Origin of the sequence: Agarivorans sp. TSD2052, assembly GCF_023238625.1 — a bacterium.
Taxonomy (GTDB): domain Bacteria; phylum Pseudomonadota; class Gammaproteobacteria; order Enterobacterales; family Celerinatantimonadaceae; genus Agarivorans.
The window spans coordinates 376826-434496 of record NZ_CP096670.1 but is presented as its reverse complement, the minus strand read 5'-3'; the positions used below and the strand labels follow the sequence as shown (position 1 = coordinate 434496).

50 protein-coding genes and 2 pseudogenes (1 of these 52 cut by a window edge) are annotated in these 57671 nt (G+C 45.5%); 26 read left to right on the top strand and 26 right to left on the bottom strand.

Annotated features, from left to right (window positions below):
- Positions 1–2: 2 nt before the first annotated feature.
- Both M0C34_RS02020 and M0C34_RS02015 read left to right on the top strand, forming a co-directional pair.
- Entirely contained in the window at positions 3–425 is a 423-nt protein-coding gene (locus tag M0C34_RS02020; protein ID WP_248714005.1) for a hypothetical protein, read from the top strand.
- 25 nt (positions 426–450) lie between these two features.
- Entirely contained in the window at positions 451–825 is a 375-nt protein-coding gene (locus M0C34_RS02015; protein WP_248714004.1) for an acetyl-CoA sensor PanZ family protein, read from the top strand.
- Between the two features lie 52 nt (positions 826–877).
- On the opposite strand, the gene glpX is transcribed toward M0C34_RS02015, so the two are convergent.
- Entirely contained in the window at positions 878–1885 is a 1008-nt protein-coding gene (gene glpX, locus M0C34_RS02010) for a class II fructose-bisphosphatase (protein ID WP_248714003.1), read from the bottom strand.
- Positions 1886–1956: 71 nt separating this feature from the next.
- Entirely contained in the window at positions 1957–2544 is a 588-nt protein-coding gene (locus M0C34_RS02005; protein ID WP_248714002.1) for a DUF4202 domain-containing protein, read from the bottom strand.
- A gap of 187 nt (positions 2545–2731) precedes the next feature.
- Between M0C34_RS02005 and ald the strand changes: the two genes are divergently transcribed.
- Entirely contained in the window at positions 2732–3847 is a 1116-nt protein-coding gene (gene ald / locus M0C34_RS02000; protein WP_248714001.1) for an alanine dehydrogenase, read from the top strand.
- Between the two features lie 63 nt (positions 3848–3910).
- Here the strand turns inward: ald and M0C34_RS01995 are convergent, their stop codons facing one another.
- Both M0C34_RS01995 and rpoH read right to left on the bottom strand, forming a co-directional pair.
- Positions 3911–4393: a DUF4357 domain-containing protein gene (locus M0C34_RS01995; RefSeq protein ID WP_248714000.1), complete on the bottom strand. Its 483-nt coding sequence runs from the start codon at positions 4391–4393 to the stop codon at positions 3911–3913.
- A gap of 99 nt (positions 4394–4492) precedes the next feature.
- Positions 4493–5341, bottom strand: coding sequence for an RNA polymerase sigma factor RpoH (gene rpoH / locus M0C34_RS01990; RefSeq protein ID WP_248713999.1), 849 nt, complete (start codon positions 5339–5341; stop codon positions 4493–4495).
- A 350-nt stretch (positions 5342–5691) separates the two neighbouring features.
- Between rpoH and cobA the strand changes: the two genes are divergently transcribed.
- The 6 genes from cobA to M0C34_RS01960 all read left to right on the top strand — a co-directional run bounded on the left by cobA (position 5692) and on the right by M0C34_RS01960 (position 14313).
- Positions 5692–6537: a uroporphyrinogen-III C-methyltransferase gene (gene cobA, locus M0C34_RS01985; protein ID WP_248713998.1), complete on the top strand. Its 846-nt coding sequence runs from the start codon at positions 5692–5694 to the stop codon at positions 6535–6537.
- A gap of 10 nt (positions 6538–6547) precedes the next feature.
- The gene (nirB, locus tag M0C34_RS01980) at positions 6548–9097 is read left to right on the top strand and encodes a nitrite reductase large subunit NirB (RefSeq protein WP_248713997.1); all 2550 of its coding nucleotides are present in this window, start codon (positions 6548–6550) and stop codon (positions 9095–9097) included.
- Between the two features lie 11 nt (positions 9098–9108).
- Entirely contained in the window at positions 9109–9453 is a 345-nt protein-coding gene (gene nirD, locus M0C34_RS01975; RefSeq protein WP_248713996.1) for a nitrite reductase small subunit NirD, read from the top strand.
- Positions 9454–9540: 87 nt separating this feature from the next.
- A complete protein-coding gene (locus M0C34_RS01970; protein WP_248713995.1) occupies positions 9541–11007 on the top strand; it encodes a NarK family nitrate/nitrite MFS transporter in 1467 nt (488 codons plus the stop codon).
- Between the two features lie 63 nt (positions 11008–11070).
- On the top strand, positions 11071–12876 hold the full coding sequence (locus tag M0C34_RS01965; protein WP_248713994.1) for a bifunctional protein-serine/threonine kinase/phosphatase: 1806 nt from the start codon (positions 11071–11073) through the stop codon (positions 12874–12876).
- 135 nt (positions 12877–13011) lie between these two features.
- Positions 13012–14313 carry an MATE family efflux transporter gene (locus M0C34_RS01960; RefSeq protein WP_248713993.1) on the top strand — a complete coding sequence of 434 codons (1302 nt, stop codon included), beginning with the start codon at positions 13012–13014 and terminating at the stop codon, positions 14311–14313.
- An 11-nt stretch (positions 14314–14324) separates the two neighbouring features.
- Here M0C34_RS01960 and ftsX read toward each other — a convergent pair whose 3' ends face one another.
- The 3 genes and pseudogenes from ftsX to ftsY form a co-directional block, all read right to left on the bottom strand.
- Complete coding sequence (gene ftsX / locus M0C34_RS01955) at positions 14325–15284, bottom strand: permease-like cell division protein FtsX (protein WP_248713992.1); 960 nt, start codon at positions 15282–15284, stop codon at positions 14325–14327.
- Positions 15281–15964, bottom strand: coding sequence for a cell division ATP-binding protein FtsE (gene ftsE, locus M0C34_RS01950; protein WP_248713991.1), 684 nt, complete (start codon positions 15962–15964; stop codon positions 15281–15283). Before ftsE ends, ftsX begins: the two co-directional genes overlap by 4 nt.
- Before the next feature lie 43 nt (positions 15965–16007).
- Positions 16008–17524 (bottom strand): annotated as a pseudogene (gene ftsY / locus M0C34_RS01945) (signal recognition particle-docking protein FtsY).
- 104 nt (positions 17525–17628) lie between these two features.
- Here ftsY and rsmD point away from each other — a divergent pair.
- From rsmD to M0C34_RS01930, 3 genes are read left to right on the top strand one after another with little or no spacing between them, the layout of a single operon-like run.
- The gene (rsmD, locus tag M0C34_RS01940; protein WP_248713990.1) at positions 17629–18243 is read left to right on the top strand and encodes a 16S rRNA (guanine(966)-N(2))-methyltransferase RsmD; all 615 of its coding nucleotides are present in this window, start codon (positions 17629–17631) and stop codon (positions 18241–18243) included.
- A gap of 12 nt (positions 18244–18255) precedes the next feature.
- Positions 18256–18522 (top strand): DUF1145 domain-containing protein, encoded by a 267-nt coding sequence (locus M0C34_RS01935; RefSeq protein WP_248713989.1) that lies wholly within the window; start codon positions 18256–18258, stop codon positions 18520–18522.
- Complete coding sequence (locus tag M0C34_RS01930; RefSeq protein WP_248713988.1) at positions 18519–19811, top strand: BamA/TamA family outer membrane protein; 1293 nt, start codon at positions 18519–18521, stop codon at positions 19809–19811. Before M0C34_RS01935 ends, M0C34_RS01930 begins: the two co-directional genes overlap by 4 nt.
- Positions 19812–19841: 30 nt before the next feature.
- Here M0C34_RS01930 and M0C34_RS01925 read toward each other — a convergent pair whose 3' ends face one another.
- The 7 genes and pseudogenes from M0C34_RS01925 to M0C34_RS01895 all read right to left on the bottom strand — a co-directional run bounded on the left by M0C34_RS01925 (position 19842) and on the right by M0C34_RS01895 (position 25539).
- Positions 19842–20432, bottom strand: a complete 591-nt coding sequence (locus tag M0C34_RS01925; RefSeq protein ID WP_248713987.1) for a YhgN family NAAT transporter — start codon at positions 20430–20432, stop codon at positions 19842–19844.
- A 90-nt stretch (positions 20433–20522) separates the two neighbouring features.
- On the bottom strand, positions 20523–20933 hold the full coding sequence (locus M0C34_RS01920; RefSeq protein WP_248713986.1) for a phosphate ABC transporter substrate-binding protein: 411 nt from the start codon (positions 20931–20933) through the stop codon (positions 20523–20525).
- Positions 20934–20942: 9 nt separating this feature from the next.
- A complete protein-coding gene (locus tag M0C34_RS01915) occupies positions 20943–22142 on the bottom strand; it encodes a hypothetical protein (RefSeq protein ID WP_248713985.1) in 1200 nt (399 codons plus the stop codon).
- Positions 22143–22170: 28 nt separating this feature from the next.
- Positions 22171–23790, bottom strand: coding sequence for a methyl-accepting chemotaxis protein (locus M0C34_RS01910; RefSeq protein WP_248713984.1), 1620 nt, complete (start codon positions 23788–23790; stop codon positions 22171–22173).
- Between the two features lie 341 nt (positions 23791–24131).
- Complete coding sequence (locus M0C34_RS01905; RefSeq protein ID WP_248713983.1) at positions 24132–24377, bottom strand: YecH family metal-binding protein; 246 nt, start codon at positions 24375–24377, stop codon at positions 24132–24134.
- Positions 24378–24448: 71 nt separating this feature from the next.
- A pseudogene (locus tag M0C34_RS01900) lies at positions 24449–25042 on the bottom strand (flagellin); the annotation flags it as partial.
- Between the two features lie 173 nt (positions 25043–25215).
- A complete protein-coding gene (locus M0C34_RS01895; RefSeq protein ID WP_248713981.1) occupies positions 25216–25539 on the bottom strand; it encodes a putative signal transducing protein in 324 nt (107 codons plus the stop codon).
- 434 nt (positions 25540–25973) lie between these two features.
- Between M0C34_RS01895 and M0C34_RS01890 the strand changes: the two genes are divergently transcribed.
- Entirely contained in the window at positions 25974–27176 is a 1203-nt protein-coding gene (locus M0C34_RS01890) for an ammonium transporter (RefSeq protein ID WP_248713980.1), read from the top strand.
- A gap of 49 nt (positions 27177–27225) precedes the next feature.
- Here the strand turns inward: M0C34_RS01890 and M0C34_RS01885 are convergent, their stop codons facing one another.
- Positions 27226–28731 (bottom strand): Ppx/GppA phosphatase family protein, encoded by a 1506-nt coding sequence (locus tag M0C34_RS01885; protein ID WP_248713979.1) that lies wholly within the window; start codon positions 28729–28731, stop codon positions 27226–27228.
- Positions 28732–28784: 53 nt separating this feature from the next.
- Positions 28785–30812 (bottom strand): methyl-accepting chemotaxis protein, encoded by a 2028-nt coding sequence (locus tag M0C34_RS01880; protein WP_248713978.1) that lies wholly within the window; start codon positions 30810–30812, stop codon positions 28785–28787.
- Positions 30813–31044: 232 nt separating this feature from the next.
- On the opposite strand from M0C34_RS01880, the gene M0C34_RS01875 reads away from it, so the two are divergent.
- From M0C34_RS01875 to M0C34_RS01860, 4 genes are all read left to right on the top strand, one after another.
- Positions 31045–32310: an esterase-like activity of phytase family protein gene (locus M0C34_RS01875; RefSeq protein ID WP_248713977.1), complete on the top strand. Its 1266-nt coding sequence runs from the start codon at positions 31045–31047 to the stop codon at positions 32308–32310.
- A gap of 189 nt (positions 32311–32499) precedes the next feature.
- Entirely contained in the window at positions 32500–33633 is a 1134-nt protein-coding gene (locus tag M0C34_RS01870; protein ID WP_248713976.1) for a GGDEF domain-containing protein, read from the top strand.
- A gap of 121 nt (positions 33634–33754) precedes the next feature.
- Positions 33755–34969 (top strand): M24 family metallopeptidase, encoded by a 1215-nt coding sequence (locus M0C34_RS01865; protein WP_248713975.1) that lies wholly within the window; start codon positions 33755–33757, stop codon positions 34967–34969.
- A 148-nt stretch (positions 34970–35117) separates the two neighbouring features.
- Positions 35118–35648, top strand: a complete 531-nt coding sequence (locus M0C34_RS01860) for an NUDIX hydrolase (RefSeq protein WP_248713974.1) — start codon at positions 35118–35120, stop codon at positions 35646–35648.
- Here M0C34_RS01860 and M0C34_RS01855 read toward each other — a convergent pair.
- Positions 35637–36092 carry a PACE efflux transporter gene (locus M0C34_RS01855; RefSeq protein WP_248713973.1) on the bottom strand — a complete coding sequence of 152 codons (456 nt, stop codon included), beginning with the start codon at positions 36090–36092 and terminating at the stop codon, positions 35637–35639. The two genes, M0C34_RS01860 and M0C34_RS01855, sit on opposite strands and share 12 nt — an antisense overlap.
- Positions 36093–36191: 99 nt before the next feature.
- Between M0C34_RS01855 and M0C34_RS01850 the strand changes: the two genes are divergently transcribed.
- The 5 genes from M0C34_RS01850 to M0C34_RS01830 all read left to right on the top strand — a co-directional run bounded on the left by M0C34_RS01850 (position 36192) and on the right by M0C34_RS01830 (position 38647).
- On the top strand, positions 36192–36617 hold the full coding sequence (locus M0C34_RS01850; protein WP_248713972.1) for a helix-turn-helix domain-containing protein: 426 nt from the start codon (positions 36192–36194) through the stop codon (positions 36615–36617).
- Between the two features lie 341 nt (positions 36618–36958).
- On the top strand, positions 36959–37456 hold the full coding sequence (locus tag M0C34_RS01845) for a PAS domain S-box protein (protein ID WP_248713971.1): 498 nt from the start codon (positions 36959–36961) through the stop codon (positions 37454–37456).
- Positions 37431–37880: a GGDEF domain-containing protein gene (locus M0C34_RS01840; RefSeq protein ID WP_248713970.1), complete on the top strand. Its 450-nt coding sequence runs from the start codon at positions 37431–37433 to the stop codon at positions 37878–37880. Before M0C34_RS01845 ends, M0C34_RS01840 begins: the two co-directional genes overlap by 26 nt.
- 162 nt (positions 37881–38042) lie before the next feature.
- Positions 38043–38249, top strand: a complete 207-nt coding sequence (locus M0C34_RS01835) for a hypothetical protein (RefSeq protein ID WP_248713969.1) — start codon at positions 38043–38045, stop codon at positions 38247–38249.
- Positions 38250–38380: 131 nt separating this feature from the next.
- Positions 38381–38647: a hypothetical protein gene (locus M0C34_RS01830; RefSeq protein WP_248713968.1), complete on the top strand. Its 267-nt coding sequence runs from the start codon at positions 38381–38383 to the stop codon at positions 38645–38647.
- A 146-nt stretch (positions 38648–38793) separates the two neighbouring features.
- Here M0C34_RS01830 and M0C34_RS01825 read toward each other — a convergent pair whose 3' ends face one another.
- The 9 genes from M0C34_RS01825 to M0C34_RS01785 form a co-directional block, all read right to left on the bottom strand.
- Positions 38794–38985: a hypothetical protein gene (locus M0C34_RS01825; protein WP_248713967.1), complete on the bottom strand. Its 192-nt coding sequence runs from the start codon at positions 38983–38985 to the stop codon at positions 38794–38796.
- 220 nt (positions 38986–39205) lie between these two features.
- Positions 39206–41275, bottom strand: coding sequence for an exodeoxyribonuclease V subunit alpha (gene recD, locus M0C34_RS01820; protein WP_248713966.1), 2070 nt, complete (start codon positions 41273–41275; stop codon positions 39206–39208).
- Complete coding sequence (recB, locus tag M0C34_RS01815) at positions 41268–44984, bottom strand: exodeoxyribonuclease V subunit beta (RefSeq protein ID WP_248713965.1); 3717 nt, start codon at positions 44982–44984, stop codon at positions 41268–41270. Before recB ends, recD begins: the two co-directional genes overlap by 8 nt.
- Positions 44977–48378 carry an exodeoxyribonuclease V subunit gamma gene (gene recC / locus M0C34_RS01810; protein ID WP_248713964.1) on the bottom strand — a complete coding sequence of 1134 codons (3402 nt, stop codon included), beginning with the start codon at positions 48376–48378 and terminating at the stop codon, positions 44977–44979. The genes recB and recC overlap by 8 nt, the downstream gene beginning before the upstream one ends.
- Before the next feature lie 117 nt (positions 48379–48495).
- Positions 48496–48897: a hypothetical protein gene (locus M0C34_RS01805; RefSeq protein WP_248713963.1), complete on the bottom strand. Its 402-nt coding sequence runs from the start codon at positions 48895–48897 to the stop codon at positions 48496–48498.
- A 441-nt stretch (positions 48898–49338) separates the two neighbouring features.
- Complete coding sequence (locus M0C34_RS01800; protein ID WP_248713962.1) at positions 49339–50853, bottom strand: YifB family Mg chelatase-like AAA ATPase; 1515 nt, start codon at positions 50851–50853, stop codon at positions 49339–49341.
- Between the two features lie 80 nt (positions 50854–50933).
- The gene (locus M0C34_RS01795) at positions 50934–51347 is read right to left on the bottom strand and encodes a CBS domain-containing protein (RefSeq protein ID WP_248713961.1); all 414 of its coding nucleotides are present in this window, start codon (positions 51345–51347) and stop codon (positions 50934–50936) included.
- Between the two features lie 125 nt (positions 51348–51472).
- Entirely contained in the window at positions 51473–52063 is a 591-nt protein-coding gene (locus M0C34_RS01790) for a sugar O-acetyltransferase (protein ID WP_248713960.1), read from the bottom strand.
- A gap of 70 nt (positions 52064–52133) precedes the next feature.
- Positions 52134–52571 carry a DUF192 domain-containing protein gene (locus M0C34_RS01785; RefSeq protein ID WP_248713959.1) on the bottom strand — a complete coding sequence of 146 codons (438 nt, stop codon included), beginning with the start codon at positions 52569–52571 and terminating at the stop codon, positions 52134–52136.
- Positions 52572–53068: 497 nt separating this feature from the next.
- Between M0C34_RS01785 and ilvG the strand changes: the two genes are divergently transcribed.
- From ilvG to ilvA, 4 genes are all read left to right on the top strand, one after another.
- On the top strand, positions 53069–54727 hold the full coding sequence (ilvG, locus tag M0C34_RS01780; protein WP_248713958.1) for an acetolactate synthase 2 catalytic subunit: 1659 nt from the start codon (positions 53069–53071) through the stop codon (positions 54725–54727).
- Entirely contained in the window at positions 54727–54999 is a 273-nt protein-coding gene (gene ilvM / locus M0C34_RS01775; RefSeq protein ID WP_248713957.1) for an acetolactate synthase 2 small subunit, read from the top strand. Before ilvG ends, ilvM begins: the two co-directional genes overlap by 1 nt.
- Before the next feature lie 36 nt (positions 55000–55035).
- Complete coding sequence (gene ilvD, locus M0C34_RS01770) at positions 55036–56883, top strand: dihydroxy-acid dehydratase (RefSeq protein ID WP_248713956.1); 1848 nt, start codon at positions 55036–55038, stop codon at positions 56881–56883.
- Between the two features lie 178 nt (positions 56884–57061).
- Positions 57062–57671 carry the 5' end (the start) of a threonine ammonia-lyase, biosynthetic gene (ilvA, locus tag M0C34_RS01765; RefSeq protein ID WP_248713955.1) on the top strand. It continues 929 nt past the right edge of the window, so 610 of the gene's 1539 nt are visible here — the first part of the coding sequence; its start codon is at positions 57062–57064; its stop codon lies beyond the right edge, outside the window.

Genomic DNA, 57671 nt, shown 5'->3' with positions numbered 1-57671 from the left:
CTATGAAACATAAAGCACTGCCAGCTTATATTGATGACATTTACGTCAATAATGTTGTGGAAGATTGTGTGCGCTTTCTACAAGGAACAGCGCCATGGTGGATTAGACACTCTTGCTTAAACTGCCGCGAAGCGAAACAGCTTATAAATATTTTTATGGTGACCTTTAGTACTTGGCGAAAACGTCAAGCTCAGCCCAACCATAAACGCAATATCGGACCGAATAATTTGTATGATTTAGGCCCTTTCATTTACGAGCTAAGTTACACCATTAATCAATTGGCCAATCAAGACAGTGAACACCTCAACAATGATCTTAAGAAACTTTTAACGGCTATTTGCCAAGACTCACAGGACTTCTTGAAAAATTGGCATAACTTAAATATTGAGCAACATTCTGATTTACCACTGCCTAAAGTGATTTAACCACCAACTTTTATTTGCAGGTACTATGCGTTTATCTTTTCAGGCCGCAGATGTGTGGCCGACATACTCCAATGATCTGACTAAAATAGCTCCCTTAGTAGAGCCAGCACAATGGCTAAATTGGCAGCAATCAGACCAGCTTTATTACTGTGTTTTTAACCAAAGAGTCGTGGCCTATTGCGTAGTGGCAGCCACTGGCGAAGCCCTAGTGGTAAACCGATTTAGTGTAAGAGAGCTAACCCAAAGGCGTGGCATTGGCTTGTTTATGTTTCAACAGCTGTTGCAATTGGCTGAGTCTAAACAACTGAATTATTTGCAGTTTCCGCATAGCAATGATGCGCCAGCTCTCGGCTTCTATCAGCATTTGGGACTAAATAATCAGTTTGAATTTAAACTATAAAAAAACCAGAGCTTAGCTCTGGTTTTTAGTCTCATTTGGTTTCGCAGCTAAGCTACAAAATAATCGCTTTTAGATCGTCATTCTTACGGTCTAAATAGTGAGTCGATTGAATTTTACGGATGGTACGTGTTTTACCGCGAACCAATAAGGTTTCAGTGGTCGCGATATTACCTTGGCGATTAATCCCTTCCAGCAAATCACCTTTGGTGATACCGGTAGCCGAAAAAATAACATTGTCATTTTTCGCTAAGTCCCCAAGTAACAACACACTGTTCACTTGAATACCTTCGGCTTCACAGCGACGAATTTCATCTTCAGCTATAGCGCGGTTTTCAGGGCTATCTTCTTTCACTTGATTGCGCGGAATTAAACGGCCTTGCATATCGCCACCTAAAGCGCGAATGACTGCTGCAGAAATAACGCCTTCTGGTGCACCACCGACACAGTACATCATGTCTACTTCGCTCAGAGGCATACAAGACAAAATAGACGCTGCGACATCACCATCAGGAATAGCAAATACCCGCACACCCAATGTTTGCATCTGGCTAATCACGCCATCGTGACGTGGCTTAGCTAAAGTGATAACCGTCATCTCACTTAGGTCTTTACCTAGCACCGACGCCACCATTTTAATGTTGTCTTCTAAAGACAGATTCAAATCGATGCAACCTTTGGCTTCAGGCCCAACAACTAACTTTTCCATGTACATATCAGGCGCACGTAAAAAGGCACCTTTTTCACCAACCGCGAGCACAGCAACGGCATTGTTCTGGCCCATCGCCGTCATTCGCGTACCTTCAATGGGATCTACGGCAATATCAACGCCTTCGCCACCGGTGCCAACATGCTCACCAATATACAACATTGGCGCATCGTCAATTTCACCCTCACCAATAACCACTTCGCCATCAATATCAATATCATTGAGCATGATACGCATTGCTTGTACTGCTGCATTATCAGCAATATTTTTGTCACCACGGCCTAACCATTTATAGCCAGCTAGTGCTGCAGCTTCAGTTACGCGGGAAAAACGAAATGCCAGATCTCTTCTCATCGGAAACGCCTAATCAACTAAAAATCGTGACGAATACTAGCACAAGATTATGTTTTATTCAGCCAACTTAGTTAGGCTAAAGCTTGCTGCACCAAACTCAAGGCCTGGTCTGACAAATCTAAAGCTAAGGCTGCTTTTTGGCCTTCAGGAGACATTTTCGCCCAGGTTTTTTGCACGATATCGATCACCTTTTCATGCTGATGTTTATTAGCGAAATCAATAAAGTAGTACTTCAAAAACACTAAACAAATGACGTCCTCTAAAGCTTGAGTGAGAGGGTTGCGCTTAAGCTTTTCCTTTCGTAACAAACTACAGGTAGCGTCAATTAAGTTTTCGCCTAAATCACGCTTACGCATAATATCAGCGCACAACTCTGCATGCTTCTTGCCTAAATCAGTTCGCCACTTTAAATACCCCGCCTTTCCTTCAGGGTAATCACTACGCAATGATAACCAACGGCCAATATGCTGAGCGCGGGCGGCTATTTGTAGTTCAACCGGTGGTGCATCCATAAATTCATGTAAGCAGTTGGACATGCGCTTGCCATATAAAAACTCTTTGGCATGCTCACTACCAAGTTCATCAAACTGCTTATTTGGATCATTTAGGTTAAATTGATCAATATCGTTTAAAACCTGATTTAGAATATTTTGCTGCATGATTTATTCATTTCCCATGACTTTGTTTTAGTCTTTAACATGAACACAACATATCCTACCGATCAGCCAAATACAACACAGACGGTTACACCAAAAACCTCTTGCATAAACAAAGCAATTAACTATATGTTAAAGATAAGAGCCGCATATATGACCAATATAAAACAATTAAAAGGAGTTAATCACTATGTTGATTGGTGTACCTAAAGAAATAAAAAATCACGAATATCGTGTCGGTATGACACCCGCCAGTGTAAACGAATTAATTCAACAGGGTCATCAGGTCACCGTTGAAACTTTGGCCGGCGCAGGTATTGGTTTTGACGATAAAGATTATCAAGCGGTAGGTGCTAGCATAGCGAGCAGCGCAGCCGACGTATTTGCTGCTGCGGATATGATTGTCAAAGTAAAAGAGCCGCAAGCCATTGAACGCGCCATGTTGCGCGAAGACCAATTGCTATTTACTTATTTGCACCTTGCCCCCGATCCAGAACAAACCCATGACCTCATCAAGTCAGGTGCGGTATGCATCGCCTATGAAACCGTCACCAGCCCACGCGGCGGACTACCGCTACTTGCGCCAATGTCTGAAGTCGCTGGCAGAATGGCGATTCAAGCTGGCGCGCTAGCTTTAGAGAAATCTAAAGGTGGTAGAGGCTTGTTGCTAGGTGGTGTACCAGGTGTAGAACCCGCCAAGGTGACCATTATTGGTGGTGGCATGGTTGGCCGCAACGCTGCTCAAATGGCGGTTGGCATGGGAGCAGATGTCGCCATTTTAGATCGTAACATTGATGTACTACGCGCTATTGATGCTGAATACCACGGTAAACTTAAAACGGTTTACTCCACCAGCAGCAGCATTGAACAACATGTATTAGAAGCTGATTTAGTGATTGGAGGGGTATTACTACCGGGTGCCGCGGCCCCTAAATTAATTACTAAAGATTTAGTAAAACGCATGAAAGCGGGTAGCGCGATCGTTGACGTAGCGATTGACCAAGGTGGCTGTGCCGAAACATCTAAAGCCACCACCCACCAAGATCCTATCTATATCGTTGATGATGTAGTTCATTATTGTGTTGCCAATATGCCAGGAGGGGTAGCTAGAACCTCAACCATGGCATTAAATAATGCCACATTGCCCTACATTATTACCTTAGCGAACAAAGGCTATAAACAAGCCTTGTTAGATGATGAGCATCTTCGCAACGGTTTAAATGTGATGCACGGTAAACTCACTTGTGCCGAAGTGGGTGAAGCCTTAGCACTTGAAGCCACTGACCCTATGTTGTTGCTGTCCTAGCTGAAGTAGCAAGATAAAAAAAGAGCGCTTAGCGCTCTTTTTTTATTGATGAACAGCGAGCAACTAGCGCTTTTTACCATAACCACGGTCTTTCAGGCTTCGTCCCCATTTATCTAGCCAAGCATCTAAGCCACTACGTGCATTTCCCGCAATCAAGCAAGCAGCAGAGCTGGGGCTAGAGAATTGATAATCACGCATAAATTCGTAACCATCGCCTTGACGACAAAGAACGGTATCTTCAAGTAACTGCTCACGCAAGGCCAATACAGCCGGACGTAAAGAGTCGGCACCGCCACCATTGGCCGTCGATCCCTTCACCACCATAAAGCCAGGTTTTATTTTTGCCCCAACCGGGTAACCGTGCGCCACGGCCTGTTTAACACTAAAAGAATAGTCTGCCGAAACGGCATGCTGGCTGCTTTCTACCACTAATTCGCGTAGTGAAAGTAGCTGTTGGTATAGCTCGATAGGTAAAATAGCAGCGGTTTTACGACCGTCGCTATCTATCACAAAATTAACTTTAGATAGCTCGAATGGACCGTCCATGTCAGACCAAGTGTTGATAAAGTTTGTGCAAATTTAACACAAGCCATAGGTAAATTTGAACATAAAAAAACCTCGCTAAGCGAGGTTTTTAATAAGTATTTATTCCATGGCTGCTTTGAGCTTTTTCATGGCATTTTTTTCCAACTGCCTGATTCGCTCAGCGGAGACCTGATATTGGTCTGCCAACTCTTGCAATGTGGCCTTATCTTCGTCTAACCAACGACGCTGAACAATGTGTGCATTACGCTCATCCAATGTGTTCAAGGCTGCACGTAGGCGATTAGCCGCCGCCACTTCCCAGTTTTCTTTTTCAACAAACTGAGCAACATCTGAAGATTTATCTTCAAGGTATTGAATTGGCGCAAAGCTGCCTTCGCGTTCATCATCGTCAGACGCGAGATCAAAGGCTTGGTCTTGGGCACTCATGCGAGATTCCATTTCTAAGACATCTTTAGGGGTAACACCTAGATTCTCAGCAACCATATTTACTTCATCGTTATTAAACCAACCCAAGCGTTTTTTAGACTTACGTAGGTTAAAGAATAATTTACGCTGCGCTTTAGTGGTTGCAATCTTAACCATACGCCAGTTACGTAATACATACTCGTGTATCTCCGCTTTAATCCAATGCACAGCAAAAGATACCAAACGAACACCAACACTTGGGTCAAATCGTTTTACGGCTTTCATTAAGCCTACGTTGCCCTCTTGAATCAAATCGGCTTGAGGTAAACCATAACCCGCATAATTTTTTGCTACGTGAGCAACAAACCGAAGGTGCGACATAACGAGCTCGCGGGCAGCACTTAAGTCACCGTCCTCGAACAAACGTGTCGCCAGTGCTTTTTCTTTTTCAGCACTTAGCATCTCAATTCGATTAACCGATTGAATATAGGCCTCAATACTCCCTTGCGGGACTAGCGCCATAGATGCGATCTTTTGATCCATATCAACCTCTTTAATTTACTCGATTGATGATACTACCATAGCCATCTACCAAGATCTAACCCCTAAAACCCGCCAATAGCGGCGCCGTGCGCAGCAACGAGCATTCGCTTATTTAAGACGTCATAAACTAAATATAGTTCACACTTTCAAGCACACTCTAAGTGCGTGATCTTTCCATTTAGGTGCAACTTATCCCTTAAGTAGTAAACGGATTACTTAGTCGAACAAATCACAATAAAACGCTAAACAACTGATTAATAGTATAAAAAAGGCATTTTCAATGCTTTTGAAACCACTGGCATTATGATTGCGTCACACAAAGGTATAAGCAATTTTAGTGAAAGCAAATAATGATAGAACGTATCAGTCAACATACCAGAGATAAATCTACGCACACTATCCAAGCCGCAATGGTTGATTTAGTGGGTGCAGGCCCTGGCGACCCCGAATTGCTTACCCTAAAAGCCTTACGCAGTATTGAGCAAGCAGATTTAATCCTTTATGACCGTTTGGTCAGTCAAGACATCCTTGAGTTAATCCCAACAGGCACTCAAGCCATCTACGTAGGCAAAGCAAAAGCCAACCACTGCATTCCTCAAGATCAACTTAATTTATACATGGTAGATAAAGCCAAACAGGGTTTAAGGATCTGCCGTTTAAAAGGGGGCGACCCTTTTGTATTTGGTCGCGGTAGTGAAGAACTTGAGGTATTACATCAACACGATGTGCCCGCGCGAGTCATTCCTGGGATTACCGCAGCATCAGGCTGTACCAGTTATGCCGGCATTCCGCTGACTCACCGCGGCCTTGCTACTGGCTGCAGTTTTATTACCGGCCACAAACAAGACGGAAAATTAGATATCAATTGGGCACAACTCGCCCAACTCGACCACACCTTAGTTTTTTATATGGGCCTGAGTAGCTTGCCTGAAATCAGCCAACAGCTACAAGCTTTTGGCAAGAGAGCCAACACTCCCGCAGCTTTAATAGAAAAAGGCTGCCAAAACGACCAGCGCGTTATTACCGGAACCTTAGACCAGTTACCAACGCTCGCCAGTGAACACCTTTTACAATCCCCTACATTAATTGTAATTGGTGAAGTGGTATCACTGCGCGAGCAACTCGACTGGCTAACTAAATTAGACGCGACATCGACCCCATTCGAATTAGAACATAGCGCTGCTTTAAGCGCATAGGAGAGAGTACATGGAACGTATTATCGTTGTCGGCAACGGCATGGTGGGTCACCATTTTATTGACCAGCTGATACAACAAAACAAGTTAGACCAAGTTCAAGTCACTACCTTCAGTGAAGAGTCGCGGTTAGCTTACGATAGAGTACAACTATCAAGTTATTTCTCAGGCAAAACTGCTGACGATTTGATGATGACGTCTCCAGAGTACTACGACGAACATGGTGTTCAGTACTTTGTGAATGACAAAGTAGTAGAAATTCAGCCACAGCAAAAAATTGTCGTAACCGCCAGTGGTCGCCGCGAAAGCTACGACAAATTGGTTCTCGCCACCGGCTCTTACCCCTTTGTACCTCCGATTCCTCGTCCTGAAGATAAAGCCGCTGAAGAAAATATTTTGGTTTATCGTACCATTGAGGATTTGGAAGCAATGACCAAATCGGGGGAAAATTCCAAAGTAGGCGTGGTTGTCGGTGGAGGATTACTGGGTTTAGAAGCCGCTAAAGCACTCAAAGACCTCGGTATGGAAACCCACGTAGTAGAATTTGCCCCACGCTTAATGGCCGTGCAGGTCTGTGACGGCGGTGGCGCAATACTTCGTACCAAAATCGAACAGTTGGGCGTAAAAGTACACACTGAAAAAAACACCAAAGAGATTGTTGAAGGAGAGACTACTCGCTACCGCATGAACTTTGCCGATGGCAGCAGCTTAGATACCGACATGATTTTGTTCTCTGCAGGTATTCGCCCACAAGATCAATTGGCTCGCGAAACCGGTTTAGAACTAGGTCCTCGCGGCGGCATTGTTATCAACAACCAATGTCAAACGTCTAACCCAGACATCTACGCCATTGGCGAATGTGCTTTATGGGAAGGTAAGATCTTTGGTCTAGTCGCGCCAGGTTACAGCATGGCTAAAGTTACCGTAGACCATATTGCTGGAGAGCAAACTAAAGAATTTGCTGGTGCCGATATGAGCACCAAGCTGAAATTAATGGGCGTAGATGTAGCAAGTATCGGCGATGCCCATGCCAATACCGAAGGCGCGCTAAGTTACAGTTTGAGCGACGAAGCCCGTCAAGTGTACAAAAAAGTCGTGACCAATGCCGCTGGAGACCGTCTGCTAGGTGCAGTGCTAGTGGGCGATGCCGATGATTACGGTAGCTGGTTACAACTATTCTTGAATGACATGGCGTTACCCGTCGCACCTGAGTATTTACTCGTGCCGTCTTCAGAAGAAGGCGCGAGCGCCGCCATTGGCGTAGATTCGCTGCCTGACAGCGCGCAAATCTGTTCTTGTTTTGATGTGACTAAAGGACAAATTTGCCAAGCCGTTCGCGACGGAGCCACCAGCATGGGTGACATCAAGGCTACCACTGGTGCCGCTACCGGCTGTGGGGGTTGTAGTGCCCTAGCCGTTCAAGTGATGAATGCTGAACTGGAAAACCTCGGTGTAGAAGTCAGCAACGATATTTGTGAACACTTTGCCTATTCGCGTGCCGAACTCGCCGACATTGTTCGAGTGAAGAAAATAAAAACCTTTTCGCAGTTGCTTGCAGAACACGGCAGTGGCCACGGTTGTGAAATCTGTAAACCCGCTATTGGTTCTATTTTAGCTACCTTCTGGAATGATTACGTTCTTAAAGATGAACATATTAGCCTACAAGACACCAACGATATCTTTCTAGGCAACATGCAAAAAGATGGTACTTATTCGGTAGTACCCCGCATTGCGGGCGGCGAAATTACCCCCGATAAACTGATTGTATTGGGCGAAGTCGCTAAAGAATTCGATCTTTACACCAAGATTACCGGCGGCCAACGGGTAGACTTATTTGGCGCACAGTTACACGAACTGCCAAAGATTTGGGGCAAGTTGATTGATGCCGGTTTTGAAACGGGTCACGCTTATGGCAAGTCTTTGCGTACGGTTAAATCCTGTGTGGGTTCAACATGGTGTCGTTTCGGCGTGCAAGACAGTGTAGGCATGGCCATTTTACTAGAGAATCGCTACAAGGGGCTAAGAGCCCCGCACAAAATTAAGTTTGGTGTGTCAGGGTGTACTCGTGAGTGCGCAGAAGCACAAAGCAAAGATATCGGTGTTATTGCAACAGAGGGCGGTTGGGGTCTGTATGTTTGTGGTAACGGCGGTATGCGCCCTCGACATGCCGACTTATTCGCTACCGACTTAGATGACGTAATGCTAATGCGCTACATCGACCGCGTATTAATGTTCTACGTTCGAACAGCCGACCGTTTGCAGCGCACCTCAGTATGGCTAGAGAATCTTGAAGGCGGTTTAGATTACCTAAAAGAAGTGGTTATCGACGACAAGCTAAACATTTGTGAAGAGCTAGAAGCCAACATGAACCATGTTGTTGAGAGCTACCAATGTGAGTGGAAATCGACCATTGGTGACGAGAAGAAACTGCAGCGTTTTAGTCAATTTATCAATGCTGATGAGCCAGACAATAACTTGCAATATGTGCGAGAGCGAGGCCAACGTCGCCCTGCGACTGAAGAAGAACGTATTCAAACCATCGAAATTGTAGAAGCGCCATAACTAGGAGAGTGATGATGAGTGAATTAGCTACTAAAACTTGGACCGAAGTTTGCCGCAAATCGCAACTTAGCCCAGGAACCGGTGTGTGTGCCCTCGTTAATGGTAAACAAGTCGCCATTTTTTGGGAGGGCTTAACGGACCAAATATTTGCCTTAAGCAACTACTGCCCCTTTGGCAAAGTGAATATGCTGTCACGCGGACTGATCGGTGACTATAAAGGTGAGTTGATGGTGGCGTCGCCACTTTACAAACAACGCTTTAGCCTTAAGACTGGTCAATGTTTAGATGACGAAACCGTGTCTATCCCTACCTACCCAATAAAAATTGAAGGCGATGCGATAAAAATCGCCGCTTAATCTAAAAGCAAAATAAAAATATAACCCATAGCCACGTTGAGCAATCAACGTGGCAGGGAACGCTTTAACTTTTTTAGAGACATTATAATGAGTGTAGAACGCTTTAACCTATTCGCTTTTAGCGGAAAAATGAAGATCCTCCATATGAGCTGGATGGCCTTTTTCATTACCTTCTTAGTATGGTTTAACCATGCCCCATTAATGGCCAGTATTGCAGCAAGCCTTGGGTTAACATCTAGCCAAATTAAAACCTTATTAATTTTAAACGTAGCCTTAACGATTCCAGCACGGATCGTTATTGGTATGTTTACCGACCGCTTTGGACCTCGAATTACCTACTCGACCTTATTGGCGGTATGTTCCATTCCTTGTTTCATGTTTGCCTTAGCCGACAGCTTTGAGCAAGCGGCCATTGCACGCTTTTTGTTGGGCTTTATTGGTGCGGGTTTTGTGGTGGGCATCCGCATGGTCTCTGAATGGTTCCCCGCTAAAGAACTAGGCACCGCCGAAGGTATTTATGGCGGCTGGGGTAACTTTGGTAGTGCGGCCGCAGCCATGTTATTGCCCACACTAGCGGTGCTATTTGGTGGTGATGATGGCTGGCGTTATGCGGTTGGCTTAACCGGCTTAATCAGTTTGTTATTCAGTGTCGTGTTTTTCAAAAATGTCAGTGATACCCCTAAAGGTTCTACCTACTTCAAACCCAAAAATGTTGGCGCGATGGAAGTCACCACCAAGGCTGACTTTGTATTGCTATTGGTAATGAAGGTACCGATGTACGCCACCCTTGCGTTACTCGCCTGGAAGCTCTCTCCAGCCGGTGTAAGTATGTTAAGCCAAGAAGTAGTGTTTAGCTGCTATGCAGGTTTAGTTGCTTTGTATGCCTTAGATTTTTGGAAAACGTATCAAGTAAACAAGACCATCTTTGTTAAAGCAGTGCCGAAGATTGAGCAATACAAATTCAAGCAAGTGGCGGTACTTAACGTACTGTACTTCGCGACCTTTGGCTCTGAATTAGCGGTAGTGTCAATGCTGCCATTGTTCTTTAGCGATGTATTTGAACTAGACATGGTTTACGCAGGATTATTAGCCTCAGCCTATGCTTTCATGAACTTAGCATCTCGCCCAGGTGGCGGTTGGATATCTGACCGAGTGGGCCGTAAGAAAACCTTATTAGTACTCACCGCGGGGTTAGCGCTTGGCTACTTTGGCATGGGCCAAATTGACGGTACTTGGCCACTGTTTTTAGCGGTAGCTATGGCAATGGCGTGTTCATTCTTTGTTCAAGCAGGTGAAGGCGCTGTATTTGCCGCTGTCCCTTTAATTAAGCGCCGTTTAACTGGCCAAATTGCCGGCATGACAGGGGCTTATGGTAACGTGGGGGCAGTATTTTACCTAACCGTACTAAGCTTGGTTGACTATCAAACCTTTTTCTACGTTATTGGCGCAACCGCAGTACTCGGCTTTTTTGCCTTACTGCTCCTGGAAGAACCTAAAGGCACCATTGCTGAAGTAGGCCCTGATGGTGAAGTCACGCTCATCAACGTAAGCTAACCTAGCCCCGTAAAGCGGCGTGCGCCACAATTGGCCACGCCGTTACTCAAGGAAGCGAAGCGAGTGCAACAAGAACAACAAACAGCGGGGGTATTACCCGCCAGCAGCAACCGAGTTAGTAACAGCGAAAAAGCAAACGCCACTGTGGCTAGCAACAAGTTAGAGGCGTCCTTTGGGGGCGCCTCTATCTCAGGACCTAAACCGGAGAACCAAGACGCTTGTGTAGCCAAAATCCCAGAACCCTGGACCCGTTACTATAAAGGGGTTGTCGCTATTTTAGCCGATGGCCTTAGTAGCGCTGAAAATGCCAAAGTGGCAGCGCAAATCTCGGTCACGCAGTTTGTTGAAGACTACTACGCCACCCCCGAGAGCTGGTCGGTGAATAAATCGACTGCGCAAGTTGCCAAATCTCTTAACAACTGGCTGTTTCAACAAGGCAAGCAAACCGGTTCTTACGCTTGCACCCTATCTACCTTGATCATCAAATCCCGCGTTGCGCACTTATTTCATGTAGGTGACAGTCGAATATATCGCCTCCGTGGCGGCCAGCTGCGCCAGTTAACTCGCGACCATGTGCAAATTCGCGGCAAACAAAAAAACCACTTAACCCGTGCTCTGGGCGTCGACTCTAACCTTGAATTAGATTACTCCACCCACGCAGTCGAAACCGGCGATCTATTCATGCTCACCAGTGATGGCGTGCATGACGCGTTAAGCGAGCAGCAGCTCATACAGTTACTGCAACTTGAGTTTAAAGGCTTAGAAGAACACGCCAACGCCATTGTTAATGCCGCTGAATTAGCCGGCAGTGATGACAACATTAGCGCCATGTTAGTGAGCGTAGACAATGTACCAAGCGCCGAGCTAGACGAAAGTCGCGCCCAATTATTGCATTTACCTATTCCACCCGTGATGACAATAGGTAATAAGATCGACCAATATCGAATCAGTGAAATACTGCATACTAGCCCGCGTAGCCACGTTTACTTAGTAGAAGAGCTCAACCAACAGGGTGACAACAGCGGTACCGTACGAATACTTAAAGCGCCCGACCGCAGCATGACTGATGATAACGAATACTTCGCGGGTTTCGCACGAGAAGAATGGGTAGGTAGAGTGGTGAGTAACCCACATATTATGCGCACCTTTGAGCCCGCAGGCACTCGTCGTTTTCGCTACTTAATCGCTGAATACGTGCCAGGAATAACCCTACGCCAGTGGATGGACCAACATCCTCACCCGCCAATTCAGCAAGTCGTTCGAATGCTAGAAAAACTGGCTAAAGCACTTCGAGCACTGCGCCGCTACGAAATGGTGCACCGTGATTTAAAGCCTGAAAACATCATTGTGACTGCCAACGAGCAACTCAAGCTGGTCGACTTTGGCACTGTGCAATCGGCTGAGCAATTAGAACAAAATGAAAAAAACACTAGCCCAGTAGGCTCGGTGCAATACATAGCCCCTGAGTACTTAGTAGGAGAGACAGGAAAACACCGCAGTGACATTTTCTCTTTTGCGGTGATTGCTTACGAAATGCTCAGCGGTAAACTCCCCTATAAACCAGCCCGAAGAGAGCAAGTGGCACAGCGACATTACGCAGATTGGCACTACCAAAACATTCAGCACTATCGCAACGATATGCCTGATTGGCTAGACGCAGCGCTAGAACAGGGTTGTAAGCCAAAACCTCACCAGCGCTACCAAAGCCTGTCCGAGTTTATTCATGATCTACAGCATGCCAACCCAACATTGCGCGCTAGCTATACGGCTAAACCACTAATTGAGAGAAACCCCGTTCGGTTTTGGCAATCGACCACCCTGATATTACTGGTAGTTGTCATTTGGCAATGGGCCAGCCAACTTAGTTAAGTTTCATTAGCCAAAAGTAAATTTTAATAAACGCCGCTGATTAATCAGGTGCTACCATAGCGAAATTCTTGCTAGTTAGTGGTCAGCATGCCTTCCAATACTCAAAGTAAAACCCTACAGAAAGGCCTTTTTGGCATGGCATTGCCCATTTTTGGCGAGTTTATGCTGAATATGTCAGTGCCGGTGTTCGATGCATTATTCCTCAGCCAAGTGTCAGACCAAGCCGCGGCCTCAGTGGGTGCTGTTATGCCGTGGTTCTCTATGGCGATTGTGTTTTTCTCAGCCACAGGAATCGCTGGCGCTAGCCTTGCCTCGCAATATATGGGTAAACAAAACTATCCCCGCGCCAACTTAATGCTGGCAGGCTTAGTGATTCTAGGTGTGTTAGCTGGGCTACTCTGCGGCACCTTCTTTGTGACTCAGGCTAATAATATCGGCCAATGGATGAGTTTACCCAATGGCATGAGTGACTTAGCCGCCGAATACTTAGTATTGGCCGGTGCCGGTATTGGCTTTATGGGTTTAAGAATGACCCTCGCCAATATTTGCAACGCCTATGGGCGCTCTTATTGGAACACTATTTCAGCAGCACTCATGCTAATCACCAACATCTTAGGAAATGGCATATTAGTTTTAGGCTGGTTTGGCGCTTCACCTATGGGCGTAACGGGTGTGGCTTTAGCCAGCTTGATAGCCTGGGCCTTGAGTTTAAGCTTTAGCTTAGTGGTTGTGCTGTTCTTGATTAAAGTGAAACTGCCTTTAGCTGACGCGCTAATGCAGCCAAGCAAAAGCTTAAAGCCAATTCTGAAAATCGCCGTTCCGTCTGCGCTAGAACCATTTTCTTACCAAAGCTTTGTGATGGTGATGAACTTGATGATTGTGCAATTAGGTGAAACCTCGATTACCGTGCGCATATATGCGCTAAACATCTACGTTTATTGCACCATGATGTTAGTTGCACTTGGTATCGCCAATACCATGTTAGTCACACAATTGGCAGGTGCAGGACACTTTGATCGCTGCCACCAGCAAATGCGCCAAGGCTTACGCTGGGGGTTAATTGCGGTCGCCATTGTTGCCAGCTTGATTTTTATATTTCATCAACCCTTATTAGGAATATTTACCAATAACCCCGAGGTACTCGCTCTGGGTCTAGTCGTTTGCCTGATTCATAGTATTAATGAGCCCTTTCGAGCGATAAACATTATCAGCGGCAACGTATTACGCGGTTGTGGTGACGCAGTATTTGTTACAGGCAACGCAATTGCAGTCACTTGGCTATTTTCGGTGCCTTTAGCCTATGTCATGGGCGTACATTTTGGCTTTGGTTTGTACGCCATTTTACTCGCAGGGGTAGTGGATGAATGCTTACGCAGCCAGATAAATTGGCGCCGCTGGAAGAGTGACAAATGGAAGCGAAAGCTCGCACCCGATTAAGCAATCGCTAGCTAGCTCGGCTCTATCTCTTTTATATGTTGGTGAACCGAAAACCAAGAGGCAACGAGGCCAAGCAAGGTTGAAAATAGCATCAATGCGCCAAATTCGTTGGCGGATAGGCCCGCTAAATAGATGTCTTGTTGGTAGAGCACGCCGATTTGTTGCAAGGCGTATTCAGTCCAAATTAACAATACATTACCCAGTACCCAAGCTAACAAACCACCAATTAAGCCAAACCAAAAACCGGTATATAAAAAAGGGCGTTGAATAAACGAATCGGTAGCACCCACCAATTTCATCACTTCAATTTCGCTTCGGCGGTTCAAAATATTGAGCCGCAAGGTATTGCTAACAATTAAGGCAACCGCACTTAACAGCAATAAGATGAGTAGCCACGCCGACTGCTGCAACATGCTAACGATAGTATCTAAGCGCTGTAGCCACTCAATATCCAGACGCCCTTCATCTACCAAATTATGTTTTTGTAAGCTATCAAGCAGGTTTTTGGCAGCACTAGCACTACTAAATTCTTGGCTAGGTAATACCAGTAAAACATCAGGAAGAGGGTTTTCAGGCAGCAAGGCCAGCACATCCTCAAAACCACTGTTCTCTTGAAATTCTAATAAACCTTGCTGTTTACTTATTAACTCGACTCGGGCTACTTGCTCCATATCTGCAATATTTTGCTGTAACAAGTCTCGCTGTTTTGGCTTGATATCTTGTGTTAGAAATAAGCTAATTTGAGCGTCACTTTGCCAGTAGCTCGTCAACTGCTGGATATTTTTAGTCGCCAGATAAAAGCTGGCAGGTAAGGCTAAACAAACACCAATCACCGCTAAGGTTAGTAAAGAGCTAGCAGGTGTACGCCACAACTCGCCTAAACTGGCGATACACTGCTGCAAATGCCTAACCCAAAACATCACAAAGCGCATTGGTAGGGCAACTTTAACTTGAGGTTTTGCGCCCATCATTGCGTAAACTCCGTACTTTGAGTGGTAGGGTTAAGCAACTGACCGTTCTTCAACACCAAGCGTTGATAATGCAATTTGGCAATTAAACTAAGATCGTGACTAGCAATTAACACCGCCACCCCTACTCGGTTAAACTCTTCAAACAAACGAAATATTTCTAAGGAAAGCGCTGGATCAAGGTTACCGGTGGGTTCATCGGCAATTAATATCGCGGGTTTATTCACTACTGCTCGGGCAATGCCTACACGTTGCTGTTCACCACCGGATAACATTACCGGTGTGCAGTGGGCTTTATCTAATAAACCCACTTTATCTAAGGCCGCTGCCACACGGCGCTTAATATTGCTCATGCCGTAACCCTCGATCACTAAGGGCAATGCAACGTTGTCAAATACGGTGCGATCCATCAGCAATTTGTGGTCTTGAAATATCACCCCCATTTGCCGGCGCAAGTAAGGGATTTTGCGATGAGACAAGCGACTAATATCGTCGCCATTAACCCATACCTGGCCATCGCTAGGACGCTCCATGGCAGTGATCAATTTGAGCAAGGTACTTTTTCCAGCCCCTGAATGGCCAGTTAAAAAGGCCATTTGACCTTGCTCAAGATGAAAGGACACCTTTTGCAAAGCCCGTTGACTACCGGGGTAAATTTTACTCACTTGCTCAAAACGGATCATATAAAGACTTTTCCTTACTGATTAAGCAGCCTTCGACCTATGCTTACTCGCTCTCTTCGCGACTAAATAGAGCATCAACAAAGGGTTGTGCTTCAAACTCTCGTAAATCATCGATCCCTTCGCCAACCCCAATATAGCGGATAGGTAAAGAGAACTTATCAGCCAAAGCAAAAATAACCCCGCCTTTAGCCGTGCCGTCAAGCTTGGTTAAGGTTAACCCGCTTAAACCAACGGCTTGGTTAAATAAGTTGGCTTGGCTAATGGCGTTTTGCCCAGTGCTAGCATCAATAGTTAGCATGATCTCATGAGGCGCTGCATCGTCGAGCTTTTTCATCACCCGAACAATTTTTTTCAACTCTTCCATCAAATGCGCTTTATTTTGCAATCGACCAGCAGTATCGGCAATCAATACATCTACGTTTCGTGACTTAGCTGCTTGAAATGCATCGAAAATTACCGATGCGCTGTCAGCCCCAGTGTGTTGGGCTATCACAGGAATTTTATTACGCTCACCCCAAACTTGTAATTGTTCAACTGCGGCCGCCCTAAAGGTATCGCCGGCAGCCAACATCACTGATTTACCTTGGCTTTGATATTGTTTAGCCAATTTGCCAATGGTGGTTGTTTTACCCACACCATTAACTCCCACCATCAAAATAACAAACGGGCCTTCGCTACTGTCTAAATCAATCGGCGCTTCAACCGTTTTGAGCATTTCTGTCATGTCTAGTTTCAACTGGTCGTAGAGCGTTTCGGCTTCTTGTAACTGACTGCGTTTTACATGCCCAGTGAGCTGTTCAATGATTTTTAGGGTGGTATCTACGCCTACGTCTGCGACCAGTAACTGTTCTTCCAGTTCTTCAAACAGCTCGTCATCGATCTTTCGACCTTTAAACAACGAGAAAAAGCCCCAGCCAAAGTTTTTACGGGTACGTTTTAGACCCGCTTTTAAGCGAGCAAACAAGCCCATTTTTTTAACTGGCTCGGCAGCTTCAGAGATTGATGAGTTTGCTTCAAGGGCGGCATCACGCTCGGCTTGAGCTTCTCGCTCAGCTTGCGCTTCACGCTCGGCTTGGGCTTCTCGCTCAGCTTGCGCTTCTCGCTCAGCTTGGGCTTCTCGCTCAGCTTGGGCTTCTCGCTCAGCTTGGGCTTCTCGCTCAGCTTGGGCTTCTCGCTCAGCTTGGGCTTCTCGCTCAGCTTGGGCTTCTCGCTCAGCTTGGGCTTCTCGCTCAGCTTGGGCTTCTCGCTCAGCTTGGCTTCTCGCTCAGCTTGGGCTTCTCGCTCAGCTTGGGCTTCTCGCTCAGCTTGGGCTTCTCGCTCAGCTTGGGCTTCACGCTCGGCTTGGGCTTCTCGCTCAGCTTGGGCTTCTCGCTCAGCTTGGGCTTCTCGCTCAGCTTGGGCTTCTCGCTCAGCTTGGGCTTCTCGCTCAGCTTGGGCTTCACGCTCAGCTTGGGCTTGCTGTTCTGCTAACTGATGCTCTTCTGCGGGAGATGCTGTTGTTTGTTGCTCGTCGTCTTTTTTTCGGCCAAACCAAGAAAATAGGCCTTTCTTTTTTGCCATTACTGCAAAACCTTTTTTACCAGTAAACGAAGTTGGCTGTTACAATGCCAACGTCCAGTCAATATTGATCGGATTTTATCACAGTTTCTCAATGGTCTAAGTAAATGGCACGGCTTTCCTCAAGAAAACATTCAAATCAAAGCAACAAATCAAGCAACGGCAGTGGCCAAGTGCGAATAATCGCAGGCCAATGGCGAGGTCGTAAACTTAAAGTACTGAATAGCGAAGGTTTACGCCCCACAACCGATCGCGTAAAAGAAACCGTATTTAATTGGCTAAGCCCCTACTTACACAATAGCCATTGCTTGGATTTGTTTGCAGGCAGCGGCAGTCTCGGTTTTGAAGCCTTATCGCGCTTTGCCAGTTTTACCACTTTTATTGAAAAAGATGCTCTGGCAACTAAACAGTTAAAAGCCAATTTACAACTACTCAATGTGTCGAGCGAGCAAGCTAACTTAGTCAATACAGACGCCTTACAATGGCTTAAACAACGACCAAGCGAAGCTTATGATATCGTGTTTATTGATCCACCATTTCGCTGTGATTTACTGATCCCCAGCTGCGATTTGCTCAATCAGCGTGGCTGGTTAAAGCCTGATGCTTTAGTTTATATTGAGTTTGAAAACGAAGCCCTTGAACCACAATTCCCCGCTAATTGGACCTGTATAAAAAGCAAACAAGCAGGTCAAGTTAGTTATCGTCTATTCCAATCAAGTTAAGAGCACCGCACTATGTTTATCACTATAGGTAAAATTTTCATGGTATTAATGTGGCTTGCCATGCTAGTTAGCCCAGTTATTTTCTTGCCACCTTATAACTGGATCCTGCCTTTAGTCGGCATGTTTTTATTGTTGTTACATGGCGTACAGCTGTTAGCGATTCGCGGTACACTGATGGAGGCTGGGGTATTAAAAAAAGGCGACAATTTGCAAATATTGCTATTTGGTTTTTTTGCCATGTGGCAAATACATAAACGTATGACAGGAAAGTCCTCTTGAAGTTAGGTCAACTGTTCTTAGCCAGTTGTTGCTTCATCAGCTTACCGAGTATGGCGATGAGTGTTACAGTGCTTGACGATGCCAAACATCAACGCAGCGGCGCTTGGACCCAAGTGTTACCTTATGCATTTTACACCGAAAACTTAGAATGGGGAGTGGGTGTAGGAGTGGGTGCCGCGGGACATATCCAAGAAAGCTCAAGCCTCGTTGCTACCGCAATGGTCACCAGCAACAACAGCTGGATGGGCTTTCTGTACAGTGGCGACTACCAACTTCCCTTTGCCAACAGAATATTTTTTGATACTACTTTGTACCAAACCAATTTCACCCGCGACCCACAATATATAAACGGTAACGACGACTATGTCGGTGAGCATGCGGGTAGTAATGATTCCAGCCAAAACAACCGCGTATATACCCACTCTAAAGGTCAAGAGTACCGTTTTAGATTTCGCTATTTGTTGCCTTTAGGCCATGGGAAAGATTCACCCGTACACACCTTTAAAATACGCCGCGGTGAAGTAGTATCAGGGTATGAAGCGGGTGCAAAAGAGTGGAACCCGCTCACTAGTGGACGCACGATTATCCAGCTAGAGCCCTATTATTGGAAGCAAGATGTAGGTGAATACAATCAACTGCAAGACGCCAATACCTCGGCAGGTTTAACCCTAGAGTTAGAGTATGACAATCGTAACTTTCACCAAAACCCCACCGCAGGCAGTCGCCAACGTTTGAACATCACTCGTGATTGGGGAGGAGCAGAGCGTGCCTCTTGGACCACCTGGGAATTTTCAGCCTCCAAATATATTCGCCTTCCACAAGCCTCTTGGGCGCAAAGCCAAGTATTGGCATTTGGCATGGCGACCTCAGATACACCAACTTGGAACCACAGCTCTTTTAATAATGGTGAGCAACAATACCATCGTCCGGCGTGGTTTGCAGGCTCCCGCTTGGGCGGAATGGACCGGCTCAAAGGTTATGAAACAGCCCGATATCACGACCGCTCGATGATTTATTATTCGGCCGAGTACCGCTTTACCCCCAATTGGAATCCACTTCCCAAAGTCCCTATTGTTAACTGGTTCAACGTACCTGCTTGGTACTGGGTGGCATTTGCGGAAATAGGCCGAGTGGCCGATGAATACAACCTAGCAACACTGCACAGCGATATGAAATACAGTGTTGGAGGCAGTATAAGAGTGATGATGGAAGGCATAGTATTACGGGGCGACTTCGCTACCAGTGGCGACGACAGCGTGTTCCGCCTTGGCATTAACCACCCCTATTAATGATGTTTACTTGGTCAATGTGATTGCGAATTATAAGGATTGCCAATAATCTGCAATACCATCGAGAAACATTTGCACTGCCAGCATAATCAGTAACATGCCCATTAAACGCTCCATGGCTTTTAAACCTTTCTCACCCAGCAGTTTTAAAAGCACCCCGCTAAATAAGAAGATCACCACACTAATGCCCCAAGCAATTAGTAGCGCCAAAGACCAATCTAGCATTCGGCTGCTATCTTGGTTGGCTAACAGCATTAATGAGGCTAACACCGATGGACCAGCAATCATTGGAATAGCCATAGGTACTAAAAAAGGCTCTTCACCGGCGGCTAAGCCTGCCACTCCACCCGGCTGAGGAAAAATCATTTTTAATGCTATCAAAAATAAGATAACACCGCCGGCAATGCTCACCGCTTCTTGGCGTAAGTTTAAAAAGCCAAGAATTTGCTCACCGGCAAACAAAAAAGCAAACATAACACTTAAAGCAAACACTAACTCTCGCAGTAAAACGATTCGTCTGCGTTTAGGATCGAGGTGTTTTATCATGCTGAGAAACACCGGCATGTTTCCTAGCGGATCCATAATCAAAAACAACATCACCGCTGCTGACAACATATCCATTGGCTAATACTCTAATTAACGATAACTTTATCTGAGGTATAAAAAAGAGCCAGAGCATAACACCCTGACTCCTCTCAAGCTTAGCTTTATTTACGGTGTAAAGACGACTTTAACCGCATCGGTGACATCCGCTTCGTCTACGTAAGCAATCGCGTCTGCATTACCTGCCACTTCTGATACCGCAACCGAGGCCGAGGCCGCCGTTTTTGGCGGTTTGGCTTTACCGGTAAAGATCAACTTAGACCAATAGGCTTGTAGCTGTGCTTCACTTTTACCGGTCGCTACGTCATGAAAAGCAACCCGTAAAGGATCACCTTCATTATATTCGATAACGACCGGAGCTTTACCATTAGGCAATTTTTTCAATTTACCTAAAAACAGTTTTTTCACTTCAGCTTTTGATAAAGCATCAGGGCCTGCAGGGTTAGCAATCACTACCGGAGCAGCCAAGCAACTAAGACTAAATGCGCTCAAACAAAGAGCCAATAATAAGTTTTTCATGACTCCCTCCTAAAATACGCCGTCAAATACAATGCTGTAAACCATAGTGTCATCAGGTGTTTCTTGACCCGCCAAGGCCCCTGCAACTTTGCTCGCTAACAAACCGTTAGTATCGCCAAAGCCGTTCACATAAGTCGCATCAAATTTAACCGCTAAGTTAGATAACAAATCGTAACGTAGGCCTAAAGAATAAGAACTGCGCTTACCATTATAAAACATAGAAGTAGGAGCTAAGGTTGGCGCACCACTGGCGCAATCGGCTAAACAAACAAACTGGCCATCACGCTCATCGTCATCTTGAGTCTTCATTCCAGCAACCGTGCCATAAGGCATCGCTTTACCAAAACGGTACCCTAAAGTTAGATAGCCAGAATCCACATCTGAGTACTGACCTTCTACCGTGGCGCGAGTCACTTCAGATACGACTAATAAGCTACCGTTGTCGTAGCTAAAACCAGCACCTAAGAAATCAGACTTGTTCTTTTCGCTAATGACTTGAGCATCAGGCTGATTGCTTGACGACACAGTAATTTTGGTTTGACCATAAACTGCACGAACAGTGAAGTCATCTACAACCCAAGTTAAATTAGCCCCTAGAATATCATCGTAGTTGGTGCCGCCCTCTTCTGATTGCCCCCAAAAACCTTGCAAGGTTAAGGTGGAATTATCAAACTCGAAGTCGTAACTACCATCTACCCCAACAAAAGAGTTAAACGGTACAAAGCTATATACTTCTTCTGGTGGGCGTGCCCAAGGTTGGGCATAGCCTACTTCTAGGTAATCTGAGTACATATACATGGGTAAGCGAAGTTTACCGCCGCGCACTGTGATGTAATTGTCAAAAGTGTGTTTTAGGTAGGCCCATTCTACCTCTGGGCTAAAATCATCTTCACCACGAGCCACCAACTGAACGGTTACACTGGTACTGTCAGCTAAGGCAAAATCACCTTGTAAACCAACCAAAGTAAGATTATTGAAATCATATTCATCAGATGAGCCAGCATAACCCAAGTTATTATTAGACTGGTTAATGCCGACACTGTAGAAACCATTAAAACTGATTCTATCCCAAGCATTATCTTGATTCTGTTGACGTAATACTTGCACTTCTTGCTCGAGTTGTTCCACTCGTTTGTCTAGTGCTTCATTTGCCATTACTGCGCTACTCAATATGCAAATTGGCAACGCTTGCCACGCCCTTAAATCCATGGGGCTCTCCTTTCTATTATTGTTTTTATTACACTTTAAACTGACTAATAACTTCACTTAAACGTTGAGTTACTTGTCGTACATCTTCGCTGACCTTGTCTATTTCACTAGAACTTTGCGCCACCGCGATAGATATCTGTTGAATGTCGTTAACACTGCCGTGAATTAAGTCGGAGGTTTGGGTTTGCTGCTCTGTGGCTGCCGCTATCTGTTCATTTACCGCATGAATAGACTCAACCTTGCCAGTGATATCTAACAAGGACTTTCCTGCCTGAGCCGATTGCTCAACACTTAAGCCTGCTTGTTCAATCCCTCGATTCATGGCTTCTACCGCCGAACCGGACCCCTTTTGAAGCTCTTCCAATACCTGTTGAATTTCTTGTGTTGAATCTTGAGTGCGTGATGCAAGTGTACGCACTTCATCGGCAACCACCGCAAAACCACGGCCTTGCTCGCCGGCCCTCGCCGCCTCAATGGCCGCATTCAAGGCAAGTAAATTTGTTTGCTCAGCAATACCGCGAATCGCATCTAAAATAACACCAACGTTACTGGTATAAGACTCAAGCTGGTTTATCGCCTTAGAGGTATTATTCACTTCTTCAGCTAAATCGTTAATCACAGAGATGGTATTTTCTACCACCTGACTGCCTTCTTGTGCGGTACTATTCGCCGAAGAGGCTTCTTCAGAAGCTTGTGAGGCAAAATCGGCAATATGATGAACACTGCTTGTCATCTCCTGAATTGCTGAACTCACCGCTTCAACAGAGTGATTTTGAGACTCAATGCTTGAAGCGGTGTGTTTACTGGTCTCCATTAAGCGTGTAGATACGTCTTGAAGGGCCTGAACCGTTTCAGTGGTGGTCGCTATGCTGATCTGCATTTTGCCGATAAACTGATTAAACCAATGTACCAAGGTGGCGATTTCATCTTTTCCGTCGTAATCCACTCTTACGGTTAGATCACCTTCACCCTCGGCGATTTCTCGCAACGAAGAGGTCACCTGAGCAATCGAATTGACAATGCTACGGGTGGTCATAATGCTAACAAAAATCACCACAACAATGGTTGCCACACCCAGCATGATACCGGTAGTAACAGCAGATTTTGAGCTACTAATCGTTGAGTCGATAGTTTGATTAAATGCCTGCTCGGTATTCGCGCGTAGGGTAGCAATACCGTCAGTAAGCTCTTGGAGAATGGCAGCAGAACGCTCAGCTTGAGCCGGCAAAGTGGAAAAATCGGCGCTTCCGTCAACTAAACTCAAAGCAATAGAACGGGCTTGCCCATAGTAACTATCCAATAAGTTTTTCAGTTGCTGAACATCTTGTTGAGCACTGGGTAGAATTTGGAGCAACTGATTCAGTTTATCGCTAAGCAACTGCCGCTGCAGATCGGCACTTTCCAATGACTCTTCTTCACCGGTTGTCACCGCAGTTTGTAATAACTGGTCTATGTTATATAGGGTGTTTTGGGCTACGGTTGCTGTATCTAACGCGGGAAAAAACTGGTCTCTAATTTGCTCAATGCTGAATTGACTCTGCTGCTGAACGAGAATGTTATTGATAAGATAGAGTGCAAAACCTACTACCGCAATTGTCGCCAAAATCCCGATCTTATGGCTTATTTTTAGACGCCTTGCCAAATCCATTAATACCACTCCATGTGATTACAAATATCGATATCTTAGTTATCGTCACTATTACGCAAATGTTTAACGGTTAGATAAATTATTGCTAAATAAACAACTTAACAATTAAAACATACGTTTGACTATTATCAGAAACGTTAATTAGATTAAGCGTTCGCATGGCTAGCAAGCGTTTACGCTGAGCTTAAATTCAATTGTAGACGTTTAAACTGAGGGGATGAAAGAAATGTTAAGCAAGCGTTAACTAAACACCATAAAGCGTGATCGACAGCAAGTGGGGGCAATGACAGTTATAGGGATAGAATGGGGCTGACAAAGCAGCCCTTGTGAGCGAAGACGCTCTATTTATGAGAACAAATTTTTGATTCGCAGGTATTGAAGCCCTGATTAGCTTCAACAAATTTTCCGCGTTCCGCGAGGAATACAATAAGCTCCTGTGCGTTCATACCTTTCTTGCTGCAAGTATGGTATTCGCTTTGCTCACCAAAAGTCTGTTTCATTAGCTTTTCTAGCGATGCCGAGCTAAAACTACCACCTTTCTCCAACATCAATTGCATCACTTGATGCCCATGAATCGACTGACTCATTGTAACCTCCATAAAAAAACGGCGTTCACTTTAACAGTGTCACGCCGTTGATTACTTGCGGTAGAACAAAGCTATATAAGCTTCTCGATATTCTTAGATGCCAACTGCTGCTGGTAAGACTGAATGGAGCTTTGCAGCACCGCATCATTTTGCGCTTGCTGAGACGTCGATTGCGCATAATTTGTATCAAGAATACGTGAACGAGCGGCGCTTTGCGCTTCTATGGCCGCTTGAGTCGAGCGATAAGCAGATTCAGCTGCGTTACTCTGAGCCCCCAACTGCGCTTGACTTGAGTCGGTGGTTTGCTGTGCCCCTTGCAAGGCTGCTTGAGCCGCTGCAGGGTCAGACACATCCACGTTATCAACGCCTAACTCCGCAGCATTAGGAATGGCGGCAGTATTTGCATCGACTTGTGCTTGCAAAGCGGCAATATCATCGGAGTTATAAATTCCATTACCACTTTGAACCGCCAAGGCTTGATTTTGTTGTAGTAAATCAGTGGTGCCTTGCAATTGCGCCGACTCAATATTATTGATGCTAACTTGATTCTGATAAATATTAGCATAGGCTTCTTGTTCACTGATCCCGGTGGTTAGGCGGTTTGATATTTGCAAACCGGCAGGATCGTCCGCAGCAGAATTTATTTTCTTACCTGATGCGAGTTTTTCATCTTGCTCTTCTTGGCGCTTTTTAGCCTGTTCTAGATAGAAATCTGACGGCGCGACTGAGCTGGATACTTGACTGATTGGCATGAGTTATCCTCAACAAACGTTTACGAGTATAGCCATCCTAGCTGTATATAATTTAAGCATAACACTCATTAGCAAAAACTTCATCATCAAATAGCGCACTTAGTCGTCTCGTGATCGTGACACGCCCAGCAGTATTCAAAGCTACCGGGATTAGATTCCCCACAGTGTTTGCAAAACCACTCTTGTTGGCTGTCTTTTTCATAATCAATAACTGCTTGCTTAGCCCGCTCCCAATTGGTTAACGTCACCACAAGGGTGACTTGAAAACAGTCTACTGGCAACTCACCCACTGCAGCCATTGAAAACTCACCCTCTAAGCGACTTTCAATCCCTAGTTTTATCAACATGCCCTGAAGTAACTTCGCCTCCAGTAAATTAGACGCGCTGTAAAATGCAAACCATTGATCCATCGACCGTCATCCTTTGTAAAGCGAGTGAAGTATCTGCAACTATCTATTGATATAATACTAGACCACCATCTGTGGCAAAAAACTTTCAAATGATGCTAATTACCGCGCATATCAATTATTAAGTGTAAACTGGTGGTTCAACACGCAGCGTTATTCCCCCCCTTTTCTCACTGCTCGGTACTTTTCAGCTCACCCACCAACAAGCACCAATGTGAGACAGTTGCGCACCATTTTAATGCACCTCTATAAAAAACCATCAGTATATTCGCACCAAAACAATACAAAAATGTGTAAACCACACGTTATCAGTCAGTTAAAAGCCATAAAATGCATCAACTTAGTGCTTCTTTATGTAAAAAATTTAATACCAGGCCTAATAATTGCTTAATTTTGGCGCAAACCAATATTTGAAGAACTAATCAGGAGTAGATTTAATGGATAATATTAGTGCCGCTATCGACGTTCTGTCACAAAGCGCGAACACTTTATTCATTTTGCTAGGCGCTATAATGGTACTAGCAATGCATGCCGGCTTTGCCTTTTTAGAGGTAGGAACCGTTCGTCATAAAAACCAAGTTAATGCTTTAGTAAAAATCATCACTGATTTTGCATTCTCGGGCGTTGCTTATTTCCTTATTGGGTATTACCTCGCTTATGGTAATCATTTCTTTAATAGTGCCGAGGTATTAACCGAAGGTAATGGTTACGAGTTAGTTAAGTTCTTCTTCCTACTCACATTTGCCGCTGCCATCCCCGCTATTGTTTCAGGTGGTATCGCAGAGCGCGGTAAGTTTTATCCCTTCTTAGTGGCTTCATCTCTGATTGTTGGTTTGGTCTATCCTTTCTTCGAAGGCATTATTTGGAATGGAAACTTTGGCTTTCAAGCTTGGTTAGAAGCGCAGTTTGGCGCCGCTTTCCATGATTTTGCTGGTTCAGTGGTGGTTCATGCTATGGGGGGGTGGTTAGCCTTAGTCGCCATTAAAGTTCTTGGCGCACGTAAAGGCAGAAAACCTGGCGTAGCATTTGCGCCTTCAAATATTCCATTTTTGGCCTTAGGCGCGTGGGTTCTTACCGTAGGCTGGTTCGGCTTTAACGTTATGTCGGCACAAACCATGGACGGAATAAGCGGTTTAGTCGCCGTGAATACCTTAATGGCCATGGTTGGAGGCACTATTGTTGCTTTGCTGTTAGGTAAAAATGACCCAGGGTTTGTTCATAACGGTCCCTTAGCTGGCTTAGTCGCAGTATGTGCGGGTTCTGATTTAATGCACCCTATCGGCGCCTTAGTTACCGGTGGCGTTGCTGGTGCATTGTTTGTTTGGGTATTTACTTGGTTACAACAGCATTCACACTTAGATGATGTACTAGGTGTATGGCCGCTACATGGTTTATGTGGTGTATGGGGCGGTGTTGCTGCAGGTATCTTTGGCAGCCAAGCCTTAGGCGGATTAGGCGGCGTGTCACTAATCAGTCAAATCATTGGTAGCCTTGCCGGTATTATTGTTGCTTTGGTGGGTGGTTTTATTGTTTACACCTTAGTCGATAAAGTCGCCGGCTTAAGATTGTCTGAAGAAGATGAGTATCACGGCGCAGATTTGGCTATTCACAAAATTAGCGCGACTAACAAAGACCGCTAATCTGTCTCAAAGCCGCCCTAGTTAGCTAGGGCGGCTTCTCTTCATCCCCCTAAAGCTCAATGACATCAAGTTTGTAATCGATCTGCGCAAGGTATTGCTGTTCATTTTCTAGGTCGGCGCGCGTTAGCGGATTATTTTGCAACCACTGTTGATCCAACAACAAACTCATTTGTTGCCCAGCCGCTCTAAATTGCAGCTCGGGTAAGCCTTGGCGACGTTTACCACGATTAAAGATTACCGATAAGCGAAGCATCAAACAGGCTTTCAATAAATCAGTATTCTCCAGCGGAAAATGCTTAGCGGGGAAACTACGACGGTGGGCTAATACTAAAGCGGCCAGCTGCTGTTGTTCTATCCGCGAAAAACCGGCAAGGTCAACGTTCCCTACAATATATGCACCATGTTTGTGGTAATCGCTATGGGCCACATCTAAGCCCACTAAAAATAGCATTGAAGCCCACTTGAGTAACTGTGCGGTTTCTGTTTCATCAAGTTGCCAAGTTTCGGCAACCTGATTAAGCAGTAACTGGCAAGTATCATCGACACGCCCACTAAACTGAGAATCAACATGATAACGCTCTGACAAGCGCTGCACACTGGCAGGTCTAATATCGGTATGCTCTAAGCGGCCTTTAAGTTCATACAATAAGCCTTCGCGCAGCGCTGACTCGGCGGCATGCATCTTTTGGATGTGCAAATTTTTAAACAAAGAATGCAATACGATAACGCCACCTAAAAATACTGGCTGACGCTCTTCTGATAAACCTTTAAAAGGAAGGTTACACTCACCCGCTTCTAAGTAGCGTTCTATGATAGCGTCTAAACCAGCAAGCTCAATTTCAGCGGCACAAAATTTATTCTCTATGCACACTTTAGCCACCGCTTTTATGGTGCCGGAAGCTCCCAAACATTCGTTCCACGAATGATCAATAAAATCATCGACAACCGGTAACAACTCTTGAGAGCAATAAGTGCTGGCTTTCAACAAGCGATTTTTAGTCACGCGACCACTTTTGAAAAAACGTTTGGTAATCGAGACACAGCCCATGTCTAAGCTTTGTTTAAGCTTAATTTCCATGCCTTCGCCCAGTGTGACTTCGGTGCTACCTCCGCCAATATCTACCACCATACGAGGCCCATTGGTTGGAGCCATATAATGCGCCACGCCTAGGTAAATTAAGCGGGCCTCTTCTTCCCCAGAAATCACCTCGACCGGATGGCCTAAACGTTGCTCAGCGGCCTGTAAAAATACGTCCGCATCAATAATACTTCGCAAGGTTTTGGTGCCAACAACCCGAACACTGCCGGGTTTAAACTCGCGTAAGCGTTCACCAAAGCGCTCCAAACAAGCTTGAGCTCTATTCCACGCGGCAGCATCTAAACTGCCATCGTCTTGTAAGCCCCAACCTAAGCGAACCATTTCTTTCACTTTATCGCGAACTTTTAACTCGCCGTCTTCCCAATCAGCAATAATTAAATGAAAACTATTGCTTCCTAAATCAAGTGCCGCAAGTTGTTGAGTTTTGGGGCTCAACAAACGCGATAAATTGAACATAAACTAACCTCAGCGAAAAATTCGCAAAAGACTGAGCTAAAAGGCTCTCTAATTTACTTCAATATAAAGCGTTTTAACATAGTTTCGATGTCATTAACCTGTTGTTGTAAAGCTTCGCTAGACTGAGCCACTTTTTCAATTTGCTCAAAGTTATCTTCGGCAACCTCAGCAATGACGTTTACATTACGGGTTACTTCACTAGCGACATGATGTTGCTCTTGCGCGGCGACACTGATTTGGTCGGTCATTTCACGCATTTGTGTCATTTCACCGCGAATGGTCATAATGGATTCTCGCGATTTCTCTGCCAGCTCTTTTGACTGACTCATTTGCTCACGACTGGCCGCCATCGCATCAAAAACCTGACTAGACTCGCTTTGTAAGGTAGTAATCATGGTGCGAACTGATTCAGTGCTTTGAGTGGTTTGACTGGCTAAACTACGCACTTCATCTGCAACTACCGCAAAACCACGGCCTTGTTCACCGGCCCTTGCAGCTTCGATCGCTGCGTTTAAGGCAAGTAAATTGGTTTTATTGGCAATGCCGTCAATCACCTCAATAATAGAGCCAATTTGTTTGCTAGCGTCCGCCAGCTTATCAACTTGTCCCGATGTACTTTGTAAGGCGTCATCTAAACTATCGATCATCTCGATATTTTGGTTCATCACCCGCTGTCCCATATCGATATTGCTTTCAACCGACATCGATAACTCACGGCTGCTTTCAGTGTTAGAGGCCACTTCTTTAATGGCCGACTCCATTTCGGTAACCGCAGTGGCCACACTGCTTAATTCAGCGGTTTGTTTATCTAATTTGGTTTTAACAACACTTGACGCTTCACTATTTTTCTCTGAAACATCGCTCAGTTGCTGCGCTGCATGCTGGATTTGGCTAAACACTTCACGTGCTTGCTCAATCATTCGGTTAATCGCCGCCACCAATACGGCAAATTCGCCACTATACTGACCTTGCATCGTTTGGCTGTAATCACCTTCTGCCAGACGTAAGATTTGTCCTTGGGTATGCGCCAAAGGTTTACGGATTAAACTCGCTAGCCAATAAGCCACGGCAATAGCAAAAATAATCACCAATGGGACCACTATCGCGGTGATTGAGCGGGCATTAACTATCAGTGTTTGGCCTTGTTCACTAGCCTCAGCGCTTTGCTGGTTAGCTAAATTAACAATCTTTGTCACGATTTGGTCCAACTCAGTCAGTTGAATATTTATCTCACCGGTCAGCTGAGTGATACTAGCAATGGTTTGTTGGCTACTTACATAGCGTTCAACAATGCCAGTAGGATCGTTAACCTGACGATTAAATTCTGCAACTAGCTCACCAATCTGAGGGTCAGCCAATGCTTCAACCTCATCAATCAGTGAACTAAAATCGTCATTGAACACTTTATTGTTATATTGTATTTTCTTAACTAAATCAGTAACTTTTAATGGATCTCGAGTATTCACCATATTAGAAAGTAAAAACTCCATCAGTCCAAAACGCTCCATCACCAAGGTGAGAATGTCTTCGATGTAAGTATCATCGGCAGCGCTTGGTGCGGTCACTTTAGTCACGATGCGTTTTAAATCAGAAAGTCGAAACAAGAACTGACTAAGGTCATCGCGCACTTTTTGATCTTGCTGCAAGTAACTGGTTTGTAATGCTGCTAACTGCAGCCCTTGAGAGGTAAGGGTATTTTCTACCTGTTCTACTTCGCTTAAGTTCTGTGTTAAGCCTTGAATATTGTAAGCACTGGCATGTGAACTAAGCTCTTCAACTCTGCTATCTAATGATTGCAACGCCACTTCAGCTTGTCCCTTAATCACTTGTAAGCTGTCTAGATCTCCGGCATTTTGAACGCTCAATAACTGTATACCGGCGCGTAAAGCCTGGCTGCCCACCTCGTTGGCCAGCAGCTGCGTTTTTGCACTCTGCTCCGTTAAGGTTGAAAAACTAGTATTGACTTGCTGGGCTAACAGGAGAGCGCCTCCGCCTCCCATTGCGATCACTAAGGTGAGCACCGCAAACCCGATGTATAGCCGATGAACCACTGAGATTTGATTGATTTTATTTCCCAACATGCCTTGCTTCCTTTCCCAAAAGCTCGCGAATAAGCTCACTAGTAATCCTAGTAAGGTTTTTGTTGATTATCTTTTTTAGTATTTATTGTGCGAGTTCCCGCACACCAATAAGCCCTAAGCCATTATTAGATTTGGCTTTTCAACTCAATACTTGCGCGAATAAAAGCGTAATAAAAGATTAACCTGATGTTTATATAATTTTTTTCTAAAACATTATAGCAAGGTAAAAAACATGACGGCACGACTAATTTGCTGCTTAACGGCGCTGCTGTTAAGCAGCCCGCAAATATTAGCTAAACAAGTAATAAAACCCGCTGTATTGCCATATCAGGTGTTAGTAAACCTTGAAAATGGCACTGAAATACGGATCGGCGGTTATGGTTCAGCAATGACCGCTCACCCTACACTCCATGACCACTTCTACGCTCTCACCGACCGAGGCCCTAATGCCAAATATCAAGGCCCCGCTGGAAAAGGTAAAATATTCCCTGTGCCTGACTTCACGCCTCGCATTGGCCTATTTGCTTATCGCGATGATCAAGTTATTCAAGTAAAGCAGATTTTGCTTAAAGATCCACAAGGTCAGCCTATCTCGGGCCTGCCTAATCCTAAAGGTATGGGCGATACTGGCGAAGTGGCTTATGCCAGTGATAAGTCATTGCTCAAAGCCGACCCTTATGGTTTAGACAGTGAAGGTTTAGTCGCCCTAAGAGATGGCAGCTTTTGGGTCAGTGATGAATACGGACCACATCTTGTGCATTACAGCGCCGAAGGAATTGAATTAGAGCGCATCAACCCATTTGGTACGGGCACCGGTGGGCGTAAACTGCCTGCCGTATTCGCCTATCGGCGAGCTAATCGCGGCATGGAAGGCTTAGCCATTAGCCCTGATGAAACAACCTTGTTTGGCATAATGCAATCTACCTTGTACAACCCAAGTAAAGAAGCCATCACCAATCACCAACTCACGCGACTGGTTAGTTTTGATATTGAAAGTGGAAAAACAAGGCAGTTTTTGTATCAACAACAAGCGAATGGCTTATCCAATTCTGAGATAGTCGCGCTCACGCAAAACCAGTTTTTGGTCATCGAGCGTGATGGCGGGTTTGCCGGAGCACAAGGTAATAAACAAGCCAAATACAAGCGTATTTATCAAATAGATATCAGCCAAGCTACCGATGTAAGTGGAAATGTCAGTGCCAAACACGGATTGATGTTTGCAGGTAAAACATTAGAACAAATGAGCTGGCAAGCGCTATCTACGCACAAAATTAAACCCCTTGAGAAAACTCTGATTTACGACCTATTAGTTGATATGCCAAGACCCTATCCACACGATAAACTAGAAGGGCTATGGTTAAGAGCGAATAAGCAACTGGCGGTCCTTAACGATGACGATTTTGCCATAGCAGCCAAAGGCGAACAGGTCATCCAAAAAACACTTCCCGCAACCCAACGCACAGACCAAAACACTTTATATTTCATACCATTAAACTAGAATTTCAATATTGAAGGGTGAGCCGATTCTTGCCCTATAATATTGACCAAACTCTAGCTATATAACAAAATCACTCTGCAGTTTCCTATTTCACTTTATCAAATTGGCACAGCCCTCTACACTAAGGTGGTAGAAATAAGGAAATAGGCTAATTTGATATTTGTTGATGGACTCACATATTTTATTCTAATGACTTCTGTCACTGTGGTTTCTGCAGTGGTACTGACTCTTATTCGCTATTTCCATGGAAAACAAGCCGCCTTAGATTGCTGGATTGCAGCCTGCTACGCACAGGTATTTGGTTTACTGTGCCTACTATTGTTTGAACAAGCCACAGCAACGACACTACTTATCCAAAACGGTCTGTTTGTTGGTTCATTCTTACTGATCTTAGCCGGGCATCATCATTACTTGAAGTTGAGTTTTAATCGAAGCGTGTTCGGAGCCATGTTGGCACTGTATTGCATGGTAATGTTTTATTACATCATGCTAGAACCCTCGGTAAAATATCGCGCGGTAGTGTTCTCGGTGTCTATCGCCTTATGCTGTTTATATAGTGCCTACTTATATTTTCGCTACTGGCGACAACAACGAACTCATGCCATATGGTTAGTGATTAGCCTATATCTGTTTTTTGCCAGCTGTTTAGTCATTCGAGCGCATATTACGCTGCAAGGCACTCCTGAACATCAAGGTTTACTGCTGGGGGTTCCAGCCTTACTCTCGCTCGCTTTATTCATAGGTTCTGCACTACAAACCTATGTATTCTTTTTTTTATTGCATTGGCGGCAGATTATTCAATTGGAACAACTGGCCAATTACGACATCACCGGCGCTATGCGCAGAAATTACTTCATTCAGCAATTAACTAAGCTAACCACGCGGGCTAAATTCTCTGGCAAAGAGGTCACGGTTATCTTTATCGACCTTGATCGGTTTAAATCGATTAACGATCTTTACGGTCATGACAGTGGCGATAAAGCCTTAATGCATTTTTCCCACATAGCCTTAAGCAACCTTCGAGTCGGTGATTTATTTGGTCGTTTTGGCGGAGAAGAGTTTGTGATTGCACTCAATGAGGCAAATGTAGAACAAGCCTATATGCTGGCTAACCGGATCCGTATTCAGCTTAACCAACAGGGTTTACCCACGCCAAAAGGTCAGCTATTCATGAGCGCAAGCTTTGGCGTAGCAAGCAGTATTGATAAACCTGATATATCCGATTTGATAAAATACGCAGACCAAGCCATGTACCAAGCTAAAAACCAAGGCGGTAACAAAGTTTGCCAACATCGGCTATCTGAAGCCCCTGCATCTGGTTAGCCAAAGAATCAACCAGAAACTAATTAAATTTCTACTTTACCTACTGTCATTTTATTCTTAACCTCTAGCAAACGCTGAATAGCCTTGCTATTTCAGCAAATCATGCAATCAAGGAATAGCCATGACCATAGGTGTAGGTGGAAGTAGTGCCAGCGAGCAACTCGCCAAGCTCAGTAACATGTGTAGCAATATTGCTAGTATATCCGTAAGTGAATATCAGCAGCGTCAACACAAAGCCTGTCAATTGATGAAGCAGCAAGATATAGCGGCTATCTATCTGAATGCGGGGACTAATTTATATTACTTCACAGGCTTAAAATGGAGCGCTAGTGAACGGATGGTGGGCGCATTACTTTGCGCGAACGGGCAATTGCATTACATTGCACCACACTTCGAACAGAATTCTCTCAGAGACTTTATGCTGATTGATGCCCCGTTTCATGGCTGGCAAGAACACCAAAGCCCCTATCAGCTGTTTAATCAGTTATGCCATCAACAGCAGCTAAGCGGCAATATAGCACTAGACCCCAGCGCAGGTTTTTTCTTAGTAGATGGCTTAATTAAGGCCAATCCAGAGCAAAATTTTATTAATGGCGATGTGATCACCCAAACCTGTCGCATGCAAAAATCAGCAGCCGAAATCGCTCTGATGCAACGCGCCAAAGACATGACCATGGAAGTGCAAAAAGCAGCCGCTAAAATTTTACGCCCCGGTATTAGTACGACTGAAGTCATCGAGTTTATTAATCAGGCTCACCAACAGGTAGGCGCAAGTGGTTCGTCTTTTTGCATCGTATTATTTGGTTTGGCTAGCTCATTTCCTCATGGCGTGAAAGAGCCACAAATTCTCCAAGAAAATGACTGGGTACTGATTGATACGGGTTGCTTGTTGCAGGGTTATAACTCAGACATTACTCGCAGCTACCCCTACGGGGAAGCGAGTGAACAACAACGCCAAGCTTGGACCTCCGAACAACAAGCTCAACTAGCGGCCTTTGAGGCCGCCCAAATAGGCCAAACCTGCGCCAGTGTAGACGCTGCAGCTCGTCGCTCATTAGAAGCTGACGGCTACGGTCCTGATTACGCCTTACCTGGCCTTCCGCATCGCACTGGCCACGGTTGTGGCTTAGATATACACGAAGGGCCCTACCTCGTTGCTGGCGACAATACTCCGCTTGCTGAAGGAATGGTATTCAGTAACGAGCCGATGCTGGTTATACCTGGACATTTTGGGGTTCGCTTAGAGGACCACTTTTATATTGGAGCCAATGGCCCTGTATGGTTTACCCAGCCTAGCCCAAGCATCGACGATCCCTTTGCCTACCATGTTAGCTAAAAACGCCGATTCTTAAGCTCCCGCCAACTGGCGGGTGTTTTACGGGAAAACTGAGCTAACTGGCTAATATCTAGGGTGAGACTGAATTTAGCCCCACAACCTCACACAATTAACGTAAGCTAAAGCAGCCTAGACTTGGAGTATCATCGTGGAAAAACAAACCCTATGTAAATGGCATTGCTTTGAAGTCGTTCGTCAACTGCAGCAACTACCAGATCAACGACAAGTGCCAATCACCACTTTACAACACCCAGGAGCGGTGGTGATCTTAGCCGTGGATCAGCAAGGCAATATCATTATGGAACGCCAATACCGCAGTGCCATAAAAGATTGGTTATTCGAGTTACCTGCGGGCACCATTGAAGCCCATGAGCAATCTGAACAAGGCATACTGGCTTGCGCAAAGCGTGAATTGCAAGAAGAAGTCAACATGGCAGCAGCCGAATGGCACCACTTAGGTAAGCTCTACCCCGCCCCAGGCTTTTGTGATGAAATTCAATACTTATTTGTGGCCAAACAGCTTACAGCTCAAGCAGGCCAATGTGACGAAGATGAGTTTATCGAAGTATTGACAATGAACAGCACAGAGTTTGAAGAAGGCATCGTTAACGGAACCATTAACGATGCCAAAACTATTGCTTGTTATAGCCGCGCCAAACTAAGCGGATTATTGAGTTGAGCAAGATACCACTTTTTGGTTCAGCTTGCTGTCGCCAACAATAGGGAATAGCTTGTCATAAGCCAAGTTGTACAGATAGGCGAAAAACAGATAGTACACGATCATAGCGGCGTCCATAATCAGCGCACTAAGCAAACTAACGTCCAGCCACCATGCCATTAGTGGAATCGTAGTCACTAACAAACCCAATTCAAAGCCTAATGCATGGGCAATACGTTGACGCTGAGTTTTATTACCGTGGCCCTGCCGCTTTTGTAAATAACGGTCAAACCACACGTTATAGAAATAATTCCAGCCAGTCGCAATCAAGGAGAAAAACAACCCCATCGTGCCCGAATGCATTGGATCGACACCAAATAGTACACTCAGCAATGGCATTGCGCCTAACAAGCCAATTAGCTCGAAGCCGATGGCATGGCGAACTCTATCAGCGGTTTGTCTCATAAGTCTCTCCAACAATCATCAATAAGGCTATTGTATTAACAAATCATTCCCTATACTGGAACGAAACAAGCTTAGAAATCCTAATTTGAGGAAATCATAGTGGAAGATAATTCTCAGAACATCTCTACTGGCACCTTTGAATTTAAAGGTATAAACGAACGTGAATTTCGGAGTATGCAAATAGAGCGTATTGATAGTTTGTTAGCCTATTGCTCGTTAAATAGAAATCAGCTGGCTAAACTGAGTGGTATTTCTAAAACCGCCTTGTATAACAAACTTGATCGAGATGGTAGCGCTAGCTTCAGCAGCCTAGACCTATTTAAAATCGCCAACGCCCTCGACTTAAGCATTGTCTATCTATTACCGTTAAGTCAAATGGAGCGAGACATGGTAAAAGCCCCTCCGGTACCAGCCAGTAGTATCGCCTTTGTCGATGACATGTTGGGCGCTCGTCCCGATGACATCGAGTTTTTACATGGTGTGCATAAGTTGTTTAAACAATATCTACAGCAGCGTAAAAACTAGCCTGAAGTGCTGTACACAGGGTTAAGTAGGTGTTAGCAATAGAACGGGTAAGAGCGCTTTCTATATATCTTGGTTCAAGCTCCGCAAACGCGACTAGGCAGAATCGTAATAGGTTCAATACCATCTTGCTCGATAAACAACCAAGCCCTCATTCTCAGCTCATTGTTACTGCTATTTCGCAAAAGTATGGCTACACTGAATTAGAGTAGTTGCTCTGAACATTCAAGTGTTTTCAATCTAATCAATTTAGGCTGTGCGAAAACAAATAAACATTATTTGGCACGGTCAAATCGCGAGCGCCATACAACCGTCACAGCGAGCATTGTTAGAGATATATAAAGATGAACAATAGCAATTTATCATCCCAACAATATTTCAGAATCTTGGACTCTCTTCCTGAACATGTTTTTATCTTTTCAGAGCAAGGGGAATATTTGAGTGTGTTTGGCGGCCAAGAGAACAAGGTCGGTTCAGATTGTAAAGAGTACATTGGGCGCACTCTGTTTGATGTCATGCCAGCCGATATGGCAAGTCAATTTCACCAATTCATCACTAAAACTCTCGATAGCAATCAAAGCCAAACAGTTAAATACCACTTCAACAGCCAACACTTACAGGATTTACCCTTCGGCTCTGAGCAACATCAAGATTTATGGATTGAAGGCATAATCAAACCTTTCGTGATGGATGACGGAAAAAGAGTTGTCATCTGGACAGCAAGAAATGTAACTGATAAGCACTACATGGAAATAAAATTAAAAGAGCTATCAGAAACTGACGCGTTAACGGGGGATCTTAAATCGTCGTGCTTTTATGGCGCAACTGTCCTTATCGCTTAAGTCTTATCAACGATACAGAACCGATACCGCTTTTTTGATGTTAGATATCGACCATTTCAAAGCCGTTAATGACAAACTCGGCCATCAAGATGGCGATATTGTCATTCAGCACGTCACCAAGTTATGTCATTTAGAGCTTAGAGAAGTCGATATTTTTGGCCGAATAGGCGGTGAAGAGTTTGGTATAATTCTCAACAATACTGATATCCATAGAGCGCAGGATGTTGCCAATAGATTAAGGCTAAGTATTGATAATACTCCTTGTGAAGTAGATGACCACGTCATTAATGCAACGATCAGCATTGGCGTATCGCAACTCGAAATCAGCGATGAACAGTGCAAATATGTGCTTATTCGCTCAGACAAAGCGATGTACCAAGCTAAAAGGAGGGGAAGAAATAGAGTTGTGGTTTATAATGAATAATTGAATTACCAGTAGGCGGCATTAAATCAGCGTTATTCGTGATTTAATGCGCCAATATACAAGCAAAACAGGGCGCGGCCTTAGGGTGAAAACTGCACAATAAGGGCTGGGGTAACACTCACTAAACGTATTACCACCAACTAGAGTCATAGGGGCGTCTCAATGGATAGTTCATCGCTAATGATTTGGGGTGTGCTGTTTGGCGGTATAGGTATTGGCTATTTTACCTATGGCAGGAAACAAAAAGCCATCGTTCCACTGGGTATAGGTTTAGCACTTTTGGCATTCCCGTACTTTATGCCAAACTTAACTATGTTATTGATTACTGGTATTGTTTTAGTTGCAGCACCCTATTTTATTAAAATTTAAGATACAGATTACATATTAGCTACGGGCACATGGCGACTAATCAAGCCAAACTGTAATAATGTTGCCCGTTCTGCCACCACCACATTTGGCTAAGATCATTTAGCCCACAACTATATAGGAATGACTTTGTAATGCAGGATAAAATCACCATCATCCGCGATTACCTTAACCAAATTAAGACTCGCTGCACCTATAATGCAGCCGCCAAAGCACTGGGTCTTAAGCCAACTGAGTTTAAAAAATTGCTCGGTGACCGTACCCCTGAAAACTCTTGGTTCGTAAACACTGGCGCTGGTGAACCAGTAGGTTACGCAGACGATGAAAAACATCCACAGCTATACCGCACAAAACGTATTATCACTTCGGCAGAAGTATTAACCAGAAACCTTGGTCTGTAGAAACTAACAACGGGTCTACACTGGCCAAAATACCGCTTATCGCCAAAGTGCTTCCTGACTGCTCCAGATTTAAGTTAGCAACAGACCAATTACCTCTGGTAATTGGGCTAGCTAATTTATGTCAACAACTTCGCCCCTTACCTTACTTATTCGGTGTAATCATTACGCCCTTCAAGCTGCTTTACCATACGGTCGTATTGTCGACCTTGAACCAACCATATAACTCCCCAAGCAAATAAGAACCAAAGATTAGCGGCTCTAGAATCGAGTAAAAACCATTCGCATAAAAGCGCGATCCCTCCTCCAATGACTGCAGCCATTAGAATCGTTAGGTCCAATCGAACCCCCTTGTCTCTTGCTAGTTTCAAATCCCCATCAAACCGCACTATTGCAAGCATCGCTATATAGCATGGGAGCGCGAGTTCAACGTTGCCGGAGAAAACCAAACAGGGAGGCAAAATTGCCATAAGCGGGAAAAGCATCGCATTGATTCTTTTTTTACTCATCGTAAAAATTGTCTTAAGTTGTCATAAATTGGCCCCGAATCCTTATGTTTCATTACTCCACTCCATTTGCCAAACGCTCCACCAGACCTGAGCGACGCTGGGTTTTATTACGACAAGCGGCGCTAATGCTATCGGGGTCAGCATATAAACTAAAGGTACTTTTTGCGCGGGTAATCGCGGTGTATAACAGCTCGCGATTCACCAAGGCTTGCTTAGCTGGCGGCAGTAACATAGCCACTTGGTGAAACTCACTGCCTTGGCTTTTGTGTACCGTCATTGCATAAACGCTTTGATGGGCAGGTAAGCGGCTGGGTAATAGCCAACGCAAACCATTCGCCGATTCAAAAGCCACCATCAACTGACCAGTATCATCAGCAGCACAAATACCTATATCACCGTTATATAACTGCTGCTCGTGATCATTTTGCTCAATCATCACCGGACGACCGATATACCAAACACTGTCGGTACTGGCGGGTAGTGCAATTAATCCCTGCTTTTGTAGTAATTTTTCTAGCCGCTGATTAAGCCCTGTCACCCCTAATTCACCATTACGTAATGCTACCAATAGCTGAAATCGATGAAACTTTGCAAATACCTGCTCCATCGCCTCGCCCTGTTGCAGCGCAACTAAATAAGGCTGATAGCCCTGCATCACCCGCGTCAGTAAATCTTGGTAAGCGCCTTGATTAAGTGCCTGATACGGCAAATCGGCGCGCTGTGACTGTAAAAGCTCTAGCGCTTGTTCTGCACGGCCTTGGTTAACTGCCTTGGCTAATAAACCAATGCCCGAGCGAGCATCAAAACGATAGCTTTTGCGTAACAAACATAACTTATCGGCAATCGCTAATGGTGAGGATGCTTGTTGCGGAGCTAAGTTGAAGCCGCTACAAGCCTGCAAAAATGCCACTAAGTTCGCGCTATACCCGTGACTGATAAAGGCACATAAATCTCCTAATACCGCGCCAGCTTCTACCGAAGCTAACTGATCTTTATCACCCAATAAAATGATTCTCGCCTGCTTAGGCATGGCTGCTAATAATTTGACCATTAGCGGCATATCAATCATCGAAGCTTCATCTACCACTAACATATCTAAGGCCAAAGGATTATCTGCGTGATGACGAAACTCTGCTCTACCAGGAATCACACCCAATAAACGGTGAATAGTTGATGCTTGCTCAGGGATCGTAGCAATGGTCTGTTCGCTGGCATTAAGTTGATGCTTAGCGCCAATGATTGACTCACTTAAGCGCGCCGCTGCTTTACCCGTTGGCGCTACCAGTTGAATACTCAAGGGGGCCTTACCCGCGCTCAACTGCAGATCTTGCAGCAATGCCAACAAGCGCGTCACTGTCGTAGTTTTTCCAGTACCCGGCCCGCCACTGATCACTAACCGTGGTTGATAACAAGCCTGTAGTGCCGCCAACTGCTGCCAATTAATTCTGCTACTGGCGGCAATGCCATGCACAAACTCGGTGAGGCTTGGTTGATCGCTAATGTGCGTAAGCTGATTTAGCCAAGCACTATTGCTGAGTAAAGCGGGGTCATAGACATCTAAGAATTGCTCAGCGTACACCGCCATTTGCTCTCTGGAATAACGCGATTTAGCCTTTAATAACATCGCCCAATCACGGCTAAATAGACGCTGCATTCGAGGGGTAATATCTGCCGGCGAAAAGCGGCAAACTGACTCAGAGTGAGCAAAGTATTGGGCTATTTGTTGTTCGTAATGCCAATAGCGATGCAAATACAAACGTTGATACTGCAATACCAAAGGTTTGGCCTGCGCTGCATTAGCTTGAAGATCACTGTCTACTTGTTGTATCGATGTTGACTGGCTCAGCAGTGTTAACCAAAACTGGCTATCTTGGTACTGCTCAATAGGACAAGCACCCAGTAACTGACAACGCCTTACCAAGGTTGTCATGTCTACACAAATGTGCCCCGCGTTTAGCTCGTTACTAACTATCGCTGCGGCAACCATTAGGGCCTCGCTTTGCTCACTACTAGCAAAAGATTTGGCAAAATGAAAATCTAGGGCGCTAATGGCACCAGCTTGCTTCAATTGCTGTAACCACGCCGTCACTGACAATGACGGTGTGGCGGTTAAATTATTCATCCGCTGCGGCCTCATTATTATCAATGGCAGGTAACTCGGTAGGCAAAGCCTGTCCCGCAAAAAGTTGATCGAGATAATGAATAAAGCTGACGCTCGGTCGACTAAAATAAACGCCGTTGCGGCTAATTGCCGGTTCAGCCAGTTGCTCACCACTCATACCGCGTAAAAACAAATAATACACCCCACCAAAATGTTGCTGATAATCGTAATCAGGCAAACGCTGCCCCAGCCAACGATGTAAAGCCAAGCTATAGAGCTGATACTGAAAGTCATAACGATGCTCTACCATCGCTTCAACCATAGCTTGCTGCTGATAGTCAGCCACCTTGTCCCCTAAATAGTTAGACTTATAATCCAATACGTAATAGCGGCCATTGTGCTGATACACTAAATCAATAAAGCCTTTCAACATGCCTTGTACGTTCGAAAAATCCAGCGCGCTAGCCCTGCGGCTCAATGGGTCAAAATGGCGGATTAAACGATTCACTTGGTTAGCCTGCAAATCGGCAATCGGCAGGAAGAACTCCATTTCTACCAAACGCTGCTCGGCTCCAAGTAAGCTCAAGCTATAGGCGGCGGTATTCCCCCCATCATCAAGAGGCGTGGCACACACTTGCTGAAACATTTGCGCTAAGGGTTCTAGCCAAATAAGTTCACCTTGCAGGTTTACGTCGTTATAACTCGATGTGTGTAATAGTGTGGGTAATGCTTGGCGGATTTCCTCGATATCAGCTTGAAAATCAATCTCTTCAAACAATAAATGTAAGAAAGTACCCGCTTCGGCCCCGCGCGGAAAATCAAAAATAGTCAGCGCCTGCTCACTTTGTGGTTCAAGCTCTTCGCTAGCTAAACCTTCAGCCACATCCAACCAAGCCATGTCACTACTGGCATCAAAACCGGCCTGATGGCCTTGATGACGGCTTAAAGCAGAATAACTGGTTAGCCACCAATTTCGATTAATTTGACTGGTAAACTGCCGAGCCGCGTAACTCGCTTGCTCATCACCAATAGGCTGATAAGGTGCTAATACCTGCTCACTGATTGCTTGCCAGCTTATATCTGGGTGCTGTGATAAGTTATCTAGAATAGCGACTAACGCTCCCGCAGGCTGTGGCAGATTTTTTTGCAATAAATAGCCAAGGGCACTTTGATGAACATCGGTATCGCCTTTTTTGGCATTGCCTTTTTTAAGATCGGCCACACCTAAATAACAGCAATATACCGCGCGAGTTACCGCCACATACAGTAGGCGAAGATCTTCGGCTAAACGCTCTTGGCAAGCGGCTTCCATAGCCTGTTCGCCGCCATCCAAGTCGTAGATAAAACGCTCATCCTGATGATACAAAGCCTCACTCGCTTCGCGAAAACCAAGGATAAAGGGCAACATCACAATCGGATATTCCAAGCCCTTGCTCTTATGAATAGTCACAATTTGTACCAAATTGGCATCACTCTCTAAGCGCAGTTGTTGGTCGTCTGCATTACCATCAGGCTCTAGCAACTGCTCGGCAAACCAACGCATCAATGCAGCATCGCCGTCTAGCTCAGCACTTTTATTCTGTAACAGTTCGGCTAAATGCATTAAGTTAGTCAGTAAGCGCTCACCGTAGTTATCACTTTGGCTTATCCAGCGTTCACTGATAGCACGTTGGCTCATCCAGCGGTAAAACATCGCCAATACACCACGCTGCTGCCACAACTGTTGGTAATCAAAAAATTCTTGAGAATAACGCTGCCAACAGCGCTCGTCGGTATTTAAATCATCCAACTCTTGTAAACTTAAACCAAGCATTTTACAGGCTAAGGCAGCCCGCAATTTACGGTCGTTATGTGGTTCTTGGCAGGCCAATAACTGCAAGTAAAACTGATAGGCTTCTGGGCTTTCAAACACGCTATCGCGATTAGATAAACTAACACTAGCGATGTTTTGTTTGGCGAGTGCCGACGCTACTTTTTCGCCTTCGCGGCGAGTTCTTACTAATACCGCAATATCACCCGCTTGTACGGTTTTACCTTGATTGCCTAATGTGGCGGTGCCGTTTTGCCCCGCTTCGAGCAATTGCTGGATCTGCTGAGCGCATTCTAGCGCTTGGCCATTAATATAATCTTCACCACGCACAAAATCAGGGTTTTGTTGATACAAGAACTGCATAGCCGCTTGGCGTTCGCCGTTGATTTGCAAACCACTAAGCTGCTTTTTGGCAGCATCAACGGCAATAAATTGAATCGCGTCATCATAGATAAAAGGCCGCTGATGCCATTCAAACAACTGATTGCAGGCATTAACCATGGCGCCCGTCGAGCGCCAATTGGTCGGCAAATTGTAACGTGCTGTGACATTGTTGCGCGCTTGCATATAGGTAAAAATATCGGCGCCACGAAAACCATAGATAGCTTGCTTAGGGTCACCAATTAGCATCAAGGCGCTGTCGGGCCGGCCCATGTAGAGTTGCGAAAAAATCTGATATTGCTGCGGATCGGTATCTTGAAACTCGTCAATCATGGCTACTGGATACAGCTCAGCAATGCTCTTCGCTAGCACGCCACCTTGCGGCGTACTCAGCGCCTTAGCTAAGCCCGCCAGTAAATCATCAAAACTGAGCAGTTGTTGTTGCTGTTTCAGCTCGCTAAAACGTTGACGAATTTGCGGGAGCAACTGAGCCAGCAGCAGATTTTTGATGCTCTGTTCTTCATCAAATAAGCGCTCAATAGCCACAAAGGCTGGATGCTCTGGCGGCTGCCCTTTAGCTTTAACCCCGTTAGCTAGATTGTCTGGAGTGAATTTTTGCAAAGCCTCACGTAAGGGCTTGCCGAGAAAATCACTGTCGGTCGGCGCATCAACAAATTGATTAATCAAGGCCAACCATTTTTCTACCGAGGCTTTGCGAAACTTATTACCGTTAAGTGGCGCTGTCGCAATCAACTCGGCAATATCGATTGCAGCCGGTTTCCACAGTTGTTTAAAAGTATCTATGCGAGCAATTTGCTGGGCAAAAAAGGCTTCTAGATTTTGTTCATCGGGCACACCTTGCAACTCAAAATGGCTTTGATTAAGCAAGCTGCCAATTTCTTGATGCAACTGCTTTGGGCTGGCCCAACATTGCACAATTCGACTGATGAGAGGCACTGGCAGGGGGTAAAAACGCTGTCGCCAGCAGTCTTGTACCGCCTGCAAACGTAAATGAATTTCGTTAGTGAGAAACTCCATCTCAAAGGGCAAACCGCTTTCAAAAGCATGTTGCTTTAGCATTCGCTGACAAAAGCCATGAATGGTAAATACTGCCGCCTGATCCATGTTTTGTTCAGCCAATAGTAGGCGCTGCGCGGCAAGTGGGTGATCACTGACTTCATTTAACAGTTTACTGATAAAAAAATCGCTGCTTTCACCGCGTAAAAAAGCAATACGGGCTTCATGTATTTTTTCTCGAATGCGACCACGCAACTCTTGAGTGGCCGCTTCGGTAAAAGTCACCACTAAAATTTGCTCTATGCTCAGTGGCGTAAGTTGGCCTTGCAAGGTAAAACCTTGCCCCGTTTCACGTTCGTGCCCCAACAATAGCCGTAATACAAAAGCGCCAATGGTATAGGTTTTGCCGGTGCCAGCACTGGCCTCAATCAACCGTGCGCCACTCAGTGGAAAGCTAAAGGCATCTAAATTGGTGCTTGTTAAAGGTGACATTGTTTGAGCTTGCACGTTGACATCAGACATGAGCAAACTCCTCTAAATGTGACAGTAGCGGTTCGAGTAAACGCTGAGTATTGGCTTCGAACTCCGGCCATATTGCTTCTAAATCGGCTAACTGGGCTTGAATATAAGGGTCATCACCTTCGGCTTGCGCAAACGGCCCCCCCACAAACTGGGTGCGAGCAGCGCGGCGCGCCTTGTCGATATTGGCTTCGCTAAATGCTATCGCACCGGTCTTTTTATCTTTGCATTGGCTAATCCATTGCCAGGCGCTTTCAATCGGCAATAGCAGTGGCTGTTGTAAACCCGCATGCAAACAAGTCAACCACTCGCCTAGGCATTGCAAGGCCTGCTCAGCCGCTACTGGCGTAAATTGCCAAGCGTGTTTGCGGCCAATAATATAGCTGCTGCTAGCTTGACTAGGTTGAGCGGCATGAAAGACCAAGTGCCATAACCACGCAGCGACTAAATCCTTACCTCGAATACTACCAGGGCGATAACTCACTAACCCTTGAGCGTAGCGCTGCTTTAACCAAGCCGATAAGCGGCTTGATAGCTCGCTATCTTCAGCGTTGTAATTAACATCAACAACGAGCTGTTGATGTTCTAATACGCCGCCAGCCAGTAAGGGGAATAAGGTATCTGCCAAAGGTTGCATCTCTTGCCATTGTTGCTCAAAAGAGACCTCTGCAAAACCACCATGAGGTAAGGCTCCCGCTGCGTGTAAATAAGCAAACTGCTGTTGCTTATCAGCATTATTTAATTGCTGCTCTAATAGATGCAACTTCATGCTATAGCCAGACAAGCCGTCTACGACAAAGGGTTCGGTTTCTTCTAACTGCTCGGTTAAACGAGGAAAGCTCACCTTTAAGCGACGCTGATAAAAATAGGCAATCGGCGAGCGACTAAAAGCCAGCAGTTCATCCATTGTTAGATCAGTCAAGCCTCCCTCATTGATCAGTTGCGATAATTCAGGGACCGAAGGTTTAACTTGCTGCTGCGCTGTTACCGCGGGCAACCAACGCTGCGCATAACTAAAAATCTTAAGCGGCTCCCCAGTCAACGAACCGCTGGCTGATGCGCTTTGGTAATATTCGGGCGAAAATGGTTGCAAGGGATGCTTGCATGTCACCTGTGCTAACAGCTTAACGCCAGATTGATCCACATTCAGCTTTTCATCTCCCACTAAGGCACAGCTTTGACCAATATAGTCACACAGCTCAGCCACCAGTACCGAAGGGGTTTGTTCGCTATTGTCTTTAGCACTATGCGCAATATAGGAAATATATAAACGTTGCTGTGCCGCTAACAGCGCTTCTAAGAATAAATAGCGGTCGTCGTCTCGGCGGCTACGGTCACCGCGCTTTGGCGGGTTATCCGCCATTAAATCAAAACCTAAGCTGGGCACACTACGCGGATACTCGCTGTCATTCATGCCCAGTAAACACACGACTTTAAAAGGAATCGCACGCATTGGCAGCAGGGTACAAAAGTTAATTTGGCCGGCTAGAAAACGTTGACTTCCGCGCTGTGCGTTAAGTTGATTACGGCAATAATCGAGAATTAATTCTGGGCCAATATCGTCTTTATAATCACTTGCCGCACATTGCTCCGCTAGTGTTTCAAACAGCTTCAATAAACGTAGATATTCAGCTTCATCGTCAGCATCAAAACGATAAATATGCTGAACTAAGTCCTGTAAGCGCAATTGCCATTGTTCAGCAGGAACCGCGATTAATAAGTCCTGCTCAAGTTGGATTAACAGATCGATAAAATCTGCCAATTTACCCACGGCTAAAGCGCGCTTGCCTTGCACCTCATCGTAAGCCAACACACCTTGATACAAACCCGCTTCACTGGGCATAGCGTAACCTAACAACATCCGCTTTAGGCCAAATAACCAAGAGTGGGTCTCATCTTCGGGAGCTTGCCAGCGGCTGCGATCACTACCATCTAAGCCCCAACGCACCCCCGCTTCTTTTACCCATTGGCGCAAGGGTTTTAACTCATCATCACTCAGTTCAAAACGACGCATAATCGCTGGCACTTCTAATAGGGCCAGCAATTCGGCTGCAGACTTACGCTTTTGCGGTAAGGCGAGCAATTCCAAAAAGCTTAATAGCACGGGATTTTCTTGGGTGGCACTCCTATCTGAAATCGCAAACGGCAAACGGGTTTCTGCGCTAGCACTGCCAAACACCGCTTGAATCATTGGCCCATAACGGTTGACATCCGGCACCATCACAATAATGTCACGCGGGCTTAATTCTGGGTCTTGCTCAAACATCGCCAGTAACTGGTCATGCAATACTTCAAGCTCTCGGCGTGGGCTGTGACAAAGGTGCAGCTGTATGCTGTTATCACTGGGCTGAATAAGCCGTTTATGTTCACTACTGTCAAACTGTTGATAATCAATGGGATCTTGCAGTTTCAAAATATCGTCTTGAATGAGCGCCAATAGAGCAGGCGCGACAGGCGGCTCATCGTGTTGAGGCTTGACGTAATTATCAAAAAAGAGGTCAGTTTCTTGCTTATTTAGAGGGTGCAGCATTTCGATATAATCACGCCCCAGCTTACCCATTGAAGCCAGTAAGGGGTTACCTACTCGTTCAATCTCAGACTGTTGCTTTAGCACTGTAGTCACATCGCGTACATCGCCCCAGTATTGTTCAGAGGGATTAGTTAAAAATAGATGGATGTTAGTATGCAAAGCTAAGGCGTCTAAAGCCTCAACATAGGCAGGCGGCAGCGCCGAAATACCAAAGATAAACACCTGTTCCGGTAGCCCTTCTGGAGCAGTTTTGCTTAAACGCAACTGCTCAACAAAATCGATATACATATTGCCGCGGTGGTAGGGTGAGTCCATAGCCCCCACAGTGTCATCGACCAAATCGCGCCATAATATCGGCTGCCATGGCTGGCTCCCACTCACCTCGATTAAATCATCGCCACCTTCCCAAGCGCTGGTCCACTCACTGCGATACACCAAATATTGGTCGTAAATATCCGCTACCTTTTGGGCAAGTTGCCATAGCTTGCGGCCTTCAAATGATGCCGTGTCGTCGTCACCGAGCAAATAATGGCGAAGTGGCGAAAACTCAACCTCGCTAAGGCGTTGCGGTAGCAAACGCATTAAGCGCCAGCTCATCGCTTCTTTGTTAAACGGGCTTTGCTCGGGTACGTCTTGCAATACCAAATGAAACATTTGCCAAATAAAGCTGGCGGGTAGCGGAAAAGCCACATTAGCCACAATACCTTGTTGCTCTGCGAGCTGCAGTTTTAACCACTGCGCCATGCCGGGGCTTTGCACCAAGATTTGTTGCTGAGTAAATGGGTTAGCAGGTGCCTGTAAGGCCATCACTTTGCTTAACAATAATTGCAGAGTGTCTAAGTGGTTGCTTTGATATAGATATAACAAGAAGGCTGTTCCCTTGAGCTAGGCAGCCTTTATTGTGCCAGAAAAAACCTCTTAAAAAAGTGTTGCTTGAGTAATTTTAATTACCCTAAAGAGGTTCTTTCTTGGCGGAGTAAGCGATTATTTGGTGAAGATGATTCGACGTAGCGCCGAGTAATCAAAACTGGTGTAACCGCCGTAACCATTTTCAGCGACAAACATACCCGCGCCTTCTTCTCGGCTAGGCAGTTTAAACTTGGCACCACTATGAGTTACCGCAACATATTGGTTAGACACATAGTAGTATTTATTGTCAGCTTGAATAAATGCTAACTCACTTAAAGGCATAAACAAGGGTTTACCCTTACTATCTAAAGCAACAATGCGCTGTTTAAGGCTGCCATCTGAATTTTGGATTTGTAGATTGTTTAACTGCATCCATTGCGAATCACTGCCAGACTGTAACCATATTCTTACTTCTTGAGCATTTACGTTTGTAACACCGAACAATAGAGAAATGCCTATCAACATCCATTTCATCATCGTATTTCCTTCCTTATATTTTTTAGCGCGATAACCTCTATTGTCTTCGGGTTATTCACCTTTGCACTTTAAGTAACAGCCTCAGCATTGTAAACGCTTGTTTAACATTTGTTAGCTTGAAGTCATGTTACTGACCATACTTCTTTTCTATTTATTATTTTGTTGTCGTTGTCCTATATGGACCTGCTGCGCTTATCGCTAACATCAGTAAATCTTTATTTTGTGTTGTCACTTGTATAATACTGGTAAAACAGCGACTTATAAAAACACAATCTGAGCTTTATTGTATGTAAGTGTCAATAAATTGAACACCAATAGCTATACAATTATTGAGCCAATTAATTGTAAGCGATTCTTTACACTGTGATCAGGGACCAATATCGCAAAGTTGATGAAGATTAGAGGTAATCGTTATTAACTCAAGAATAAATCATTGACTGATTAGTTTGATAAACGATGCAGTAAGCGGTCCATGGCGCGGTAACTTAAGGCTTCAACAATATCACTGCGTTGAATCGTTGTTTGTTGTTTAAGGTCGGCAATGGTTCTTGCTAAGCGCCATACTCGATGAAAAGCCCGGGCCGACAAACCCAATTGGGTAATGCTCGATTCCAAAAAGGCGCTATCCCCTTGGCTAAGGGCGGCATGCAGCTGTAACTCTTTACCCGACAATTGGCTATTTAGCTTTGCCGCACGGCTTAACTGGATCTGCCGCGCAATCATCACCCGCTGCTTAATCTGTTGACTAGACTCTCCAGTGGTATGCTGACTTAGTGCCCCTTTGGGTAAACCACTTACTTCCACACTCAAGTCAAAACGGTCTAAAAATGGACCCGATAATTTGCCTAAATATTTAAGAATTTGGTCGGGATTACTGCGTAATTGTTGGCCTTGGTAATAGCCACAAGGAGAGGGGTTCATTGCTGCAATCAATTGAAACTGAGCAGGAAAACGCACTTGCAGTGCGGCACGTGAAATATGCACCTCACCCGACTCTAAAGGCTGGCGCAGTGCATCAAGGGTAGCACGAGAAAACTCTGGCAGCTCGTCCAAAAATAATACCCCATGATGCGCTAAAGTGATTTCACCTGGGCGAGGGTTAGAGCCACCGCCCACTAAGGCCACCATAGAAGCGCTATGATGGGGGCTTCTAAATGGCGGAACATACCAGTGCGGTAAATCTCGCTGCTGAGTGCTGACCGAAGCGATCGCCGCCACTTCGATCGCTTGCTGCTCACTCAGAGGCGGCAAAATCCCAGGCAAACGGCTAGCCAACATGGTTTTTCCGGTACCTGGAGGCCCCAGCATGAGTAGATTATGCGAACCTGCCGCGGCTAATTCTAGGGCCCGTTTGGCTAAATGCTGGCCATGCACATCTCCCATATCTAACCAGCTTTGTTCTAGATTGTCTTCAACCGAGCTAGCGGCTAATAGATTAAAGGCCATTTGCCCATTTAAACCAGCACTAAGCTGCTGCAAACTTGGGCTGGCATGCACCTTTGCATCAGGAACTCGCACCGCAGCAAGACCATCTTGCTCAGCTGTCACTAAGGTTAATTGCTGTCGACTTACCGACAACGCAGTGGCGATCGCTCCGTTCACCGGTCGAATTGCCCCCGATAAGGCTAACTCGCCACAAAAAGCGAGGTCATCTAAACATGCTAAGGGAATATCACCAGCCGCCGCCAAAATGCCAATGGCAATGGGTAAATCGAAACGACCGCCACTTTTGGGTACATCTGCCGGGGCAAGGTTTACCGTGATACGTTTTGCAGGAAAGGAAAAACCACTGTTGAGAATGGCGCTACGCACTCTATCTTTAGCTTCTTTCACCGAGGTTTCAGGTAAGCCTACAATGTTAAATGCTGGCAAACCATTGGCTAAATGCACCTCCACCGTTACGTTTAAGGCTTCCATGCCCAATAAAGTACACGTTCTAACTATCGCTAAACCCATAAAGCCCCCAACATTAATAACAATTTACATATTAGTAGGCTTTTAGTGAAATTGTTATTAAGTGTCTGAGCGTAAGGCGATTATTTGGCGTTAAAACACTGCTGTTGCTGCTGATGAAGCGCAGCCAGTACCGATTTACGTTCAATTAAACCAAGCAGTTTACCGTTCTCTACCACCGGGTAACTTTTGGGTTTATTGTCGGTCATGCTTTTCGCTAAATCGAGCACGTTATCATCGGGGCCAACACTTAATACGTCTTTACGCATGATGTCTGCCACCAAGGGGCTTTGGTCACAATAATAACCAGACTGCAGCATTTGGGTCACACAATCGAGTTCAGACAACCAGCCAATCAACTTGCCTTTACTATCCACCACTGGGGCACCCAGTTGGTGGGATTGAGTTAACGCTTCGCTGGCCTCGTTAATACTTTGTTTTTCAGTAAAGCTAAGAAACTGAGCACGCATATAGTGTCTTACATTAAGCTGTTGCATAAGACCTCCTTACGGGTCCTTTAAGGTACCCTTTCAGACTACTCTCTTGCTGCACTAAGTAAAACGGCTTATATCTATTGGATTGATAGGCAATACTTTGCAGCACTAAATGCGATTAAAGCAGCCTAATCAATGCAAGATGAAGGCTTGTTAGGCGAGCCTTCATCTTCCGGCACATCTCGAATATATTTTGCCGGTACACCTGCCACTACGGTATTGGCAGCCACATCTTTATTGACCAAAGCACCCGCTGCAATAACCGCATTATCACCAATGGTAACACCGGGCAGTATATTCGCTCCCATGCCTACCCATACACGACTGCCAATGGTGACTGGCAACGCTTGCTCCAAACCTTCAGTGCGCTGTTTAGCATTAAGTGGGTGGGTGGCGGTTGATATATTGACCGCTGGTGCGAACATCACGTCATCGCCAATGGTGACTGGCGCGCCATCAAGAATCACACAACCATGATTAGCATAGAAATTTTTGCCGGTAGTAATGTTGTAGCCGTAATCACAAAAGAAGCTTGGTTCGATCCATGGGTCTAAACTGTTTGGCAATAGTTCAGCGAGCACTTCTGCGCGCAAGTCTTCTTCTGGGTGTAATAGATTAAGCTCATAACATAAAGATTTAGCTTGATGGCGATCTTCCACCAGCTCACCATCAAAGGCCAAGTACAGCTTGCCGGCTAACATTTTTTCTTTTTCAGTCATGCCTACCTCTTTCAGTTAAGGTTTGCTGCTGCATCTAAAGACCCAGCTGAACCTATTTATAATCAATAAGTTATTCTAATAGCTTTATATTTACGATGTCTCCGACCTTGATAGCATTTTTATCAAACCAAGTTTGCTGCATCTCCCAAGCATAAAGAATATTTTGCGAAGCTTGGGTCAATCTTGTGTCATGAGGCTGCATAGCCCGGATCTCCATGATGGTTCCGTCTTTGCGAATAAAAGCCACATCCAAGGGGATAAAGGTGTCTTTCATCCATAACTTGGCCTTCTTTGACTGTTGAAAATTAAACAACATACCGCAGTTTTCACACAAGCTTCGACGGTGCATTAAACCTTTAGCTCGCTGCTGCTGATCGAGCGCATACTCCAACTGGTAAGTGCGTTGATGCACACTCACCTCAACATGGGCAAACGGTTGGGTTGCACAAGCACTATTAATTAGCAGCAATACCAAAATAAACATGCCTTGTACTCGTTTGCATTTCACCGCTTACACTCCTTTTTAAACAGCCACAGTTAAAGATTATAGAAAAGCCCTACTCAGGGAAAGCCATTAAGCCACGCCAAGGCCTATCAAACAAAACAAAAAATGACGAAAAATAACATCAATTTCACGCTGAGAATTATGCTGCAAATCCAACATATATAACCACAACAAAACACTTAGACGGAAGATAAAACCAAATAATTAATTATCACCAACCACTTAACCTGCAAATCGTTCATTTAGCCATCAACCAGCAGAGCTTTACACAAGCAAAGCCGACTTGAATCACATTTTGTACTGTGGTACTTGTTACTCATTGTCCTAGGAAAGTAGAAAATATGTCTTTTTCAGTTGCCCTAATTATTAGCGTCGTCCTTGTGGTGATTATCCTATCACCTCGCGGGGAAGCGCTGTTGTAACTGAAACGAGCACACAACACCAAACCCCCGCGCTGAAAGGCTCGGGGGTTTTTTGTTAACGGTGGAAAGGAAGTAGTAATGAATGGTGCACAACAAATTGTAGCAAGCCTGAAACAACAGGGCGTTGATCAGGTATTTGGTTATCCGGGCGGGGCAATTATGCCGCTCTACGACGCGCTTTATGATGGTGGAGTCAAGCACATGCTCACGCGTCACGAGCAAGGCGCAGCAATGGCCGCTGTAGGCTATGCGCGCGCGGGTGCCAACCGAGGAATAAAAGTAGGTGTATGTATCGCTACCTCGGGCCCAGGCGCTACCAATTTGGTCACCGGGTTAGCCGAAGCACAACTCGACTCTATTCCGCTAGTGGCGATCACGGGCCAAGTGGCGCAAGCGGTGATTGGTACCGATGCTTTCCAAGAGGTTGATGTATTAGGTATGTCTTTATCGGTAACCAAGCACAGCTTTATGGTGACTGATGTTAAAGAACTAAAACGTACTATTGAGCAAGCCTTTGAAATTGCCACCAGTGGTCGTCCCGGCCCAGTGTTGATTGATGTACCTAAAGACATTCAGTTGGCTGAGGTTGAAGAAAGCTTGGCTTATATCGCAAGCCACCCGCCTGCGGGTGATCCAGAACCTAGCCTGCTAGCTAAGGCCAAACGTCTACTCGCTGATGCTAAACAACCCATTGCCTACATAGGCGGTGGAGTCGGCATGGCCAATGCGGTAACTGAGTTACGCGAATTTCTAGATTACAGCCGAATCCCTAGTGTATGCACTCTCAAAGGCATTGGCTCAGTCACAGAACAGCAACCCCATTACTTGGGTATGTTAGGTATGCATGGTACTAAAGCGGCTAATATCAGCGTTCAAGAGACAGATTTACTGTTGGTTATCGGTGCGCGCTTTGACGACCGCGTAACCGGGAAATTAGACGAATTTGCCCCCAATGCCAAAGTGATTCACCTAGATGCGGATGCCAGTGAATTTGGTAAACGTCGCGACCCCGACGTTGCACTAGACAGCGACTTAAAACTGACACTGCCAGCCCTACACTGCTTATGCGACATTAAGCCTTGGCAACAGATTGTCGATCAGCGTAAACACGACTTTGTTTGGCGCTACGACCACCCAGGCTCGCATATTTTTGCCCCCAGTATGCTTAATGACTTAAGTAAAATGATCGACAACAATACCGTGGTTGCCTGTGATGTTGGCCAACACCAAATGTGGGTGGCTCAGCACATGCAATTTGATGGGCCTGAAAACCACCTGTCTAGCGCAGGCTTAGGTACGATGGGTTTTGGCTTGCCCGCAGCCATTGGTGCTCAGTTTGCTCGCCCTAACGATACGGTCATCAATGTATCGGGTGATGGTTCATTCATGATGAACGTACAAGAGCTCACTACGATTAAGCGCGCCAAGCTTCCGGTAAAAATGTTGCTAATCGACAATAATCGTTTGGGCATGGTTCGCCAATGGCAAAACTTATTCTTTAATGGTCGCTTTAGCGAAACCATTCTTGATGACAATCCCGATTTTGTGAAAATGGCCTCAGCTTTCGATATTCCTGGTGAAACCATTAGTAACAAAATTGACGTACACGCAGCCTTGCAACGGATGCTCGACAGCGAAGGTCCCTACTTACTACATGTACTGATTGATGCAGAAGAAAACGTATGGCCATTGGTGCCACCGGGTGTGGCCAACGACAAAATGATGGAGGACTGCTAATGCAACATTCACTAACCATTACAACCCAAAGCCAAGCCGATGTACTAGAACGTGTATTACGGGTGACACGTCACCGTGGTTTTTTAGTACAATCGATGCACATTGAGCATATCAACACTCAACAGCCTGCATCTTATGCGATTGAATTGAGGGTTAGCAGTGAGCGGCCCATCGCTCAACTCGCCAATCAACTGGTTAAGTTGTTCGATGTTGAACAAGTGCAATTAAAACAATTACAAGCTGTAGCTAGCCCAACAGTGGCTATAGCTTAAACAATTAGCAAACACAGATTAACGGAGTAAACCGCAATGCCTAAACTGCGAAGTGCCACCACCACCGAAGGCCGTAACATGGCCGGAGCGCGCGCCCTTTGGCGGGCAACAGGAACCAAAGAAGAAGATTTTGGTAAGCCGATTATCGCGGTAGTGAACTCATTCACTCAGTTTGTACCAGGTCACGTTCACCTTAAAGATTTAGGTCAATTAGTGGCTAGGTCTATTGAAGACGCAGGCGGTGTAGCCAAAGAATTCAACACGATTGCTGTCGACGACGGTATTGCCATGGGCCACGGCGGCATGTTGTACAGCTTGCCGTCACGCGACCTTATTGCCGACTCAGTAGAATACATGGTGAACGCACACTGCGCCGATGCCATGGTATGTATTTCTAACTGTGACAAGATTACTCCGGGAATGTTAATGGCCGCGATGCGGATCAATATTCCGGTTATCTTTGTTTCTGGCGGCCCAATGGAAGCCGGTAAAACCAAACTAAGCGATCAAATCATTAAACTTGATTTGGTAGACGCAATGGTAATGGGTGCCGATCAAAATGTATCAGACGAAGACAGTGAAAAAGTAGAACGCAGCGCTTGCCCAACTTGCGGCTCTTGTTCTGGCATGTTCACCGCTAACTCGATGAACTGTTTAACCGAAGCGCTAGGTTTAGCTCAACCAGGTAATGGTTCAATGCTAGCCACTCACGCCGACCGCGAAAAATTGTTTGTAAACGCGGGGAAACGTATCGTTGATTTATGTACTCGCTACTACCAACAAGATGACGAAAGTGCTTTGCCACGCTCAATCGCTACCTTTAAGTCCTTTGAAAACGCTATGACCCTTGATGTCGCGATGGGTGGCTCAACCAACACCGTATTACACCTATTAGCAGCCGCCCAAGAAGCAGGCGTAGATTACAACATGGACCATATGGACCAGTTATCTCGCAAGGTGCCTCAGTTATGTAAAGTGGCCCCGTCCACCAACAAATACCATATGGAAGACGTGCACCGCGCTGGCGGGATTATGGGTATTTTAGGTGAGCTAGACCGCGCCGGATTAATTAACCGTGATGAGCCAAACGTAATGGGCGAAACCATGGCCGATACCTTGGCTAAATGGGACGTGATGCAAACCCAAGATGAAGCGGTATTAGACTTTTACCGAGCCGGGCCAGCGGGTATTCGCACCACTAAAGCCTTTAGCCAAGATTGTCGTTGGGACACCTTAGACCAAGACCGCGCAGAGGGGTGTATTCGCAGCCTAGAGAATGCCTTTAGCTTAGAAGGTGGCTTGGCCGTATTGAAAGGTAACATCGCCCTAGATGGGTGTATTGTTAAAACCGCTGGTGTCGATGACGACAATCTTGTGTTCCGCGGTCCGGCTTGTATCTTTGAAAGCCAAGATGACGCGGTGGCTGGTATTTTAGATGGCACAGTAAAAGCCGGTGACGTGGTGCTAATTCGCTACGAAGGCCCTAAAGGTGGCCCTGGTATGCAAGAAATGCTCTACCCAACCTCTTACCTTAAGTCGATGGGACTGGGTAAGAAGTGTGCCTTATTGACTGACGGACGCTTCTCTGGCGGTACTTCTGGCTTATCTATTGGCCATGTCTCACCAGAGGCCGCCAGCGGTGGTATCGTCGCTTTAGTTGAGCCAGGCGATATTATCGACATCAATATTCCTGAGCGTAGCATTAGCCTCGAGGTCAGCGATGTTGAACTGTCTGAGCGACGTGCAGCGATGGAAGCAAAAGGCAGCGATGCATGGCGACCTGTTGGCCGTATTCGTGAAGTTAGCACCTCACTTAAAATGTACGCTCACTTCGCCACCAGCGCCGACAAAGGCGCGATACGCGATCAAAGCAAACTAGACTAAACAAACATTAACTTGTTTAATTAAATAGCCCGGTTCACCGGGCTTATTTTTTAGTTGCTCAGACTGGATGATTTACCTTATTCTCTGCCTCAGGTTACTCGGTAGTAGCCGATAATTATCTTTTGCTTTAGAAAAATCAGTATTACAGACTTTGTTACCCCCGAGTTGAGATTCAATTATGACGCAACACTTACCCAGTGCTAACGAATACCTTCGTCGCATATTACTCTCGCCAGTATATGAAATAGCCCAAGTCACCCCGCTACAAGATATGACTAAATTATCTAAGCGGATGGCTAATCATATTTTGCTGAAGCGTGAAGATCGCCAATCGGTGCATTCGTTTAAACTACGTGGTGCCTACAACAAAATCGCTCAACTCAGCGAACAACAACGCCAACGCGGAGTGATTGCTGCATCGGCAGGTAACCACGCCCAAGGCGTGGCCATGTCGGCGCAACGTCTCAATATTTCCGCCATCATCGTAATGCCTACCACCACTCCCGACATTAAAGTTGATTCAGTGCGAGCTATGGGCGCTGACGTGCGCTTAGTCGGTGACAATTTCGATGAGGCTAGCCACTACTGCAAACAACTAGCAGCAGAACACGCTTATACCTTGATCCCTCCCTTTGATGACGTAGACGTGATCGCAGGCCAAGGCACTATAGGCAAAGAGTTGCTTGAACAAGACATGCATCTAAATGCGGTATTTGTACCGGTGGGCGGCGGCGGCATAGCTGCAGGTGTGTCGGTTTACATTAAGCAACTGATGCCACAGGTTAAAA

Coding starts and splice junctions, on each gene's coding strand:
- recB (WP_248713965.1), bottom strand. CDS start 44,984: ATGTCTGATGTCAACGTGCAAGCTCAAACAATGTCACCTTTAACAAGC.
- M0C34_RS01870 (WP_248713976.1), top strand. CDS start 32,500: ATGACTTCTGTCACTGTGGTTTCTGCAGTGGTACTGACTCTTATTCGC.
- M0C34_RS01885 (WP_248713979.1), bottom strand. CDS start 28,731: ATGTTCAATTTATCGCGTTTGTTGAGCCCCAAAACTCAACAACTTGCG.
- M0C34_RS01875 (WP_248713977.1), top strand. CDS start 31,045: ATGACGGCACGACTAATTTGCTGCTTAACGGCGCTGCTGTTAAGCAGC.
- M0C34_RS01905 (WP_248713983.1), bottom strand. CDS start 24,377: ATGAGTCAGTCGATTCATGGGCATCAAGTGATGCAATTGATGTTGGAG.
- M0C34_RS01835 (WP_248713969.1), top strand. CDS start 38,043: ATGGATAGTTCATCGCTAATGATTTGGGGTGTGCTGTTTGGCGGTATA.
- M0C34_RS01915 (WP_248713985.1), bottom strand. CDS start 22,142: ATGGATTTAAGGGCGTGGCAAGCGTTGCCAATTTGCATATTGAGTAGC.
- ftsX (WP_248713992.1), bottom strand. CDS start 15,284: ATGATGGGCGCAAAACCTCAAGTTAAAGTTGCCCTACCAATGCGCTTT.
- glpX (WP_248714003.1), bottom strand. CDS start 1,885: ATGAGAAGAGATCTGGCATTTCGTTTTTCCCGCGTAACTGAAGCTGCA.
- M0C34_RS01855 (WP_248713973.1), bottom strand. CDS start 36,092: ATGAGACAAACCGCTGATAGAGTTCGCCATGCCATCGGCTTCGAGCTA.
- M0C34_RS01845 (WP_248713971.1), top strand. CDS start 36,959: ATGAACAATAGCAATTTATCATCCCAACAATATTTCAGAATCTTGGAC.
- cobA (WP_248713998.1), top strand. CDS start 5,692: ATGATAGAACGTATCAGTCAACATACCAGAGATAAATCTACGCACACT.
- rpoH (WP_248713999.1), bottom strand. CDS start 5,341: ATGGATCAAAAGATCGCATCTATGGCGCTAGTCCCGCAAGGGAGTATT.
- M0C34_RS01935 (WP_248713989.1), top strand. CDS start 18,256: ATGTTTATCACTATAGGTAAAATTTTCATGGTATTAATGTGGCTTGCC.
- M0C34_RS02005 (WP_248714002.1), bottom strand. CDS start 2,544: ATGCAGCAAAATATTCTAAATCAGGTTTTAAACGATATTGATCAATTT.
- M0C34_RS01805 (WP_248713963.1), bottom strand. CDS start 48,897: ATGATGAAATGGATGTTGATAGGCATTTCTCTATTGTTCGGTGTTACA.
- M0C34_RS01920 (WP_248713986.1), bottom strand. CDS start 20,933: ATGAAAAACTTATTATTGGCTCTTTGTTTGAGCGCATTTAGTCTTAGT.
- ilvG (WP_248713958.1), top strand. CDS start 53,069: ATGAATGGTGCACAACAAATTGTAGCAAGCCTGAAACAACAGGGCGTT.
- M0C34_RS01910 (WP_248713984.1), bottom strand. CDS start 23,790: ATGGATTTGGCAAGGCGTCTAAAAATAAGCCATAAGATCGGGATTTTG.
- M0C34_RS01790 (WP_248713960.1), bottom strand. CDS start 52,063: ATGACTGAAAAAGAAAAAATGTTAGCCGGCAAGCTGTACTTGGCCTTT.
- M0C34_RS02015 (WP_248714004.1), top strand. CDS start 451: ATGCGTTTATCTTTTCAGGCCGCAGATGTGTGGCCGACATACTCCAAT.
- rsmD (WP_248713990.1), top strand. CDS start 17,629: ATGGCACGGCTTTCCTCAAGAAAACATTCAAATCAAAGCAACAAATCA.
- ftsE (WP_248713991.1), bottom strand. CDS start 15,964: ATGATCCGTTTTGAGCAAGTGAGTAAAATTTACCCCGGTAGTCAACGG.
- nirD (WP_248713996.1), top strand. CDS start 9,109: ATGATGAGTGAATTAGCTACTAAAACTTGGACCGAAGTTTGCCGCAAA.
- nirB (WP_248713997.1), top strand. CDS start 6,548: ATGGAACGTATTATCGTTGTCGGCAACGGCATGGTGGGTCACCATTTT.
- M0C34_RS01970 (WP_248713995.1), top strand. CDS start 9,541: ATGAGTGTAGAACGCTTTAACCTATTCGCTTTTAGCGGAAAAATGAAG.
- M0C34_RS01925 (WP_248713987.1), bottom strand. CDS start 20,432: ATGGATATGTTGTCAGCAGCGGTGATGTTGTTTTTGATTATGGATCCG.
- ilvM (WP_248713957.1), top strand. CDS start 54,727: ATGCAACATTCACTAACCATTACAACCCAAAGCCAAGCCGATGTACTA.
- M0C34_RS02020 (WP_248714005.1), top strand. CDS start 3: ATGAAACATAAAGCACTGCCAGCTTATATTGATGACATTTACGTCAAT.
- M0C34_RS01960 (WP_248713993.1), top strand. CDS start 13,012: ATGGCATTGCCCATTTTTGGCGAGTTTATGCTGAATATGTCAGTGCCG.
- M0C34_RS01890 (WP_248713980.1), top strand. CDS start 25,974: ATGGATAATATTAGTGCCGCTATCGACGTTCTGTCACAAAGCGCGAAC.
- M0C34_RS01865 (WP_248713975.1), top strand. CDS start 33,755: ATGACCATAGGTGTAGGTGGAAGTAGTGCCAGCGAGCAACTCGCCAAG.
- M0C34_RS01995 (WP_248714000.1), bottom strand. CDS start 4,393: ATGGACGGTCCATTCGAGCTATCTAAAGTTAATTTTGTGATAGATAGC.
- M0C34_RS01880 (WP_248713978.1), bottom strand. CDS start 30,812: ATGTTGGGAAATAAAATCAATCAAATCTCAGTGGTTCATCGGCTATAC.
- M0C34_RS01840 (WP_248713970.1), top strand. CDS start 37,431: ATGGCGCAACTGTCCTTATCGCTTAAGTCTTATCAACGATACAGAACC.
- M0C34_RS01830 (WP_248713968.1), top strand. CDS start 38,381: ATGCAGGATAAAATCACCATCATCCGCGATTACCTTAACCAAATTAAG.
- M0C34_RS01800 (WP_248713962.1), bottom strand. CDS start 50,853: ATGGGTTTAGCGATAGTTAGAACGTGTACTTTATTGGGCATGGAAGCC.
- ald (WP_248714001.1), top strand. CDS start 2,732: ATGTTGATTGGTGTACCTAAAGAAATAAAAAATCACGAATATCGTGTC.
- recD (WP_248713966.1), bottom strand. CDS start 41,275: ATGAATAATTTAACCGCCACACCGTCATTGTCAGTGACGGCGTGGTTA.
- M0C34_RS01895 (WP_248713981.1), bottom strand. CDS start 25,539: ATGGATCAATGGTTTGCATTTTACAGCGCGTCTAATTTACTGGAGGCG.
- ilvD (WP_248713956.1), top strand. CDS start 55,036: ATGCCTAAACTGCGAAGTGCCACCACCACCGAAGGCCGTAACATGGCC.
- M0C34_RS01795 (WP_248713961.1), bottom strand. CDS start 51,347: ATGCAACAGCTTAATGTAAGACACTATATGCGTGCTCAGTTTCTTAGC.